General features: G+C 73.6%; 52 protein-coding genes (2 of these 52 cut by a window edge). 20 read left to right on the forward strand and 32 right to left on the reverse strand.

All coding sequences use genetic code 11. From position 1 onward, the window contains the following. On the forward strand, nucleotides 1–692 hold the 3' portion of the coding sequence (locus A6F73_RS01820) for a M4 family metallopeptidase (RefSeq protein ID WP_107452801.1). Its footprint begins 904 nt before the window's first position; the window shows 692 of its 1,596 coding nt (coding positions 905–1,596); the start codon falls outside the window, past its left edge; the stop codon is at nucleotides 690–692. Nucleotides 693–732: 40 nt separating this feature from the next. Here A6F73_RS01820 and A6F73_RS01825 read toward each other — a convergent pair whose 3' ends face one another. The 3 genes from A6F73_RS01825 to A6F73_RS01835 all read right to left on the reverse strand — a co-directional run bounded on the left by A6F73_RS01825 (nucleotide 733) and on the right by A6F73_RS01835 (nucleotide 3,678). After that, the gene (locus A6F73_RS01825) at nucleotides 733–1,761 is read right to left on the reverse strand and encodes a hypothetical protein (protein ID WP_244293255.1); all 1,029 of its coding nucleotides are present in this window, start codon (nucleotides 1,759–1,761) and stop codon (nucleotides 733–735) included. A 109-nt stretch (nucleotides 1,762–1,870) separates the two neighbouring features. Beyond that, nucleotides 1,871–2,839 (reverse strand): D-2-hydroxyacid dehydrogenase family protein, encoded by a 969-nt coding sequence (locus tag A6F73_RS01830; RefSeq protein WP_063346119.1) that lies wholly within the window; start codon nucleotides 2,837–2,839, stop codon nucleotides 1,871–1,873. A 116-nt stretch (nucleotides 2,840–2,955) separates the two neighbouring features. After that, entirely contained in the window at nucleotides 2,956–3,678 is a 723-nt protein-coding gene (locus A6F73_RS01835) for a rhomboid family intramembrane serine protease (RefSeq protein WP_063346120.1), read from the reverse strand. A gap of 260 nt (nucleotides 3,679–3,938) precedes the next feature. On the opposite strand from A6F73_RS01835, the gene A6F73_RS01840 reads away from it, so the two are divergent. From A6F73_RS01840 to A6F73_RS01855, 4 genes are all read left to right on the forward strand, one after another. Next, nucleotides 3,939–4,874: an aldo/keto reductase gene (locus tag A6F73_RS01840; protein WP_063346121.1), complete on the forward strand. Its 936-nt coding sequence runs from the start codon at nucleotides 3,939–3,941 to the stop codon at nucleotides 4,872–4,874. A 191-nt stretch (nucleotides 4,875–5,065) separates the two neighbouring features. After that, nucleotides 5,066–5,659 carry a TetR/AcrR family transcriptional regulator gene (locus A6F73_RS01845; protein WP_063346122.1) on the forward strand — a complete coding sequence of 198 codons (594 nt, stop codon included), beginning with the start codon at nucleotides 5,066–5,068 and terminating at the stop codon, nucleotides 5,657–5,659. A gap of 198 nt (nucleotides 5,660–5,857) precedes the next feature. Further along, complete coding sequence (locus A6F73_RS01850; RefSeq protein ID WP_063346123.1) at nucleotides 5,858–6,982, forward strand: SDR family oxidoreductase; 1,125 nt, start codon at nucleotides 5,858–5,860, stop codon at nucleotides 6,980–6,982. Between the two features lie 116 nt (nucleotides 6,983–7,098). Continuing rightward, complete coding sequence (locus A6F73_RS01855) at nucleotides 7,099–7,572, forward strand: MarR family winged helix-turn-helix transcriptional regulator (RefSeq protein WP_063346124.1); 474 nt, start codon at nucleotides 7,099–7,101, stop codon at nucleotides 7,570–7,572. A 43-nt stretch (nucleotides 7,573–7,615) separates the two neighbouring features. On the opposite strand, the gene A6F73_RS01860 is transcribed toward A6F73_RS01855, so the two are convergent. The 3 genes from A6F73_RS01860 to A6F73_RS01870 are packed head-to-tail and all read right to left on the reverse strand — an operon-like array spanning nucleotide 7,616 to nucleotide 9,106. Further along, nucleotides 7,616–8,347: a class I SAM-dependent methyltransferase gene (locus A6F73_RS01860; RefSeq protein WP_244293256.1), complete on the reverse strand. Its 732-nt coding sequence runs from the start codon at nucleotides 8,345–8,347 to the stop codon at nucleotides 7,616–7,618. After that, nucleotides 8,344–8,850 (reverse strand): hypothetical protein, encoded by a 507-nt coding sequence (locus A6F73_RS01865; RefSeq protein ID WP_159398314.1) that lies wholly within the window; start codon nucleotides 8,848–8,850, stop codon nucleotides 8,344–8,346. The genes A6F73_RS01860 and A6F73_RS01865 overlap by 4 nt, the downstream gene beginning before the upstream one ends. A gap of 25 nt (nucleotides 8,851–8,875) precedes the next feature. Next, a complete protein-coding gene (locus tag A6F73_RS01870; protein ID WP_063350865.1) occupies nucleotides 8,876–9,106 on the reverse strand; it encodes a hypothetical protein in 231 nt (76 codons plus the stop codon). 273 nt (nucleotides 9,107–9,379) lie between these two features. On the opposite strand from A6F73_RS01870, the gene A6F73_RS01875 reads away from it, so the two are divergent. Beyond that, entirely contained in the window at nucleotides 9,380–9,883 is a 504-nt protein-coding gene (locus tag A6F73_RS01875) for a hypothetical protein (RefSeq protein ID WP_063346126.1), read from the forward strand. 90 nt (nucleotides 9,884–9,973) lie between these two features. Here A6F73_RS01875 and A6F73_RS01880 read toward each other — a convergent pair whose 3' ends face one another. The 5 genes from A6F73_RS01880 to A6F73_RS01900 form a co-directional block, all read right to left on the reverse strand. Next, nucleotides 9,974–12,121 carry an acyltransferase family protein gene (locus tag A6F73_RS01880; protein WP_159398315.1) on the reverse strand — a complete coding sequence of 716 codons (2,148 nt, stop codon included), beginning with the start codon at nucleotides 12,119–12,121 and terminating at the stop codon, nucleotides 9,974–9,976. A gap of 202 nt (nucleotides 12,122–12,323) precedes the next feature. Then, nucleotides 12,324–14,051, reverse strand: a complete 1,728-nt coding sequence (locus A6F73_RS01885; protein ID WP_347878508.1) for a cellulose synthase catalytic subunit — start codon at nucleotides 14,049–14,051, stop codon at nucleotides 12,324–12,326. 199 nt (nucleotides 14,052–14,250) lie between these two features. Then, nucleotides 14,251–14,841 carry a GNAT family N-acetyltransferase gene (locus tag A6F73_RS01890; RefSeq protein WP_063346128.1) on the reverse strand — a complete coding sequence of 197 codons (591 nt, stop codon included), beginning with the start codon at nucleotides 14,839–14,841 and terminating at the stop codon, nucleotides 14,251–14,253. Nucleotides 14,842–15,075: 234 nt separating this feature from the next. Beyond that, nucleotides 15,076–15,705, reverse strand: a complete 630-nt coding sequence (locus A6F73_RS01895; RefSeq protein WP_063346129.1) for a maleylpyruvate isomerase N-terminal domain-containing protein — start codon at nucleotides 15,703–15,705, stop codon at nucleotides 15,076–15,078. Between the two features lie 65 nt (nucleotides 15,706–15,770). After that, entirely contained in the window at nucleotides 15,771–16,400 is a 630-nt protein-coding gene (locus A6F73_RS01900; RefSeq protein ID WP_063346130.1) for a TetR/AcrR family transcriptional regulator, read from the reverse strand. Between the two features lie 208 nt (nucleotides 16,401–16,608). Here A6F73_RS01900 and A6F73_RS01905 point away from each other — a divergent pair, with 208 nt between their 5' ends. The 3 genes from A6F73_RS01905 to A6F73_RS01915 all read left to right on the forward strand — a co-directional run bounded on the left by A6F73_RS01905 (nucleotide 16,609) and on the right by A6F73_RS01915 (nucleotide 19,174). Beyond that, nucleotides 16,609–17,367: an SDR family oxidoreductase gene (locus tag A6F73_RS01905; protein WP_063346131.1), complete on the forward strand. Its 759-nt coding sequence runs from the start codon at nucleotides 16,609–16,611 to the stop codon at nucleotides 17,365–17,367. Nucleotides 17,368–17,447: 80 nt separating this feature from the next. Next, nucleotides 17,448–18,206 carry an SDR family oxidoreductase gene (locus A6F73_RS01910; protein WP_063350867.1) on the forward strand — a complete coding sequence of 253 codons (759 nt, stop codon included), beginning with the start codon at nucleotides 17,448–17,450 and terminating at the stop codon, nucleotides 18,204–18,206. Continuing rightward, nucleotides 18,203–19,174, forward strand: a complete 972-nt coding sequence (locus tag A6F73_RS01915; protein ID WP_063346132.1) for an NADPH:quinone oxidoreductase family protein — start codon at nucleotides 18,203–18,205, stop codon at nucleotides 19,172–19,174. The genes A6F73_RS01910 and A6F73_RS01915 overlap by 4 nt, the downstream gene beginning before the upstream one ends. Nucleotides 19,175–19,330: 156 nt before the next feature. Here the strand turns inward: A6F73_RS01915 and A6F73_RS01920 are convergent, their stop codons facing one another. From A6F73_RS01920 to A6F73_RS01940, 5 genes are all read right to left on the reverse strand, one after another. Continuing rightward, nucleotides 19,331–20,371 carry a hypothetical protein gene (locus tag A6F73_RS01920; protein WP_159398316.1) on the reverse strand — a complete coding sequence of 347 codons (1,041 nt, stop codon included), beginning with the start codon at nucleotides 20,369–20,371 and terminating at the stop codon, nucleotides 19,331–19,333. A gap of 215 nt (nucleotides 20,372–20,586) precedes the next feature. After that, nucleotides 20,587–21,876 carry an esterase gene (locus A6F73_RS01925; RefSeq protein ID WP_063346134.1) on the reverse strand — a complete coding sequence of 430 codons (1,290 nt, stop codon included), beginning with the start codon at nucleotides 21,874–21,876 and terminating at the stop codon, nucleotides 20,587–20,589. A gap of 153 nt (nucleotides 21,877–22,029) precedes the next feature. Continuing rightward, nucleotides 22,030–23,241 (reverse strand): acyl-CoA dehydrogenase family protein, encoded by a 1,212-nt coding sequence (locus A6F73_RS01930; protein WP_063346135.1) that lies wholly within the window; start codon nucleotides 23,239–23,241, stop codon nucleotides 22,030–22,032. 3 nt (nucleotides 23,242–23,244) lie between these two features. Continuing rightward, nucleotides 23,245–24,282, reverse strand: a complete 1,038-nt coding sequence (locus A6F73_RS01935) for a phosphotransferase family protein (RefSeq protein WP_063346136.1) — start codon at nucleotides 24,280–24,282, stop codon at nucleotides 23,245–23,247. Nucleotides 24,283–24,521: 239 nt separating this feature from the next. Continuing rightward, the gene (locus A6F73_RS01940; RefSeq protein WP_079135353.1) at nucleotides 24,522–26,567 is read right to left on the reverse strand and encodes an alkyl sulfatase dimerization domain-containing protein; all 2,046 of its coding nucleotides are present in this window, start codon (nucleotides 26,565–26,567) and stop codon (nucleotides 24,522–24,524) included. A gap of 779 nt (nucleotides 26,568–27,346) precedes the next feature. On the opposite strand from A6F73_RS01940, the gene A6F73_RS01945 reads away from it, so the two are divergent. Continuing rightward, a complete protein-coding gene (locus A6F73_RS01945; protein WP_063346137.1) occupies nucleotides 27,347–28,456 on the forward strand; it encodes a hypothetical protein in 1,110 nt (369 codons plus the stop codon). 83 nt (nucleotides 28,457–28,539) lie between these two features. Further along, on the forward strand, nucleotides 28,540–29,127 hold the full coding sequence (locus A6F73_RS01950) for a hypothetical protein (RefSeq protein ID WP_159398317.1): 588 nt from the start codon (nucleotides 28,540–28,542) through the stop codon (nucleotides 29,125–29,127). Between the two features lie 78 nt (nucleotides 29,128–29,205). Here A6F73_RS01950 and A6F73_RS01955 read toward each other — a convergent pair whose 3' ends face one another. From A6F73_RS01955 to A6F73_RS01980, 6 genes are all read right to left on the reverse strand, one after another. Further along, nucleotides 29,206–30,105, reverse strand: coding sequence for a Gfo/Idh/MocA family oxidoreductase (locus A6F73_RS01955; RefSeq protein ID WP_063346139.1), 900 nt, complete (start codon nucleotides 30,103–30,105; stop codon nucleotides 29,206–29,208). Nucleotides 30,106–30,167: 62 nt separating this feature from the next. After that, nucleotides 30,168–30,836, reverse strand: coding sequence for an O-methyltransferase (locus A6F73_RS01960; RefSeq protein WP_063346140.1), 669 nt, complete (start codon nucleotides 30,834–30,836; stop codon nucleotides 30,168–30,170). Between the two features lie 117 nt (nucleotides 30,837–30,953). After that, entirely contained in the window at nucleotides 30,954–31,619 is a 666-nt protein-coding gene (locus A6F73_RS01965; protein WP_063346141.1) for a DedA family protein, read from the reverse strand. A 202-nt stretch (nucleotides 31,620–31,821) separates the two neighbouring features. After that, nucleotides 31,822–32,634, reverse strand: coding sequence for a class I SAM-dependent methyltransferase (locus tag A6F73_RS01970; protein WP_063346142.1), 813 nt, complete (start codon nucleotides 32,632–32,634; stop codon nucleotides 31,822–31,824). A gap of 170 nt (nucleotides 32,635–32,804) precedes the next feature. Continuing rightward, nucleotides 32,805–33,599: a fused MFS/spermidine synthase gene (locus A6F73_RS01975; RefSeq protein ID WP_063350869.1), complete on the reverse strand. Its 795-nt coding sequence runs from the start codon at nucleotides 33,597–33,599 to the stop codon at nucleotides 32,805–32,807. Nucleotides 33,600–33,682: 83 nt separating this feature from the next. Continuing rightward, complete coding sequence (locus A6F73_RS01980; protein ID WP_079135354.1) at nucleotides 33,683–34,714, reverse strand: alpha/beta hydrolase; 1,032 nt, start codon at nucleotides 34,712–34,714, stop codon at nucleotides 33,683–33,685. 247 nt (nucleotides 34,715–34,961) lie between these two features. Between A6F73_RS01980 and A6F73_RS01985 the strand changes: the two genes are divergently transcribed. After that, complete coding sequence (locus A6F73_RS01985; protein WP_063346144.1) at nucleotides 34,962–36,368, forward strand: selenium-binding protein SBP56-related protein; 1,407 nt, start codon at nucleotides 34,962–34,964, stop codon at nucleotides 36,366–36,368. A gap of 43 nt (nucleotides 36,369–36,411) precedes the next feature. On the opposite strand, the gene A6F73_RS01990 is transcribed toward A6F73_RS01985, so the two are convergent. Next, a complete protein-coding gene (locus A6F73_RS01990; protein WP_063346145.1) occupies nucleotides 36,412–37,689 on the reverse strand; it encodes a globin domain-containing protein in 1,278 nt (425 codons plus the stop codon). Nucleotides 37,690–37,829: 140 nt separating this feature from the next. Further along, nucleotides 37,830–38,717, reverse strand: coding sequence for a helix-turn-helix transcriptional regulator (locus tag A6F73_RS01995; RefSeq protein WP_063346146.1), 888 nt, complete (start codon nucleotides 38,715–38,717; stop codon nucleotides 37,830–37,832). A 158-nt stretch (nucleotides 38,718–38,875) separates the two neighbouring features. Here A6F73_RS01995 and A6F73_RS02000 point away from each other — a divergent pair, with 158 nt between their 5' ends. Beyond that, nucleotides 38,876–39,970 (forward strand): NAD(P)-dependent alcohol dehydrogenase, encoded by a 1,095-nt coding sequence (locus A6F73_RS02000; RefSeq protein ID WP_063346147.1) that lies wholly within the window; start codon nucleotides 38,876–38,878, stop codon nucleotides 39,968–39,970. Between the two features lie 112 nt (nucleotides 39,971–40,082). On the opposite strand, the gene A6F73_RS02005 is transcribed toward A6F73_RS02000, so the two are convergent. The 3 genes from A6F73_RS02005 to A6F73_RS02015 form a co-directional block, all read right to left on the reverse strand. Beyond that, on the reverse strand, nucleotides 40,083–40,613 hold the full coding sequence (locus tag A6F73_RS02005; RefSeq protein WP_244293257.1) for a DUF6114 domain-containing protein: 531 nt from the start codon (nucleotides 40,611–40,613) through the stop codon (nucleotides 40,083–40,085). Nucleotides 40,614–40,615: 2 nt separating this feature from the next. Continuing rightward, complete coding sequence (locus tag A6F73_RS02010; protein WP_063346148.1) at nucleotides 40,616–41,272, reverse strand: DUF6230 family protein; 657 nt, start codon at nucleotides 41,270–41,272, stop codon at nucleotides 40,616–40,618. Nucleotides 41,273–41,414: 142 nt separating this feature from the next. Further along, complete coding sequence (locus A6F73_RS02015) at nucleotides 41,415–42,167, reverse strand: TetR/AcrR family transcriptional regulator (protein WP_063346149.1); 753 nt, start codon at nucleotides 42,165–42,167, stop codon at nucleotides 41,415–41,417. A 387-nt stretch (nucleotides 42,168–42,554) separates the two neighbouring features. Between A6F73_RS02015 and A6F73_RS02020 the strand changes: the two genes are divergently transcribed. The 3 genes from A6F73_RS02020 to A6F73_RS02030 all read left to right on the forward strand — a co-directional run bounded on the left by A6F73_RS02020 (nucleotide 42,555) and on the right by A6F73_RS02030 (nucleotide 45,789). After that, nucleotides 42,555–43,226: a hypothetical protein gene (locus A6F73_RS02020; RefSeq protein ID WP_063346150.1), complete on the forward strand. Its 672-nt coding sequence runs from the start codon at nucleotides 42,555–42,557 to the stop codon at nucleotides 43,224–43,226. A 263-nt stretch (nucleotides 43,227–43,489) separates the two neighbouring features. Continuing rightward, complete coding sequence (locus tag A6F73_RS02025; RefSeq protein WP_063346151.1) at nucleotides 43,490–44,362, forward strand: MoxR family ATPase; 873 nt, start codon at nucleotides 43,490–43,492, stop codon at nucleotides 44,360–44,362. Further along, nucleotides 44,359–45,789: a VWA domain-containing protein gene (locus A6F73_RS02030; protein WP_063346152.1), complete on the forward strand. Its 1,431-nt coding sequence runs from the start codon at nucleotides 44,359–44,361 to the stop codon at nucleotides 45,787–45,789. Before A6F73_RS02025 ends, A6F73_RS02030 begins: the two co-directional genes overlap by 4 nt. A 41-nt stretch (nucleotides 45,790–45,830) precedes the next feature. Here the strand turns inward: A6F73_RS02030 and A6F73_RS02035 are convergent, their stop codons facing one another. Both A6F73_RS02035 and A6F73_RS02040 read right to left on the reverse strand, forming a co-directional pair. Beyond that, the gene (locus tag A6F73_RS02035) at nucleotides 45,831–46,556 is read right to left on the reverse strand and encodes a DUF4328 domain-containing protein (protein WP_063346153.1); all 726 of its coding nucleotides are present in this window, start codon (nucleotides 46,554–46,556) and stop codon (nucleotides 45,831–45,833) included. Between the two features lie 425 nt (nucleotides 46,557–46,981). After that, on the reverse strand, nucleotides 46,982–47,884 hold the full coding sequence (locus A6F73_RS02040) for an MBL fold metallo-hydrolase (RefSeq protein WP_063346154.1): 903 nt from the start codon (nucleotides 47,882–47,884) through the stop codon (nucleotides 46,982–46,984). 129 nt (nucleotides 47,885–48,013) lie between these two features. On the opposite strand from A6F73_RS02040, the gene A6F73_RS02045 reads away from it, so the two are divergent. The 4 genes from A6F73_RS02045 (at nucleotide 48,014) to A6F73_RS02060 (ending at nucleotide 50,681) form a co-directional block, all read left to right on the forward strand. Continuing rightward, a complete protein-coding gene (locus A6F73_RS02045) occupies nucleotides 48,014–48,271 on the forward strand; it encodes a hypothetical protein (protein WP_063346155.1) in 258 nt (85 codons plus the stop codon). Continuing rightward, on the forward strand, nucleotides 48,258–49,649 hold the full coding sequence (locus A6F73_RS02050) for an amidase (protein ID WP_063346156.1): 1,392 nt from the start codon (nucleotides 48,258–48,260) through the stop codon (nucleotides 49,647–49,649). The genes A6F73_RS02045 and A6F73_RS02050 overlap by 14 nt, the downstream gene beginning before the upstream one ends. A 112-nt stretch (nucleotides 49,650–49,761) precedes the next feature. Beyond that, nucleotides 49,762–50,343 (forward strand): TetR/AcrR family transcriptional regulator, encoded by a 582-nt coding sequence (locus A6F73_RS02055; RefSeq protein WP_063346157.1) that lies wholly within the window; start codon nucleotides 49,762–49,764, stop codon nucleotides 50,341–50,343. 137 nt (nucleotides 50,344–50,480) lie between these two features. After that, a complete protein-coding gene (locus A6F73_RS02060; protein ID WP_063346158.1) occupies nucleotides 50,481–50,681 on the forward strand; it encodes a hypothetical protein in 201 nt (66 codons plus the stop codon). 63 nt (nucleotides 50,682–50,744) lie between these two features. Here A6F73_RS02060 and A6F73_RS02065 read toward each other — a convergent pair whose 3' ends face one another. From A6F73_RS02065 to A6F73_RS02075, 3 genes are all read right to left on the reverse strand, one after another. After that, nucleotides 50,745–51,713 (reverse strand): alpha/beta hydrolase, encoded by a 969-nt coding sequence (locus A6F73_RS02065; protein WP_063346159.1) that lies wholly within the window; start codon nucleotides 51,711–51,713, stop codon nucleotides 50,745–50,747. Between the two features lie 158 nt (nucleotides 51,714–51,871). Then, nucleotides 51,872–55,222: a S8 family serine peptidase gene (locus tag A6F73_RS02070; protein WP_244293258.1), complete on the reverse strand. Its 3,351-nt coding sequence runs from the start codon at nucleotides 55,220–55,222 to the stop codon at nucleotides 51,872–51,874. Nucleotides 55,223–55,812: 590 nt separating this feature from the next. Next, nucleotides 55,813–55,879, reverse strand: the end of a protein-coding gene (locus tag A6F73_RS02075; protein ID WP_063346161.1) for a siderophore-interacting protein. Its footprint extends 785 nt past the window's final position; only the last 67 of its 852 coding nucleotides appear in the window; its start codon lies beyond the right edge, outside the window — the gene reads right to left on this strand; it ends in the stop codon at nucleotides 55,813–55,815.

A 55,879-nucleotide genomic window follows, 5' to 3' on the forward strand; every position in this document is an offset into this window, starting at 1 on the left:
ACGGCAAGGGCGCCACCGTCTTCGTCCACGTCGGCACCAACTGGGACAACGCCCAGTGGTCCGACAGCTGCTTCTGCATGATGACCGGCGACGGCGACGGCACCACCGACCCCGAGCAGGTCGACCTCGACACCATGGGCCACGAGATGACCCACGGCGTCACCAGCGCCACCGCCAACCTGCGCTACAGCGGCGAGTCCGGCGGCCTCAACGAGTCCACCAGCGACATCTTCGGCACCATGGTGGAGTGGTACGCCAACAACAAGGTCGACACCCCCGACTACCTGTTCAGCGACCAGTCCACCCCGCCGTGGCTGCGCCGCTTCGACAAGCCCTCGCTCGACGGCCGGTCGGCGGACTGCTGGAGCAGCTCGGTCGGCAAGCTCGACGTGCACAACTCCTCGGGCGTCGGCAACCACTGGTTCTACCTGGCCAGCGAGGGCAGCGGCAGCAAGACCATCAACGGCTACACCTACAACAGCCCCACCTGCAACAACTCCACGGTGGCCGGCATCGGCAACCAGAAGATCGCCAAGATCTGGTACCGCGCGCTGACCGTCTACATGACCTCCACCACCACCTACAAGGGTGCCCGCACCGCCTCCCTGAGCGCGGCCAAGGACCTGTACGGCCTCAACAGCACCGAGTACAAGGCCGTCGCGGCGGCCTGGAGCGGCGTCAACGTCAACTGACGTACCGTCCCCGGGCGGTGGAGGTCAGGCGGTCAGGCGGTCAGGCGGAGAACCCCACGTGGACGTGGTCGTGGTGGGTGTCGTCGGTGAAGAACTGGTTGCCCACGCCCGGGATCGCCACCGGACCGCCCACGTTGTACGAGCCGGCGGCGGCCGCGTCCCGCATGAAGGACTCGATCAGCTGCCGGGGCGTCGACGGGTCCACCACCGCCTGACCGTCGATCCGCCAGACGTCGAAGGCCCGGCCCAGCGGATGGTCGCTGGGCCGGGTCGTACCGAAGACGTCCAACGGGTGGCCGGTCCGCACCACGCTCACCGACAGCGTGTACGGGCCGGCCAGCCGGAGCATCGCCGCCAGCACGCTGTCGTGCACGGTGCCGCTGCGCAGGTCGGCGGCCGCCTCGGGCGGCAGCTCGATCCTCGGCTGGGCCAGCACCTGCGCCACCGCCGGGGCGGGTGAGGCGGCGGCCGGGCCCGGCTCCCCCGGGTTCAGGGCGGTGACGGTCCAGCGCGGCGCGGCCCGGCTCAGCCGGACGTCCACCGTGGTGCCGCCCTCGGCGACCGAGCCGTCGGCCCGGCGGGTCCACTGCCGGCAGACCACCAGCACGCTCGCCGAGTCCGCGAGGATCCCGCCGTACTGGGCGTCGATCACCTCCAGGCTCGCCTCGGCGGCCGTCGGGGCCAGCGGCCCGGCCCGGTCCGCCAGTTCGGGCGGCAGGCCGAGCGCCGCCACCCGGGCCCGGGCCGCCTCCACGCCCTGCCCGCCCGGCGGCCAGGCGCCGAGCGCGGCGACCAGCTCGACGGCGCGGCGCTTGACGTCGGGCTGCACCTCGGACGGGCCGGGCTGCCAGAGCGCGGGGTTCGGCAGGGCGGAGACCGTCGGTGTCCCCGTCGGCGTCGGGGCCACCGTCCACGTCGACGTCTCCGTCGGTGTGCCGGCCGGACCCGTCGTCACCGCGGGCCGCCCGGCCCCGCTCCCGCACCCCGCCGCGCCCAGCAGCAGCGCGGCCGCACCCGCCCTCAGCACACCGCGCCGGCCCGTACCCCGGGCACCGTCTCCGCTCGTCACGCGGCCAGTATGCGGCCGGGCGGCGCCCGGCGGGCGGACGCCGCCACGAGGGCCGGCCCGGGCCCGGCCCACGGGTCAGCCCGGCCCGTGGGTCAGCCCAGGCCATGGGTCAGCCCAGGCGGCGGATCGGCTCGCCGGCCAGGTAGGCCGCGATGTCCTCGACCGCCTCGCCGTAGTAGCGGCGGTAGTTGTCGCGCGACACGTACCCCAGGTGCGGGGTGGCCAGCAGCCGGGGCGCGGTGCGCAGCGGGTGGTCGGCGGGCAGCGGCTCGACGTCGAAGACGTCCACGGCGGCGCCCGCAATCCGGCCCCCGGTGAGCGCGGCCAGCAGCGCGTCCTGGTCGACGATCGCCGCCCGGGAGGTGTTCACCAGGTACGCCTCGGGCTTCATCAGGGCGAGTTCGGCCTCGCCGAGCAGTCCCCGGGTGCGCTCGCCCAGGGCGAGGTGGATCGAGACGAAGTCGGCGCCGCTCAACAGCTCCTCCTTGCCGGCGGCCCGGCGCACGCCGACCTCGGCGGCCCGCTCGTCCGTGAGGTTCTGGCTCCAGGCCAGCACGTCCATGCCGAAGGCCAGTCCGACCCGGGCGACCAGGCCGCCGATCTTCCCCAGGCCCAGCAGCCCGAGCACCCGCCCGTGCAGGTCGGCGCCGACGGTGCTCTGCCAGGGACCGCCCTCGCGCAGCGCCGTGCTCTCCGGCACGATGCCGCGGGCCAGGCCGAGCAGCAGCGCCCAGGTCAGCTCGACCGGCGGGGTGGACGAGCTGGCCGTCCCGCAGACCGTCACGCCGTGCGCCTCAGCGGCCGCGTAGTCGATCGCCGAGTTCCGCATGCCCGAGGCGACCAGCAGCCTGAGCCTCGGCAGCCGGGCGAACAGCGAAGCCGGGAACGGCACCCGCTCGCGCAGGGTCACGACGAAGTCGAAGTCGGCCAGGGCGGCGGCGAGTTCGTCTTCCGACCCGAAGTGCTCGGAGAAGGCGGTCACCGCCACCCGGTCGGAGACCGGGGACCAGTCGACGATGCTGGTGGCGACGCCCTGGAAGTCGTCGAGGACGGCGCACCGAAGGGTCCGAAGTGTCATGCCCGCACTCTCCCAGACGCCGGTCGGCGCCCGGCGTACCAGGCCCCGGTCCGAGCTGCGGATCTGCGGATCTGCGGATCTGCGGGATCGGCCCCCGGGGGTGGACCGGCCCCCGGTCACACCGCGGCGGGCTGCCCGGACGGCCTGGTCCTCGTCCCGGCGGCGAGCACCAGACCGAGCAGGCAGCCCGCCACCAGGCCGGCGCCGTGGTTGTTCCGCAGCGCGCACAGGAACAGGCCGGCCGCGGGGATGAGCAGCAGGTACCAGGTGCGCTTGAACGTGAGGCCCAGGGCGCTCCCGCGCAGCAGGCAGGTGACGGCCAGGGCGCCGAGCAGGCCGCAGACGGCCACGGAGTCGCCGCCGCCGCGCGGCGACCAGCCGGCCAGGCTCACCACGTGGGCGAGGACGCCGCTGGCGAGGAAGACGGCCAGGGTCCGCCACCATCCGAGGACCGACTCGGCGACGGCGCCGACCACGAGCAGGGCCGGCAGGTTCATCGCGATCTGCGCGATCCCGGAGGACTGCACCAGCAGGGCCGTCCCGGCCCGCCACCACTGCCCGTCGGACAGCGCACCCGGCTGCCGCATCAGATCGTCGACCAGGGTGGGCACGGCGTACTGGAGCACGGCCATCACCGCCATCAGCGCGAACAGTGCGAGGGTGGCCCGGGGCCGCCGTGCGAGGGCGGCCCGGACCACGGCGAGCACCTCGCCCGGCCCGGCGCCCGCCGGAGCGCCGGCTCCCGGGCCGACGTTGGAGCCGGCCAGCGCCAGCGCCTGAAGTCCCACGCTGACCACCACGGCAGCGCTCGCGTACAACCCGATCTCGTGCGGCGACATCGCCGACCCCCCGTTCACCCGACCCCGGGCGCTCCCGCCCGTCGACGAGCCCCATCATCCCGGCCTGGCGGGGCCCCGGACCAGGGCGGGTGATCATGGAAACGGCATGACGGTTGTCACAGTCCCGACAGGTCCGCCGTCACGGCGCCCTCCCCCGTGGGCAGCAGCCCGCCGTCACCTCCGCCCCCGTGGATTCCGCGGGGATTCGTACATTCCCGAATCGCTGGCGGTCAGGGCAGGGCAGTGGCGATCATGACGGCATGACTTCTGGCACCACCCCCGCCCCCGCCTCCATCACCGCTGCCGTCACCGCTGCCGCCTCCGGCAGTTGGACGCTCGGCGACCGCACCGTCCACCGGATCGGCTTCGGCACCATGCGCCTGCCGCAGACCGGCCGGGCGCTCGTCCCCGACGCCGTACCGCGCGACCGCGAGCAGGCCGTCCGGGTACTGCGGCGCGCCGTCGAACTGGGCGTCAACCACCTCGACACCGCCGCCTTCTACTTCTCCCCGCTGCGCTCCGCCAACGAGCTGATCAACCGGGCGCTCGCGCCGTACGCCGACGACCTGGTGATCGCCACCAAGGTCGGCCCGGGCCGCGGACTCGACGGCGAGTGGGTGGAGCACGCCCGCACCCCGGAGCGGCTGCGCGGCCAGGTCGAGCAGAACCTGCGCCAACTCGGCCGCGACCACCTCGACCTGGTGAACCTGCGGATCGTCGGCACCGACTCGATCGCCGAACGCTTCGGCGCCCTCGCCGAGTTGCGCCAGGCCGGGCTGATCCGCCACCTCGGCCTCTCCAACATCCACCCGCACCAGCTCGCCGAGGCGCAGGCCGTCGCGCCCGTCGTGTGCGTGCAGAACCCGTACGGCATCGGCGCCTCGCCCGAACAGGACGCCGTGCTGCGGCTCTGCGGCGAGCAGGGCATCGCCTTCGTCCCGTTCTACGCGATCGCCGGAGCCGGGCGGGAGTCCGGCACGGGCGGCGCCGAACCGGCCCAGGTCCGGGCGGTGGCGCAGGCGCGCGGGGTCAGCCCGGCCCAGGTCCGCCTCGCCTGGACGCTCCACCAGGGCCCGCACGTCCTGGCCATCCCCGGCACCGGCGACCTGGCGCACCTGGAGGACAACATCGCCGCCGGGGCCCTGCGCCTCTCCCCGGAGGAGTTGGCGCTGCTTCAGGAGGCGCACACGGGCTGACCCGGAACCGGGCAGGGCCGCGGCGGCACCGCTCCGGGACGAGCTCAGGATCACCGGCGAGCACGAGAGCACGCACGCCGACACGAACGAGGGAGTCCCGGAGCGCTGCTCCACAACGACCTGCTTCCCGCCCGCGGCCCAGCACTGAGGCCCGTCGACAGGAATATGCAGACCGGTCTATTGTTTTCCGCATGGGAGTCAAGGGTGAGGAGACCCGGGCCCGGCTGATCGCCGGTACCCGGACGCTGATCGAGGCACAGGGCTACTTCGGAACCGGCCTCAACCAGATCGTGGCCGCGACGGGCGCACCGCGCGGCTCGCTCTACTTCCACTTCCCCGAGGGCAAGGACCAACTGGTCGCCGCCTCCCTCGCCCAGGCCGGGCAGGAGGTCGAGGACCTGCTCGCCGCGCTGGCCGCCGAGGGCGCCGACAGCGGAGCGCTCACCGAGCGGCTCACCGAGGTCTTCGCCGAGCGACTGGCGCGCTCCGACTACACCAAGGGCTGCCCGATCGCGATCGTCGCCCTGGAGGTCGCCGGCACCAACGAGCCGCTGCGCGCCGTCTGCGCGGAGGTGTACGAGAGCTGGCAGCGCGTGCTGGCCGACCGGCTGGAGGCCGAGGGCTTCCAGCCGGCCGAGGCCGCGACGGCGGCCGGGCAGGTACTGGCGCTGATGGAGGGCGCGGTCCTGCTCGCGTCGGTCCGGCGCAGCCGCGAGCCGCTGGACCACGCGCTGCACGCCGTCCGCCACCTGCTCGGCGCCAAGCCGGCCGCCCGCACCCCGTAGGGCTTCGCGGAAGCGGAGCCGCCGCCGACCGGTGCGCGGCTCCGCCCCTCCTTCCGATTCCTTGTGCCCGAATTCTCCTGTGCCCGAGGTTTTCTCGTGTCCGAGTTTTCTCGTGTCCGAGTTTTCTCGTGTCCGAGTTTTCTCGTGTCCGAAAAATATGCAGACCGGTCTACAGATTCCAGCTCCAGGAGTTGCCCCATGCCGTCCTTCCCGCCACCGCCCCGCACCCTCGTCCTCGGCGCCACCGGCTTCCTCGGCCGCTGGCTCGTCCTCGAACTCCTCACCCGCGGCGAGCCCGTGGCCGCCGCCGTGCGCAGCGCCGGCCGTGACACCGAGCTGCGCCACTGGCTGCGCACCCACGGCGCCGACGACACCGCGCTGACCACCGTCGCCGCCGACCTCACCCGCCCCGGCCTCGGCCTCTCCCCCGAGGACGACGCCCGGCTCACCGAGGTCCGCGATGTCCACAACCTCGCCGCCCGCTACCAGTTCGGCCTCACCCGCGCCCAGGCCGAACCCGCCAACGTCCACGGCGCCCTGCACGCCCTCCACTGGTCCGCCACCCGGCCCCGGCTGCGCCGCCTGGTCCACCTCTCCGGCTACCGCGTCGGCCGCGATCCGCAGCCGCAGTACCCGCCCAGCCCCCGCGCCACCACCGCCGCCTACGCACGCCTCGGCGCGTACGAGGCCTCCAAGCTGCTCGGCGACGCCGCCGTCCGGGTCACCGCGCCCCGACTCGGCGTCCCGCTCACCACCGTCAACCCCAGCAGCGTCATCGGCCACTCGCGGACCGGCGAGGCCGGCCAGTACCTGGGCCTGGCCCAGCTCGTCCGCCAGCTCCACCGCGGCCGCCTGCCGCTGCTGCCCGGCACCCGCCGCACCTTCCTGCCCGTGGTCACCGTCGACCACCTGGCCCGCTTCCTCGCCGCCGTCCCCGCCCACGACAGCGCCGCCACCCCCACACCCGACGGCTCCGCCGCCCCCGACGCCACCCCCACACCCGACGGCTCCGCCGTGGTGGCCCACACCGTCCTCGACCCCGCCACCCCCGTCCTCCCGGACCTGATCGCCCTGTTCGCCGCCCACCTCGGCGTCCGCCCGCCCCGCGGCCTGGCGCCCGTCGCCATCGTCCGCCGCCTCCCCCGCGCCCTCACCGGCGCCGACCCGGAGACCCTCGGCTTCCTCTCCGAGGACCGCTACGACACCACCTCCGCCGACCGCCTCGCCACCGCCGCCGACCTGGCCCACCCGCCCCTCGCCCCGGCCCTCCGGCACTGGGTCGACCGGCTGGTCGCCGAGGACTTCGGCGCCCCGCCCCGGTGAACCCCCGGTGAGCGCGGCACAGAACGCCGTGGCGGTTCAGCCGGCGGCGGCGAACGGTTCCCTCCACGCGGTTCCTCCACGGCAGGGATTGGCAACCCAGGTGTCATGATGGCGGGGTGACCGGTACCGATGCCCCGCTCCCGCCCGACGTCCTCGCCCACCGGCTCATGGACGTGTTCGACCTGGTCGGCCCGCTGTACCGACGGGTGCTCCGCACGGTGGAACTCGCGGCTCCCATCGAGGGGCTGTCCGTCGGCGTGCGCGCCGTGCTGCTCCTGCTCGCGGAACACGGGCCCATGACCGTCCCTCAGATGGCCCGCGCACAGGCACTGAGCAGGCAGTTCGTGCAACGCATGGTCAACGACGCGGCAGCCCTGGACCTGGCCGAGATCACCCCGAACCCCGCCCACCAGCGGTCCTCGCTGATCCGGCTGACCGGCCACGGCAGGGCCGCCGTCTCCGCGGCGAGCGCCCGCGAGCACGCCCTGCTCCGCCAGGTCGGCGGCGAGCTGACCGACGCCGACCTGACCGCCTGCGTGCACGTCCTCACGCAGATGCTCGAACTCTTCGACAACGTCGACGTGAACTGACCCCCGCACCGCGCAGGCGCGGCCCGGACGCCAGGAGGGCGACCTACCCGAAGACCAGGCTCGTCCAGCGGACCCCGGACCGGCCGTGCAGGTCGCCGCGCTCGGCGCGATGGAGCAGCCGCAGGCCCTGAGCGGCGGCGAGCGCGACGGTCTCCTCGGGCGGGACGTCGAACATCCGGCGGCCCGGCGGGACGGGGCCGTGGCGCAGGGTCAGGGCGAGGCGCCCGCCCGGGGCGAGCAGTCGGCCGAGGGCGGCCATCGCCAACGCCCGCTCGGCAGGGGCGAGATGCATCCACACGGCGGTCAGCAGGACGAGGTCGAAGCGTTCGGTGCCGGCGCTCAGGTGCGGCAGCTCGGGCAGCGCGTCGGCGACCCAGCGCACGCCGGAGCCCGCGTGCAACCGCTCGGCGACGGAACGGAGTTCGGCGGTCGGCTCGACGGCCACCACCGGATGGCCGAGGGCGGCGAGGACGGCCGCGTCCCGCCCGGTGCCGGCGCCCACGTCGAGGACGGCGGCGGGCGGGGGCGGGTAGCTGTGCAGCAGGTCCGCGTGGACCTCGGCGAAGGTCACGCTCTCGTACTGGACGGCGAGCTCCTCCGCCGCCTCGGCGTAACCGGCAGTGCTCGAAAGCCCGTTCAGGCCTTCCGCCCCGTCCACCCCGTCCATCCCGTTCAACTCGTCCAACTCGTCCAACTCGTCCACCCCGTTCACGTCCTCCACCCCGTCCAACTCGTCCAACTCGTTCGCGTCCGCCGCCCCGGTCACCCCGATCACGCCTTTCGGTCCCGGACGACCACCGCGTCACCGGCCGCCGCCGCGTCGGCGAAGAAGTCCCGCAGCTCCCGCAGGTCGGCGACCACCCGGGTCGCCCACGTCTCGGACCACGGCGTCGGGTACCCGAGGCGCGCGACCGTCCGGGCCAGCACGGTGTCCTGCTGGCGCACGAGTTCGCCGAGCGCCGAGTCGCGCAGGAAGGTGAAGGCGGCCGCGACCTGCGCGGGGCTCAGCACCAGCGGATCGGTCTGCGCGGCGTCCGGTTCGCGGCGCTCGCCGCCGTACACGGGCAGGCGGGCGGCCGGGTCGGGGTGCAGGCCGTTCTCGGTGAGGGCCAGTTCCATCAGCCGGGCGGTGCTCCGCACGCCGAGGAGGAGTCCGGCGGAGGCCAGCTGGCCGTAGCGGACGTCCTGCCGGTCGGGGACGAGCTCGCCGAGTTCCGTCGGCGAGCAGGTGTCGACCTCCTGGCCGGGCAGGCGGCGCCAGAAATGATCCACGCTCACCCGGACAGCGTAACGAAAGCGCGGCTCACGCCTCGCCGGGGTGCCAGAGGGGCCACTCCCAGGGGCGATCCGCCCAGTGGACGCGGACCGGATCTCGCGGGTCGAGGTCCGGAAAGAGCTGGTGGATCCGGGGTTCGAACTCCTCGGGGGCGAGCGGCTCCCAGCCGTGGCCCTCGAAGTGGACCAGGCGGTAGCGGCTGTCGGTCCGGAAGTCGGCCACCTCGACCAGGTGCTTGGACGTGCTGTTGGTCTCCATGCCCCCCAGCATGTGGCGCGGCGGCAATCGGCGCCCCTCCAGACCCCTCTTCCGGGTCATGTCCCGGCGTCGGCGCGCTCGTTGAGCACGGGGAAGGCATGGCGGGGGATTCGACGGGGGGTTCGGCGCTGGAAGGACGACAACATGACTGGGCAGTCCACCGGAGGACAGTGGCAGTGGCCGCAGGACGCTTGGCAGCCACCCCCGGTACCCACCGCGTTCGCGCCGGCCCCCGTTCGGCCGCCCGCACCGGCGTCGCGGCGGTCGCGGAAGGTGTGGGCCGCCGCGACCATCGGGACAGTCTCCGTCCTCGCCGCCGTCCTGGCGATGTGCGGGCCGGGGACGGGAGACGAACTGGACGTGGTGGCCCTGCCACACACCTCCCCCTCCGCGTCCGACCCGACGGCGCCGGACCCGCCCGCGTTCTCGCCGCTCCCCACCACACCCGCGCCGTCCCCGCTCCCGCCGCCCACGCCGGAGCGCGCCCGACCGGCCCCGGCCCTGGCCACGGCCACGGCGGCGGCCGCGCCGAACGAGGACGAGGCGGCCGACGCCCAGCACGCGGCGACCGCGCACCCGAAGCCCGGCCGCACCGCGCGCCCCTCGCCGTCGACCCACGGCGCCCCCGCCCCGGCCGGCGCCACCCCGGCGGCTCCGGCTACCGGCGCGGCGCTGCCCACCCTCGGCCCGGGCGGCATCTGCGACCAGGCCGAACGCGTCGGCCGCTGGCCCGCGGGCTCGGAGCAGGCCCGCCTCTGCCACAGCATCTACGGCTGAGAAAACGCCTGCGCGGCCACACCCGCACCCGCACGACGAGGGCGCCCCGCCGGATCGATCCGGCGGGGCGCCCCAGGTGGCGGAGCCGCGCTACCCGGCCGCCTCCAGGATTCCCTTGTCCAGGCGCGGCGCCAGGACGCGGGCCAGGGTGTCGGTGATGTGGCCGGTGTCGCGGTACAGCACCACGCCCTCCAGCACCGCCGGGCAGTCCGGTCCGCTGCCGGGGCACAGCAGCGGGCCCAGGTCGAGGGTGCGGACGCCGTAACGGGCGGCGAGCCCGCCGTCGAGCATCGGATCCGGTTCGAAGGCGGTGTCGCGCGGGAAGAAGCAGGCGTCCGAGCGGCCGTCGGAGGCGGCGAGGCAGGTCGGGATGTCCTTGCCGGGCATCGGGGTGTCGCCGAGGTAGGCGAGCGGGGCGCCGACGGCGGCGAGGCGGTCCAGGGTGCGGGTCCAGCCCTGGGTGCGTTCCTCCTGGCTGCCGTACCTGTTGAGGCCGGCCATCAGGACGAGGCGCGGCCTGGGCCCGGAGGTGAGCCGGGTGAGGGTGTTCTCGCGCCAGCGGTCGCACTCCTCGAAGGTGCGGCCGAGGACGTTGTTGCGCACGGTGAGGGTGGCGAGCGGGCAGCCGGGCTTGACCAGGACCTCCAGGGCCCAGTGCCGCTGCTCGGCCATCGCGAGTGCGGACGATATCCACTGGCCGGCGTGCGAGTCGCCGAGCAGCACGATCCGGTCGGGGCTGTCCTCGGCGCCGAACAGGCAGCGCGGGCTGCTGTCGGCGTTCAGCGGGATCTCGCAGCCCTTGCCGGGCGGGAAGTCCTCCCGGGCGCGGGCCAGCGAGGGGGTCAGGCCGAGCACCCGCGCACCGGGGGCGAGCAGGGTGGGGCCGGTCGGGGCCCCGGCCGGGGCTGCGGCGGGGGTGTCGGCGGTGCCGCCGAGGGCGCGGACCGTGCCGCCGCCGAGGGTGAGTGCGGCGATCAGCGGGATGACGAGCGCGCTGGCGCCGACCGCGAGGCCCCGGCGCGGCGCCGGGCTGCTGCCGTACCGCAGCGGCTGCTCGACGAGCCGCATGGTGAGCCAGGCGGGCAGCGCGCTGGCTGCGGCGAGGGCGGCCAGGGTGGTCCAGGGCAGGGCGCCGTAGCGGGCCTGGGCGATGGTCAGCACCGGCCAGTGCCAGAGGTACCAGGCGTACGACAGGCGACCGGCGGCGCGCAGCGGCCGGTTGTCGAGGAGGCGTCCGGCGTCGGTGGCGCCGAGCGCGCGGTGGGCGGGGCCGGCGAGCAGGACGGCGGCGGCGCCGAGGACGGGCACCAGCGCGGCGGTGCCGGGGAAGGGGGTGTTCCGGTCGTAGAGCAGGATCGACGCGAGGACGGCGGCGGCGCCGGCCCAGCCGAGCAGTCGCAGCGACCAGGCCGTCCCGCGCCGCTGCACACGGCCGGCCAGGGCGCCGCCGAGCAGCGCAGCGCACGCGCCGGCCGCGAACTCCCAGAGCCGGCTGCCGGTGGAGAAGTAGGCGAGCGGCGCCGAGGTCGCCGTCCACCGGACGCACAGCAGCAGCGAGACCGCGCCGATGGCCGTGGTGGCCAGGGTGATCGCGACGGTGCGGCGGCGGCCGTGCAGGAAGCGGGCGAGGCCGAGCAGCAGAACGCCCCACAGCAGGTAGAACTGGTTCTCCACGCCGAGCGACCAGAAGTGCTGGAGCGGGCTCGGGGCGTGTTCGGCGGCCAGGTAGTCGGTCTGCTGGCCGACGAAGCGCCAGTTGACGACCTGTCCGGCGGAGGCGATCAGGTCGCGGGCGAGGTCGGTGCCGCGCAGCGGGTCGAGCAGCGCGCCGCCGGCGACGGCGGTGGCGACCAGGACGGTGGCGGCGGCGGGCAGGATGCGGCGGGCGCGGCGGGCGGCGAAGTCCCACAGGCCGATCGGGCGGCCGAGCAGCAGTCCGGTGATGAGGAAGCCGGAGATGACGAAGAAGACGTCGACGCCGACGTAGCCGCCGGCGAAGCCGGGAACGGCGGCGTGGTAGGCGAGGACGGAGAGGACGGCGACGCCGCGCAGGCCCTCGATGTCGGGGCGGAAGCCGGTGCGCCGCTGGGCCTGCGGCGGTGCGACGGCTTCTGCGGAGGGGCGCCGCTCGGGCGCGGCCTGCCGGTCCATTCGGACGACGCCGGGCAGCAGTTCGGCCGAGGCGGTGGCGGCAGGGGAGGACGGGGACGACGACGGTGGTGGTACGGCCGTTGACACGGCGGTGCTCCTCGCAGGGGCAGGCAGCGGGTGGTCGGGACCGCCGGGCCGATGGGGCGGCCGGGCGGCGCATCCGCGCCGGTGGGGCGACGCGCTGGGAAACGCGGTGGATCCGAACGAAGTTGATGGGTCGTCAGACATCGACTTTGACGTCAGGAATTGGTGGAGCTCATGAAGTTGACGGAGCGGAGTTGACGGAGCGTCAGAAGATCAGCGGATCGGCCCAGCCGGAGGCCAGCAGTCCGCAGAGCAGCAGCACGGCGGTGACGGCGACGGCCTCCGCGTGGCCGAAGCCCAGGTCGGACCGGCGCCGCACGGGCGGGGCGACCTCTCCGACGGCGGCCCCGTTGCCACTGCGCAGGAGCGGCCACAGGGACCGGATCAGCGGGATCATGGTGTACGCGGTGAGCGCGAGCAGCGCGGTGAGCGCCCAGAAGGGCTGCCAGCCGTACAGCATGGCCGCGCGCACGAGTCCGGCGACGCCCGCGAGGACGACGAACCCCAGCCAGCCGACGCCGATCCGGGCGACCGCCTTGGCCAGTGAACTGCCGCCCGACACGGCGCCGGTGGGCACCCAGTCGGCGCTGCGGCGGCGCAGCGCGTGCGCGATGGCGACCACGTGGCAGAGCCCGCCGAGGAGTTGGACCCGGGTGACCTCGAAGCGCCAGCGGGTGCGGGACATCGCGGGCAGCAGGACGAGCGAGACCCAGATCGGCGGCAGGAACGGCAGCACCTGCCACGGTTGGATCTCACCGGGGGCGAAGAACAGCATGATCAGGGCGGGCAGCGGGACGGCGAAGACGTTCACGGCGCTGGTGACGTAGCCGAGGATGCCGTTCCAGAAGCAGAGCCGGGCGGAGCGAGGGAGCGGTCCGCGGCGGAAGTCCGGGTCGCGGACGAGCGCCAGGGAGCCGAGGCACCAGCGGTACTGCTGGCTGATGAAGGCGGGCAGGCCGGTGGGCGACATGCCCTTGGCGACCAGGGCGGGCACGTACCGGGTGGTCCACCCGGCGCGGGCGAGCGAGAGGCCGGTGTAGAGGTCCTCGCTGTGGTCGATCTCGGCGAAGCCTCCGACACGCATGAGTGCGGCGCGGCGGTAGAGGGCGTTGGTGCCGCAGCAGACGGTGCCGTCCTGCGCGTCCCGGGAGGGCTGGATCCAGCGGTAGAAGATCTCCTGGGTGGCTCCCGCGGCGCGTTCGAGCCAGGACATGTCGGCGTCCGTGTCGAAGCACTGCGGGCTCTGCACGATGCCGACCTCGGGGTTGTCGAGGTAGGGCACCAGGTGGTGCAGGAAGTCGGGGCGGGGGCAGAAGTCGGCGTCCAGGACGGCGACGATCTCGCCGTTGCCCTCGGCCAGGCCGTGGTTGAGGTTGCCGGCCTTCTTGAACCGGCCGCGGTCGGGGCGGGCCCGGTACTGGAAGCCGTAGGACTCGGCGAGTTCGCGCACCTCGGGGCGGGCGGCGTCGTCGAGGACGATGACGGTCAGCGCGCCGGCCCACTGGACGGCGACGGTGTGGCGGTAGGCGTTCTCCAGGACGGCCAACGGCTCGCCTGCGGTCGGCAGCAGCAGGTCGACGCTCGGGTGGCGGGCGGGCTGCCACGCGCGCATCAGCAGGTCGTGCGAGTCGCGGGTGTAGCGGCGGGCGCGCTGGCCGTCGGTGAGCGAGAGCAGCCAGGTGGCCGCGTTGAGCACGGTGAGCACCAGGAAGGGCCAGAGCAGCGGCCGGCTGAGGGCGAACAGGCCGAGGGTGGCGGTGGCTCCCGCGTAGGAGAGGGTGGCGCAGAGCAGCACCCAGCGGCGCTGCGGGCCGAAGTACCAGTAGAGCTCCTCGTCGTCGGGCGGGCTGGGCAGGCGGAGGTCGGGGTCCGCGGGGATCCGGCGCGGGCCGGGGACGGGCGCGGGCATGGCGGTGCCATGGAGTACGGGCATGCGGAAGTGGCCCCCCTGGGCATGGGACGGAACGTGGCCGTTCGCCCTCAGCCTCTCACATTGGCCTAGACCAATCATGAACGAGGTATGACATCTCCGCATCGCCCCTGGTCAGTGACTTGACATGTCATCACGTGCCGACGAACCGTCAAGCGATCATGGATTCGACCCCGAGCACCGCCGGCCCGCGCCCCTGCGGTCAGGCCTCCCCCAGCGACTCCTTCAGTGCCTTCGTCAGCACCTTCGTCAACTTCTCGAACCGCAGGTCAGGGCGCAGCGGGACGCCGAAACGCTCGTCGCCGTACGGGAACGGAGTGAAGACCCCGGTCCGGCGGAAGCCGCGCCGCTCGTACCACGCGATCAGGTCGGCGCGCTGCTCGATCACGGTCATCTCCAGCTCGCCCACGCCCCACTCCTCGCCGGCCAGCCGCTCGGCCTCGGCGAGCACGGCCCGGCCGAGGCCGCCGCCCTGGAGCCCGGGGCGCACCGAGAACATGCCGAAGTACGCACGGTCCCCGCGGTGCTCCAGCTGGCAGCAGGCGACCAGTTGGCCGTCCCGCTCGGCGACCAGCAGCACCCCGTCGGAGCGGCCGATGACCGCGGCGACGCCCTCGGCGTCGGTGCGCTGGCCCTCCAGCAGGTCCGCCTCGGTGGTCCAGCCGGCCCGGCTGGCGTCGCCGCGGTAGGCGGACTCGACCAGTTCGACCAGCGCCGGTACGTCGGCGAGCGTGGCGGGGCGGAAGGCGGGCTGCCCGGTGGGCCGGGCGTGGCTGGGGATGGTCTCGGACATGGCGGGTCCTCATTCTGCGTGCGGTGGAACCGCCCGCCGCTCGTGCCTGCGGCGTGGCGCGGGCCGTCCCTGGTGACCGGCCTGCGGGCATCGTGCCACAGCCCGCGAACCGGCCCCGAGCCGCAGGACCTGCGGCGACGGCCCCCGCGGGCCCGCCCGGCGGGAGCGCGGGCCCGGCCGCCGTCCACCCCGAGCCCGGCTCCGCCGTCGCGGCCTACGCGCCGCGCCCCGGTGTCAGCGGATGACGGGCAGGACCGGCGTGGTGTCGCGACCGGCTGCCGCCTCGATGAAGGCCACCGGGTCGGCGACCTCGGCGAGCAGGGTGCGGGTGAAGTGCAGGGCGCCGTCGGACGGCGGCGGGCCGCCGATCGCCGCGATCAGGTCGAGCAGGTGGACGGTCGCCTCCATCAGCGCCACCTCGCCGAGCGCGCCGACCGTCACCGAGCCGAGCAGCGGGTGGGCCACCGCGGCGGTGGGCGGCAGGTCGGCGATGCCGGCCAGGGCCGCCGGGCCCTCGGCCCCGAAGCGGGCGACCAGCTCGGCCGGTTCGGCTGCCGCGGCGGTCTGCTTCGCCGCCTCGGCGACCTGCTCGGCGGCGGTGTGCGCGATTCCGCCCGGCCGGTTGTAGGCCCGCAGGATGCCGACCCCGGTGGTCACCTCGGCCGGGCCGTCCACCAGGGCCCCGCGCAGCCCGGCGAACATCTCCGGCACCGGCGCCACGTGCGCGTACAGATCCCGGACGGTCCAGCCGGGCAGCCGGGTGGCGAGCCCCCACGACGCGTCGTCCAGGGCCGCGCCGCGTTCCGCCCAGGAGACCCAGGCTTCGGCCAACAGGGCGGGCACCTCACCGATCTGACGCGTCATCGGTCCTCCTCGGGGCACATGGCAACTGAGTTGTCACCTTACCGGTCGCCGGGCGGACCGGCGGATCAGACCCGGGCGCCGAGCATCCGCAGCACCAACTCGCCGTAGCGGCGGCCGAGTTCATCCGGCGTCTCGGTGGAGCGGTCGGTGAACCAGCGGGAGACGTCGATGCCCAGCGAGGTGACCGCACGGGCCGCCGTCCGGACTTCGGACACCTGGAAGGCGCCGGCCGTCACGCCCGCCTCGATCAGCGCGCTGACCTCGCGCTCGATGTCCAGCCGCAGCGCCGCGACCACCGCGTAGGCGTCCTCGGGCAGCGCGTGCAGCTCGTAGTTGACCACCCGGCCGACCGTGCGGGCCCGGGCGTGCCAGGTGGTGAACTCCTCGACCAGCCGGCGCATCCGGTCCACCGGGCCGCCCTCACCGGCCGCCGCCGCCCGGACCAGTTCCAGCGTGGCCGCGTGCCCGGCCTGGCTGATCTCGGCCAGCAGCGCGGCCTTGGACTGGTAGTGGATGTACAGCGCCGCCGGGCTCATCCCGGCGGCGGTGGCGATGTCCCGGGTGGTGGTGGCGTGGAAACCGCGCTCCGCGAAGGATTCGACGGCCGCCTGGAGCAGCCGGTACGCCGCCTCGGGGCGAGAGTCGGCGCCGCCGGGCAGGGTGCGCCAGAGGTCGGCGATGGGCGTGCTGGTCATGGCGCCATCCTCCCAGAGAACTCGTACACACATTCCCGCCGCCCGGTCGACGGACTGTTGACAGGCTCCCGCACCGACACCATGCTGAGCAAGCGCTTAGTCAGCCGGTGGACCGGCACACCCGCCGACCGGGCACCCCCGCCGAACCGGCGCCTCCGTCCACCCGGCACCCCTCGTCGAACGTTCCGCGCGAAAGGCAGGACCCTCCGTGGCGTACTCCTTCAAGGGCCGGGTGGCCGTCGTCACCGGATCGAGCCGGGGCATCGGCCTCGGCATCGCACGCGAGCTGGTCGCCCGCGGCGCCAAGGTCTGCCTGACCGCCCGCAACCCCGAGCCGCTCGCCGAGGCCGTCCACGACCTGGGCGGGCCGGAGAACGCCATCGCCGTCGCCGGCAGGACCGACGACCCGGTCCACCAGGAGGAGGCCGTCGCCCGCACCCTGGAGGCCTTCGGCCGGCTCGACCACCTGGTCAACAACACCGGCATCAACCCCCTCTACGGCCCGGTCCTCGACGCCGACGAGGCCGCCGCCGCCAAGATCCTCGCCGTCAACGTGCTGGCCCCGCTGGCCTGGACCCGCCGCGCGCACGCCGCCTGGATGGGCGAGCACGGCGGCTCGGTGGTCAACGTCGCCTCCGTCGCGGGCATCCGCTCCTCGCTCGGGATCGGCATGTACGGGGTCAGCAAGGCCGCGCTGATCCGGCTCACCACCGAACTCGCCGCCGAACTGGGCGGCCAGGGCATCCGGGTCAACGCCGTCGCCCCCGCCGTGGTCAAGACCAGGTTCGCCGAGGCCCTGTACGAGGGCCGGGAGGAGCAGGTCGCCGCCGCCTACCCGCTCGGCCGGCTCGGCGTGCCCGAGGACGTCGCGGGCGCGGTCGCCTTCCTGCTCTCCGCGGACGCCGCCTGGATCACCGGCCAGACCCTGGTCGTGGACGGCGGCGTCACCCTCGGCGGCGGCCTGTGAGCGGCGCGGCGGACCCGGAGGCACCGGCGACGGACACAACGGACCAGGAGGCCCGTGCAACGGACTTCGCCGGCCAGGGCGTGGTGGTGACCGGCGGCGGGCGCGGTATCGGCGCCGCCCTGGCCCGGACCTTCGCCGCGGCCGGCGCCCGGGTGGTGGTCAACGACCTGGACACCGAGGCCGCCCACGCCGTCGCCAGGGGCTGCGGCGGCACCGCCGCCCCCGGGGACGCCGCCTCCCCCGAGGGGCTGGCCGCCCTGGTCGGGCAGGCCCGGGCCGCGCTCGGCGAGATCGACGTGTGGTGCGCCAACGCGGGCGTCGCCCCGGTCGGCGGGGCCGACGCGCCCGCCGCGGCCTGGGCGAGCGCCTGGGAGGTCAACGTCCTCGCCCACGTCCGGGCCGCCGAACTGCTGCTCCCCCGCTGGCTGGAGCGCGGCGGGGGCCGCTTCCTCGCCACGGTCTCCGCCGCCGGGCTGCTCACCATGTTGGGATCGGCCCCGTACGCGGTCACCAAGCACGGCGCGCTCGCCTTCGCCGAGTGGCTCTCCGCGACGTACCGCCACCGCGGCGTCCGGGTGCACGCGCTCTGCCCGCAGGGCGTGCGCACCGACATGCTCGCCTCGACCGGCGCGGTCGGCGAGGCACTGCTCGCACCCACCGCGCTGGACCCGGAGGACGTCGCCGAGGCGGCGCTGGCCGGGCTACGCGAGGGCCGCTTCCTGATCCTGCCGCACCCCGAGACCGCCGAGTACTACCGGGTCCGGGCCACCGAACCGGACCGCTGGATCAACGGGATGAACCGGCTCCAGCAGGGGCTGGAGAGGAGCGAGGCGCTGTGAGGGCCTGGCAGGTGGAACAGCTCGGCGAGCCGGGCGAGGTGATGCGGCTGGCCGACGATGTGGCGCGGCCGGCGGCCGGGCCGGGGCAGCTGCTCGTCCGGGTGCGGGCCGCGGCGGTCAACTTCCCGGACGCGCTGATGGTGCGCGGCCAGTACCAGGTCCGCCCGCCGCTGCCGTTCACGCCCGGCGTGGAGCTGTGCGGCGAGGTGGCGGACGGCGCGCGGCGGGGCGAGCGGCTGATCGGCAACCCGGTACTGCCGCACGGCGCCTTCGCCGAGTACGCGCTGCTGGACGCGGCGGCCGCCTTCCCCGCGCCCGGGGCGCTGGACGACGCCGAGGCGGCCGCGCTGCACATCGGCTACCAGACCGCGTGGTTCGCCCTGCACCGCCGGGCCCGGCTGGTGGCCGGCGAGACGCTGCTGGTGCACGCGGCGGCGGGCGGCGTGGGCAGCGCGGCGGTCCAGCTGGGCCGGGCCGCCGGGGCCCGGGTGGTCGCCGTGGTCGGCGGCCCCGCCAAGGCGCAGGCGGCCCGGGCGCTCGGCGCCGACCTGGTGGTGGACCGGACGGCCGGGGACTTCGTCGCCGCCGTCAAGGAGTTCACCGGCGGGCGCGGCGCGGACGTGGTCTTCGACCCGGTCGGCGGGGACGCCTACACCGGCTCCACCAAGTGCGTCGCCTTCGAGGGCCGGATCGTGGTGGTCGGCTTCGCCGCCGGCCGGATCCCTGCGCCGGCGCTCAACCACGCGCTGGTGAAGAACTACGCCATCCTCGGCCTGCACTGGGGCCGCTACAACACCCACGACCCGCAGGCCGTCCGCGCCGCCCACGACGAGCTGACCCGGCTCGCCGACCGGGGCGCGGTCCGCCCGCTGGTGAGCGCCAGGGTGCCGCTCGCCGGGGCCGCCGACGCCGTCGAGCTCGTCGCCGCCGGGCGCAGCACCGGCCGGATCGCCGTCCTGGGGGACTGACGACCGGCGGCGGTTCAGGTGCTGCGGCGGGCGGACTCGTGTTCCTGGGCCGGGCGGAGCCAAGGCCGGCAGGGCCTGAGGCCCTGCGCGTTGCCGCCCTCCGTCCGTACTCGTCAGGAGGACGGCGCTCCCCCGGCGGTCAGCGGGGGACTCCGGTCAGCGGGTGACGATCTGGAGGGCGGTGTCGCGGGTGGCATTGCGCCAGCCGAACGCGTAGACGGTGCTGCTGTCGGCGCTCACCGCCGTGTCGCTGACGCTGTCCAGGGTGAAGGGGACCGTCTCGGTCGGCACCGGAGCGTAGGTGGCGGTGTCGAAGGCCACCAGCGCGACCGCCCGCGGATCGCGGTCATACCGAACGGTGCGCAGACGGGTCCCGTTCGGGCTGACGGAGACACCGGTGAGTCCGGCGGAGGCGACCGGCGCGAGCGTGACGGGTGCCTGCGCGGCGTCGGTGGCGGGGTCGACGGGGAAGACCTGGTTGGCGGCGCTGTCGGCGACGGCGAACAGGTGGGTGCCGTCGGGGGTGAACGCCGCCTGACGGATCGCCTGACGGAGGTTCGACACCGAGCCGACCACGGTCGGCGCGGCCCCGGGGGCGCCCGAGATGTCGAGGTGCACCAGCCCGGACCCGGCGGCGACGTAGGCGTCGCGACCGCCGGGCCGCAGGGCGATCGACTGCGCGTAACTGCCGGGCAGCGCGACCTCGCCGGTGAACGCGTTCTGCGCGGTCGAGAAGGTCAGCACCCGTCCGGGAGTCTCGGCGGGCACCCCGGGCGGGGGGATCGGCGGCACGTTGTAGCCCGTCGCGCCGGCCTGGGTGACGTAGACCGTCGCACCGTCGGCGCTGAGCGCGATGTCGTGCGTACGGCCGGTGAGCCAGGCGGCGGGCTTGTTCTGCGGCGGCAGCGGTGCGGCGGCGAGGAGGGTGCCGGTCGTGGTGTCGACCACGTTCATGACGAGACCGCTCACGACGTACACGCGCCTGCCGTCAGGGCTGATCACGGTCTGGTGGTAGTCGCTCTCGGCGTTGGCCAGCGGGATCTGCGCGGTGACGGTGTCCGTCCCGGTGTCGACGGTCTTGAGCGCGCCGTCGGCCGTGACGTAGACCTTGTCCCCGGCCGGGCTGACCGCCATCCCGGAGACCAGGGTCCCGACCGGGACGGTGACCACCCCCGCCACTGCCACTGCCCCCGCCACTGCCGGCGCCCTGTCGGCGGCGACGGCGGTCCCGCCGCCAGAGGCCAGGATCAGCACGCAGGCGGCCAGCGATGCTCCACAACGTCCGTATACAGCAAGTGAGTTCATGGCGTTCCTCTCCAACTCGGACTGATGCCGGACAGGTTATTGCGGGAGCTTGAGGGAGGGTGCGAGTTTCCCGACTGTTCGTCTTCGCTCCCCGGCGGTCAGTACGCCTAACGCTCGTACACCATCTCCGGGAAACACACCGAGGGCCCGTCCAGCAGGTGGTCGTCGTGTCCGCGCAGCCAGCGGTCGAGGAAGGACGCGACGTAGGAGCGGGTGGCGAGCACCGCCCGGTCGGGGCGGATGTCGCCGACGTCGGCGCTCAGCCGCTCCGGGGTGATCGCGCCCTGCCGGGCGAGCTGGGGCAGCAGGGACTGCGCGTCGGTGTAGGAGCCGTGCCGGGAGCCGTTCAGCGTGACGTCGGCGTGCCAGCCGGTGCTGTGCTGCCAGAGGGCGTCCCAGCCGGGCTGCCGGTGGTAGTCCCCGGAGTCCTCGTTGCGGGTGCCCATCAGCAGGAACGGGCGGTCCAGGCCGTCCTGGGCGACGCTGGGCAGGTCCACCCCGGTGTGGCCGTCCGGCCCGGGGAAGTGCAGTTGGCCGTCCAGGTTGACTCCGGCCGCGATGCGCGGGTCGTCGTGCATGGTCTGGAGGGCGGTGAAGCCGCCCGCCGAGTGGCCGACCATGCCGATCCGGTCGAGGTCCAGCGAGGCGGCGAGGCCGACCGGCAGCCGTGGGTCCAGGCGCAGGCCGCCGAGTTCGTCCAGTACGAAGCGGGTGTCGTCCACCCTGGTCTGCATCGACTTGCGCAGCACCGCGCCGATGTCCAGGCCGGGCTGTCCGACCAGCGCGGGGAACACGGAGGTGGCCAGGTTCCCGTCGGGGAAGGCGACTTCGGAGGCCTCGTAGGTGTGGTCCAGCGTCACCACGACGTAGCCGCGCGAGGCCAGGTCCTCGACCAGGCCGGTGCCCCAGGTGCGCGGGTCACCGAGGCCTGCCGAGTACAGCACCACCGGGCGCGGGCCGCCGGGCAGGGCGGGGGCGTCCGATCGGGCGTGGGTGCGGATGCCCGCCCAGTCGGTGCGGCCGGGCGTGGCGCCGTGGTTCGCCTGGCCGATGCTGCCCTCGGTGCCGAAGTGTTCGCCGGCGGCGGGGTCCATGTAGCGGGCGCGGTCGGCGCCGGTGGCCGGGCGGGCGGTCGGGTACCAGAGGCTGATCATCAGCTCGCGGCGCTGCCCGGGCTTCCAGGGGTCCTCCCGCCCGGTGTCGGTCAGGTGCAGCGTGGTGGTGCCGATCGGGTACGGCCCGGTGGGCTCCGGCAGCCAGGCCCGGGCCTGGCGCTCGCCACCGCCGTCCGCCCCCGGCGCCGGTGCTGCCGCCACCGCCCCGGGGGCGCCGGCCACTCCGAGCACCGCCGTCGCCGCCAGAAGTACCGCCGCCACGGCCCGTCCCCGCCCGCCCATGATGTCTCTCCTCGTCCCCGTTGATCTGCCAGCCCGCCAGGCTGCTGACCTGCTGATCTGCTGGCCTGCTGATCAGGACAGTACGGGCGAAGGCGGACCGCAGCCGTCATACCCAGGAGCCAACCTGCCCCTGAGTACTCCGGTATGACACCCCTACGGGTGCCGCCGCAGCTCGCGCCGGGCCAGCGAGCGCTTGTGCACCTCGTCCGGTCCGTCGGCCAGCCGCAGGGTGCGGTTGCCGGCCCAGAGCTGCGCGAGCGGGGTGTCCTGGCTGACACCCGCGGCGCCGTGCGCCTGGACGGCCTTGTCGAGGATCCATTCGACGGTGCGCGGGGTGGCGATCTTGATCGCCTGGATCTCGGTGTGCGCGCCCCGGTTGCCGACGGTGTCCATCAGCCAGGCGGTCTTGAGCACCAGCAGCCGCAACTGCTCGATCCTGACCCGGGATTCGGCGATCCAGTCCTGCACCACGCCCTGCTCGGCGAGCGGCCGGCCGAAGGCGACCCGCCCGTTCACCCGGCGGCACATCAGCTCCAGGGCGCGCTCGGCGATGCCGATCGCGCGCATGCAGTGGTGGATCCGGCCGGGGCCGAGCCGGGCCTGCGCGATGGCGAAGCCCGCGCCCTCCTCCCCGATCAGGTTCCCGGTCGGGACGCGGACGTCCTCGAACAGCACCTCGGCGTGGCCGCCGTGGTCCGCGTCGTCGTAGCCGAAGACCGTCATGCCGCGCCTGACGGTGACGCCGGGGGTGTCGCGCGGGACGAGCACCATGCTCTGCTGGCGGTGCGGTTCGGCGGCCGGGTCGGTCTTGCCCATCACGATGAGGATCCGGCACTGCGGGTTCATCGCCCCGGTGATGTACCACTTGCGGCCGTTGACGACGTACTCGTCGCCGTCGCGCTCGATCCGGGTGGCGATGTTGGTGGCGTCCGAGGAGGCGACCTCGGGCTCGGTCATCGCGAAGGCGGAGCGGATCTCGGCGTCCAGCAGCGGGCGCAGCCAGCGCTCGCGCTGCTCGGCGGTGCCGAACTGGGCGAGCAGTTCCATGTTGCCGGTGTCGGGGGCCGCGCAGTTGAGCGCGGGCGGGGCCAAGTGCGGGCTGCGGCCGGTGATTTCGGCGAGCGGGGCGTACTGGAGGTTGGTCAGGCCGGCGCCGCGCTCCCCGGGGAGGAAGAGATTCCACAGGCCCTGTTTGCGCGCCTCGGCCTGGAGTTCGGCGACCACGGGCGGGATGCTCCAGGCCTCGCGGGCCGGGTCGGCGAGCTGCTGCGCGAGGGCCGCCTCCGCCTGGTGCACGTGCTGGTCCATGAAGGCCAGCAGCTGCTCGCGGAGTTCGTTGGTGCGGGCGTCGTAGGCGAAGTCCATCGGTCAGTGCTCCTTGAGGGTGCTCAGGCCGTACCGGGCGAGGATCGGGGCCATCTCGCCGGCCCGCTCGAAGCCCGCGCCGAGCGTGCGGCCCTGCTGGTAGCGGTAGTGGATGCCCTCGGCGACGACGGCGAGTTTGAAGGAGGCGAAGGCGACGTACCAGTCCAGGTCGGCGGCCTGTCGGCCGGTCAACTCGGCGTAGTACGCGACGAGTTCGTCCGGCTTCGGGAAGCCGGGGGCGGTCGCGGCGGAGGGGATGATGCCGCCGCCGACGCCGGCGACCTCGGTGTACATCACCAGCAGGCCGACATCGGTGAGCGGGTCGCCTAGGGTGGACATCTCCCAGTCCAGCACGGCGGTGATCGCGTCGCCGTCGCCGACCAGGACATTGTCCAGCCGGTAGTCGCCGTGCACCAGGGCGGGCGCCGGGGAGATCGGCCGCCGCTCGGCGAGCAGGGCGTGCAGCCGCTCCACCTCGGGCAGTTCGCGGCTGCGGGAGTTCGCCAACTGGGTTGACCAGCGGCGCAGTTGGCGCTCCAGGTAGCCGTCGGGGCGGCCGAAGTCGGCGAGGCCGACGTCGGCCGGGTCGATCCGGTGCAGGGCGGCGAGGGTGTCGACCAGCCGCCGCCCGAGCGCGTGGACGCGCTGCTCGCCGAGGGCGGCGATCGGGGCGAGGGCCCGGTGCGCGACGCCGGGGACGAACTCCATCAGGTACCAGGGGGCGCCGAGCACGTCCGTGCCGGGATCGAGCAGCAGGGTGCGCGGGACGGGCACGTCGGTGTCGCGCAGGGCGGTCATGACGCGGTACTCGCGGCCCATGTCGTGCGCGGTGGCCAGGACGTGCCCGAGCGGCGGGCGGCGCAGCACCCAGCGGCCGGTGCCGTGGGTGCCGTCGGTGAGGACGTACGTGAGGTTGGAGCGACCCCCCTCGACGAGGTCGGCCCGCAGCGGGCCCTGGACGAGGCCGGGCAGCTCCCGGTCCAGGTGGGCGCGGAGGCGGGCCAGGTCCAGCCCGGGCGGCTCGGCGGGGGTCTCGGGCATCGGGCGGCTCCTCGGGGTCCTCGGGGTGTGGCCTCGTTGACTAAGCGCTTGCTTAGCATTCAGCCGGACGCCGCCCGCTGTCAATGCCGCCCCGCACGCAACGAGCCCCCGGACCAAGCGGTCCGGGGGCTCGCGGGTGAGGCCCCGTTGCGGGGAGGCCGACGCCCCGGAACGTCCGGTACCGGCCGACTGCTGGCAGCCGGCCGGTACCGAATGGGGGTGAATGGGAGGTGAGGGGATCAGGGGGTGGTGAGGGCGAACCAGAAGTCGAAGCTCTCCAGCAGCCCCGCGAGGGTGTTCAGCGGGTCGATGGTGCCGGAGTCGACCGTCAGGTCCTTGCTGTCCACGAGCGCGGCCACTTCCTTCTGCACGTCCTTGGCGAGGGCGAGTTGGTTGAGACCGGTACGGGTGAGGGTGTACGAGGCATCGGCGCCGGTGCTGGTGTCGGCGGTGTAGACGAGGACGCCGTTTCGCAGCTGGACGGTGCACTGCGCGGGGTCTCCGGCGTTCCCGCCGGCGATGGTGAGGGCGATGGTGAGCGGGTTGTTCGCGGCGTCGGGGCCGTTGAGGCGGATGCCGAGGTAGTCGAAGACCATGTCCTGGGGCATGGCGGCGATCACGTCGTCCGTGATGATCTCGGGTGCGGGCAGCGCGCCGGTGTTCCCGGCGCTGGCGTCGGGGTTGCGCAGTTCCGCGGCTCCGGCGAGGTAGAAGTTGCGCCAGGGGCCGCTTTCGGCGAGGTAGCCGAGCTGCTCCAGCGCATCGGCCTCCAGCTTCCGGGCATCGATGTTGGCCGGGTCCGCGAAGACCACGTGGCTGAGCAGTTCGGCGACCCACCGGTAGTCGTCGGCGGTCGTCGCGTTCCCGTAGGCGGTCTGCGCCGCCTTCACAATGGTGTCGGCGCCGAACGTGTCCGTGTAGCGCTTGCCGACCTCCTCGGGGGGCAGGCCGTGCAGGTGGGCCGCGTTGCCGTCGAACCAGCCGAGGTAGCGCTGGTAGACGGCCTTGATGTCGTGGTTGGTGGTGCCGTAGTAGCCGCGGTTGAACCACTGGCCGGCCAGGCTCTGGGGCAGCTGCTGGTCGAGGTCCTCGGCGATCTCGTGCATGGTCCGGCCGTGGTTGGCCAGGCGCAGGGTCTGGTCGTGCAGGAAGCGGTAGAGGTCGGCCTGGCTGGTGAGGAAGTCGACGATCTCGTTGCCGTCCTCGCTCTTCCAGCGGGGCCAGAAGTGGCTGGCGAACAGGGAGGTGGCGTCGCCCCCGTAGAGAGTGGCGGACTCGGTGAGGTAGTTCGACCACTCCTTGGCGTCGCGGACCTGGGCGCCGCGCAGGCTGTAGAGGTTGTGCAGGGTGGGCGTGGCGTTCTCCGCCATGCACAGCGACTTGACGTCGGGGAGGTAGAAGTTCATCTCCGCCGGCGCCTCGGTGCCGGGCGTGAGCTGGAACTCGAACTGGATCCCGGCCAGGGTACAGGGGACGCCCGCGAGGATCTGGGTGTCCTCGTCGGTGACACTGGCGACGACGGTGTGGGTCGGGGCGAGCAGGCCGGTGGTCCCCGACGACATCGTCTTGCCGAGTCCCGCGTCGATCTGCTGGTCCGCGCCCTTGTGGAGCAGTGATCCGTACATGAAGGTGGCGCGGCGGCTCATCGCGTTGCCCGCGTACACGTTCTCGCTGACGGCGTGCTCCAGGAAGCCGTCCGGCGCGACGATCTTGACGTCGGCATCGGGGGTGCCGCCCGCGAACAGGCCCCGGACGCCGCCGTAGTGGTCGGTGTGGGAGTGACTGAAGATGACGGCCTTGATGGTGCGCGCACCGCGCTCGCCGAGGTAGAGGTCGAGGGCGGCCTTCGCACACTCCTCGCTGATCAGGGGGTCCAGGACGACTATGTCGCTGCTCTGCTGGGTCGGGTCCTCCATGAAGGTGATGTTGGACAAGTCCATGCCGCGGACCTGGTAGACGGCGTCCTTCACCACCTCGTACAGGCCGGCGTTCATGTTCAGCACGGCATTGCGCCACAGGCTCGGGTTGGCCGTGTCCGGCGCGGGGGTCTGCTCGGACAGGAACGCCGCGTAGGGGGCCAGGTTCCAGGCATAGGGCTGGCCGCCGGGGCCGGGGCCCGGAACGGGGTCGTTCGGGTCCAGGGCCACCAGCAGGCCCTGCTTCGCGAAGTCCGCCTCGGCATCCTGGCCGGGCGACGGGAGCACGACGTCGGCGTTCAGCTGTGCGGTCAGCGGGGTCGCCGGCTGCGGTTCGTCGTACGGGGCGGGAAGAGCGGAGTCGGGCATGGACGCTTCCTCTCGGTGGTGGGGCGGAGCAGCGGCCGACGGACGAGGGCGCACGGCGCATCGCCCGCCGGGGGCTGCAGAATCCCGGGACGGTGGAAGGCCAGGGGTCGCGACGACTCCCCCAGCGCGTCCCGGCAGGGTTCAGAAAGTACGCAGCCCTCCCCCGCACCGGCAGGGAATCGCCAAGAGCCGGCACCTGCGCCTCCCAGAACCGGACAACCCGTCAGACCGGGGTTTCGGAGAGCTCCGGGCAAGCGCCGCACGGGGCATCCGTCACCGCCGCCCCGCGGCCGGACACCACACGGGAGGTCGGGACGAGCGGACGCACCGGCGAACGGAATCGAACACGAGCGTGTGGGATCACGGGCCGCGAGCGGAGCACGGTCCACGCAGCCCATCCGGCCGGATCCCGCCGGTGGCCTGATCAGGTACGGCGCCCGGTAGCGACAGCACACGACCGAGTGACAGCCCGTAGCAGTCCGATCACGACTTTCACGATCACGGACCGGCGCAGCCTCGTCGCCGGACGTGACCGCGACATGGCCGAAGACGTCCCCCGCACTCACCCCCGAGTCCGAGGACATCTCCAACAACGCGAGCCGCGCGCCGGCCTCGACAACCGCGCAGAGAACAGTCCCGCGCCCGTCTGCGCCGACCCGGCCACAGCGCCCCTCGGATATGGCCCGATCAAAGACCCGGCCGGCACCGGACCCGGCCACCGGACCACCGGGCGCCCGCCCCGTGCCGCAGCCGCTCCGCCGGACCGCCACAATGGCGCCATGAGGATGATCCACACCCTGGCCGGCGCCCTGCTGCTCCTGCTCATCGTCGGCAGCATCCTGCGCACGCTGGTCGTCCCGCGCGGGCTGTACTCGGCGCTGGTCAGCCGGCTCTGGCGGGTGCTGCGGACCGTGCTCCGGCTCTACGCGACGCCGTTCCGCAGCTACTACGCGCAGGACCGGGCGCTGACCTGGCTGGCGCCGCTGATCCTGCTCGGCATGCTCGGGGTGTGGCTCAGCGGCATGCTGCTCGCCTACACCCTGCTGCTGCACGGCACGTCCGACCTCAGCTGGTCGGTGGCCATCCGGGAGTCCGGATCCAGCCTCTTCACCCTCGGCTACGCCAGCGGCGAGCGCCTGCAACTGTCGGCGATCGACTTCATGGCCGCCGCCAGCGGGCCGCTGGTGATCGCCCTTCAGATCGCCTACCTGCCCACCCTCTACGCCGCCTACCAGCGGCGGGAGACCGAGGTGACCCTGCTCCAGTCCCGGGCCGGCGAGCCCGCCTGGGGCCCGGAACTGCTCGCCCGGCAGTCCCTCGTCGACACCGAGACCGCCCTCCCCCAGCTCTACCGGGACTGGGAGCGGCTCGCCGCCGACATCGGCGAGAGCCACTCCAACTACCCGGTGCTGCTGTCCTTCCGCTCCCCGCAGCCGAACCGCAGCTGGGTGGTCGGCCTGATCGCGGTGCTCGACGCGGCCGCCCTCCACCTGGCACTCTGCCCGCGCTCGGCCCCGCCCGAGGCCCGCCTGGTGCTGCGCGCGGGCTTCACCGCGCTGCGCGACATCGGCCGCTCCGTGCGGATCGACTTCGACCCGGACCCGGACCCGGACGTCCCGATCCGCCTGACCTACACCGAGTACATCGGCGCCGTCGCCATGATCACGTCCGCCGGCTTCCCCCGCGAGCGCCCGGTCGACGAGGCCTGGCAGCACTTCCACGGCTGGCGCGTCAACTACGAGGCGCTGGCCTACGAACTCGCCCGCCGCGGCGACGCCGTCCCCGCCCTGTGGACCGGCCCGCGCGACTTCCACGCCCCCGTCATCCCCCCGGCCCGCCCCACCGACCGCCGCCCGGGCCCGACCAACCCCACCCTCCCCGCAGCCTGACCCCACGACCGCGTTGGCAGAAGCGCCACCAGGACGGAGTTCCCCGAGTGACACCATCGCGACTACCCGCGTGGTCGGCCGCCGTGCTGATGGCGGCCGGGTTGCTGTGTGGCTGCGGTAGCAGCACGTCGGCCGGTGGCGGCCCCGCCGGTCCCGGGGCCGTGGTCTCCTCGCCGTCGCAGCAGGTGGACGCGCTCTCGCTCGCCGCGCTGCAGGACTTGGCGTCGGCGCTCGGAGAGCAGGGGCGCGGCGGGTTCAAGGACACCTTCGGCGCGCTGAAGCTGGACCCGGCGGCAGGCCGGGTCGTGCTGTTCGCGACGGACGAGCCGCGGGCGCGGGCGCTCGTCGCGGCCGCCGCCCAGGCGCATCCCGGCGTCGAGACAGGACGCGCCGAGATCCGGCACGCCTCCTACGCGCGGGCGACCGTCGATCCCGCCCTCAAGAGGATCGGCGACGCGGCACAAGCCGATTCGCTGCCGTTCCCGGTCTATACGGCGGCCCTGCGGCCGGACGCGTCGGGGATCACGGTCACCACGTCGCATGAAGGCGCAGCGTCGTCAGCGCTCAAGAAGGCCGTGGCCGAACTCGCGGGCGCCGTCCCGGTCTCGTACGAGGAGGGCAAACCGGTCCGCAACCTGGACGCCACCGCTCAGGTGATGCCTCCGCCGTGAGCGGGCCCTGACGCGTCGCGTCATGACACGGGCGGGCTCGCTGCGATGGTCCGCAGCGAGCCCGCCCAGGTGTCACGTCTACACCGCGACCGGTGCGCCCGTGGCCAGGGAGCGTTCGGCGCCGGCCAGGATTTCGACCACGCGCAGGCCGAACTCCGCGCCGCAGGGGTGCGGTTGGCCGGTGGCAGCCGAGGCCTGGAGGGCGTCCAGGGCGCGGTGCAGGGCGGCGGCCGGGCCCTCGCCGCGCTCGGGCAGGTGGGCGATGCCGTGCTCACCGCGCAGTTCCAGGCCGACGCCGCCGGCGCCGACCGGCGCGGTCAGACTCAGTGCCAGGGTGCTGGAGGCGCCGTCGGCGTGCCGCAGCACCAGGTGGACGGTGTCCAGCGGGCCGGCCACCGCCGTGACCTGCGTCGCGTCGCCGAGCACCGGCAGCAGCACCGACAGCGAGTGCGGGCCGACGTCCCACAGCGCGCCCTTCTCCTCGCGCCACGGCGAGGCCGCGTACGGGCTGGTGCTGCCGGGGGCGAACACCGAGCCGAGCCAGTCCGAGCGGCCGGTGAACCAGCCGCCCAGGCCCGCCTGTTGCTCGATCCACGGGATCTGCTCCCCGCCGAAGCGGACGGTGAAGAAGACCACGGAGGCGACCTCGTGGGCCCGGACGGCCTCGGCCACGGCCTGCGCGTCCGGCACGGTCAGCGCGACCGGCTTGTCCAGCAGCAGGTGGCAGCCCGCCTCGGCGGCCCGTACCGCGAGGCCCGCCTGCACGGTCGGCGGCAGCGCGATCGAGACGGCGTCCACCTCGGCGAGCAGCTGGTCGAGGTCCGCGTAGCCGGGGACGCCGTACGCCCCGCCGAGGGCCGTGGCCGCCTCCGGCCGGCGGGCCCAGACGCCGGTGAACTCCAGCCCGGGGTGCTCGGCGAGGACGGGTGCGTGCACCCGCTCCGCCCAGGGGCCGGCGCCCAGCAGTCCGATCCGCACGATGTCTCCGTTTCTCCGTGGTGCGTAAAAGTGGTGCGTAAAAGTGGTGCGTGAAAAAAGGTTCAGCTCTGCACGCGGGCCAGCGTGAAGCCGTCGTAGCCCTTGCTGCCGACCGTCTGCACCGAGGTCGCGGTGACCCTCGGCTCGGCGGCGATCAGGTCGTGCAGGGCCCGGGTGCCGACCACCGCCGGGTTGGTGCTGTCCGCGTCGGCGACGGCGCCGCCGCGCACCACGTTGTCGACGATGATCAGCGAGCCGGGCCTGGTCAGCTGGAGCGCCCGCCGGAAGTACTCGGGGTTGCTGGGCTTGTCCGCGTCGATGAAGACCAGGTCGAAGGGCTCAACGCCCTGCTCCACCAGCGCGGCCAGCGAGTCGGCGGCCCGGCCGAGCCGCACCTCGGCGACCTTCTCCAGCCCTGCGCGCGCAATGTTCCCCTGGGCGACCTCGGCGTGCTTCGGGTCGATCTCCAGGGTGATCAGGGTGCCGTCCGCGGGCAGCGCCCGGGCGAGCCAGATCGCGCTGTACCCGCCGAGCGTGCCGACCTCCAGGATCCGCCGCGCGCCCTGGGTCAGCGCCAGCAGGTGCAGCAGCTTGCCCTGGTTGGGGGCGACGGCGATCTCCGGCAGCCCGGCCGCGTCGGCGGCGGCGGCCGCGGCCTCCAGCGCCGGGTCGTGCCCCACCAGCTGCTCGGAGAAGTACGCGTCCACGGCATCCCACGTCGACTGGGTCATCGGGCCCTCCAGTTGTGCATGATCGGCAGGTACCCGCCGATGCTACTCCGAAGGCCCGACAGCCCCTCCGTGCTCAGTGCAGACGCCTCGTCACTGCGCTTACTGCGCTTACTGCGCTTATTCCGCGACGGGCGCCTTGGGGGCGGTCGCTGCGGCGGCCGCCTCCTCCGCCTCGATCTTGGCGTGGGTCTTGGCGGCCCGGCGCTTCATGAACCAGGCCGAGGCGCCGCCGACCAGCACCGCCGCGGCCAGGCCGGCCCAGGAGAAGCGGGACAGCCAGGGCTCGATGCTCTTGCCGACCTTGTAGACCAGCAGGGTCGTGCCGCCGGCCCAGACGATGCCGCCGAGCACGTTGGCGATCAGGAACTTCCAGTACGGCATCTTCAGCGCGCCGGCGAGCGGCCCGGCGAAGATGCGCAGCAGGGCGATGAAGCGGCCGAAGAAGACCGCCCACATTCCCCACTTCTGGAAGGAGCGCTCGGCGGTGGCCAGGTGGGACGGTCCGAAGTGCTTGGGGAACTTCCGTCCGAGCTTCTCGAACAGCGGCTTGCCGCCCTTGCGGCCGATCGAGTAGCCGATCGAGTCGCCGATGATCGCCCCGAGGATGGCGACCACCGCGATCCATTCCGGGCTCACCACACCCTTGACCGCCATCAGGGTGGCCGTGACCAGGGCGATCTCGCCGGGCAGCGGGATGCCCAGCGACTCCAGGCCGATGATCAGGCCGACCAGGGCGTACACCGCGGTCGGTGGGACGCTCTCGATCCAGGCGTCGATGTGCAAGGCCAGTACCTCCGTGGCAGGTCGGAACCGGCGCGGCCCTCAGCGGTGCCGCACGCCGATTCCGGCAGTTGTCCGATGGCGGCAACGCGGCCGCTTCCCCATAAGGGCAGCCTAACGTGCCGGGCGGCCTGTCCCCCCGGCCGATCACCCGTGGTTACGACGTGCGGTGGTTCCTCATGGTTCCCGCTTGACCAGCCGTTCTTCAAGATCCGGCAAAGCGAAGTGCGACCACGGACGGCCGCGCGTTCACCCGGCGCACGAGCGGCAGCAGGGCGCGGAGCAGGCCCCGCCCGCCCTCCGGGTAGACCTCGCGCACGTCGGTCACCGCCGGGTGCGCGCCGGCCAGCTTGCCGTGCTCGTCCGCGTCCATGCCGAACGGCATCGGCGGCGCCTGGTAGTGCCGGTTCCGCAGCTTGCCCTGGACGGAGCGGGCGCTGAACCAGCGCGGCACCGCGTCCAGCACCATCGACCCACCGGGGAACCGCTCGGCGCAGGCCGCGATCAGTGCCCGTACCTCCTCCGGCCGCAGGTACATCAGCAGGCCCTCGGCGCAGATCATCACTCCGCGTGCCGGATCCACCTCGTCCATCCAACCCGGGTCGGTGACCGGGCAGGCGAGGATCCGGCGCCGGTCGTCCGGCGGCAGCAGCCGCTCCCGCAGCGCGGCCGTCTCCGGCAGGTCCACCGCCAGCCAGTCCGCCCGGCCGTTGTCGACCCGCCACGATTGGGTCTCCAGGCCGTCCCCGAGGCCGACGACGGTGCCGCGCGGGCAGCGGGTCAGGAAGTCCGCCACCTCACGGTCGAAGCAGGCCGCCCGCAGCGCCTGCAACTGGCTGACCAGCGCGCCCTCCCCGAAGCGCTCCGCGAACGGGAAGTCGATCCGGTCGACCAGCTCGACCGCCTTCGGGTCCTCCAGCACCGTGTCCGGCCGACGCGCCTCCACCGCGCGGTGCCACAGCGTCCACAACGCCGTCTCCGGCACCTCCGCCAACTCCGGCCGCTCCCCGCCGCTCATCGCTCACTCCTTCGGACGTGCTCCGCGCTGGACCTGCTCCGCGCTGGACGTGTTGCGCGCTCGGCGTGCTCCACGATCGACGTGCTCGACGCTCGACGTGCTCCACGCTCCGGCCTGAACCCGCCGATTCTGACACCCCGGACGCGGGGACGCTCGGGCCGCCGCGCCGCTCAGCCGATGCTGAACGCTCCGTCCGGCGGGGGCGGGGAGTCGGTGGCGTCGGCGTCCGTGACCGGGGCGGTGCGGCCGACCATGGCGGCCAGGTCGGCGCCGTCGGTGAGGCGGGCCGGGAAGATGTCGCCGGCCAGCAGCCGGGTGAGCTCGGCGGCCGGGAGCGGGGCCGTCGAACCGGCGAGCAGGATGTTGCCGTACCGGCGGCCGCGCAGCACCGGGGCCTCGGCGACCAGGCAGGTGTACGGGAACACCGCGCCGACCGTCGCGGCCTGGGCCCGGGCGAAGGCCAGCGGCGGGCCGTCGGCCAGGTTCGCGGCGTAGCAGCCGCCGGGGCGCAGGGCGGCGGCGGCCAGCCGCAGGAACTCCACCGAGGTGAGGTGGGCGGGGGTGCGCGAGCCGTGGAAGACGTCCGCGATCACCAGGTCCCGGGTGCCGGGCGGGGTCTCGGCGAGGGCGGCGCGGGCGTCGCCGACGGTCGCGGTGATGTCCGCGCCGGGCCCCTGCCAGGGCAGGTGCTCGGCGACCAGGTCGAGCAGCGGCCCGTCCACCTCGACCACCCGCTGGCGCGAGCCGGGGCGGGTGGCGGCGAGGTAGCGGGGCAGGGTGAGCGCGCCGCCGCCCAGGTGCAGCACGTCCAGCGGCCGCCCGGCGGGGGCGAGGGCGTCGGCGAGGTGGCCGAGCCGCCGGGTGTACTCGAACTCCAGGTGGGTCGGGTCGGCGAGGTCGACGTAGGACTGCGGGGTGCCGTCCAGGGTGAGCAGCCAGCCGCCGTCCCGGTCGAGGTCCGGCATGAGCTTGGCGAAGCCGAGGTCGGTGTGGCGCCCGACCGGCACCGGCTCGTCCGCCGCCGCCTCGTGCGTCACCGACTCGTCCGTCACGCGCTCTCCCCCACGGTCTGAGCGTCCACGGCCTGAGCGTCCACGGCCTGGGCGTCCACCGACCGGACGTCCGCCGGCCGGACGTCGAGGTAGGCGGCGAGCCAGCGGTCGAGTTCGGCGAAGGCCCGGGTGCGGGCGGCCTCGCCCGAGAGCACCAGGTCGTGCATGCCGCCCTCGATCCGGACGATGGTGACGTGCCGGCCCAGTCGCGGGCCCTGGCCGGCGATGTCGTCGGCGCGCAGCACGGCGTCCGCGTGGTGCAGGGCGTTGTGCCACTTGGTGGTCGTGATCGACCTGGTCGACGCCATCAGCAGCACCGGCACGTCGATCCCGAGCCCGTGCCGCAGCTGCCGGTGGCCCTGGTGGATGGCGGACAGCCAACCCGCGTACAGCGGGAAGCCCTCGGGGCGCTTGAGGGTGAGGTCGAAGTCCCACTCGCCCTCGTGGTCCTTGTGCAGGCTGTGCGTGTAGTGCGGGTTGAGCGTCGACGGCAGCACGCGGGTGGGCGCCAGCCGTCCGATCGCGGTGACGGCCGGGCCGCCGACGGTCCGTACGGCGGGCGCGGCCGGCATCGACAGGAAGGGGCTGTTCAGGAACAGCCCCTCCACCAGGCCACGCCCCGAGCGCCGCCCCGCCCACAGTGCGCCGATCAGCCCGCCGGTGGAGTGCCCGTTCAGCAGCAGCCGCCGGTGCCCGTCCACCTCGCGGATGATCCGCACCGCCTCGTCGATCTCCTCGTCGTACTCGGCGAGGTCGCGCACGAAGTTCGGCGACTGGTGCGGGCGCAGGGAGCGGCCGTACTTGCGCAGGTCCAGGGCGTAGAAGGAGAAGCCGAGCGCGGCGAAGTGGTCGGCGAGGTTGGTCTGGAAGAAGTAGTCGTTGTACCCGTGGATGTACAGCACGGCCCGCTCCGCCCCCGGCACCAGCCGGCGCACCAGCGTCGCGCAGACCTCCCCCTCGGCGTCCGGCCGCAGCGTCAGCTCGGCCGTCTCGTAGGGGGCACCCAGGATGTCTTCCCGAAACTCCATCTGCGCCGCACCCGTCCTCATGCTCGACCTGCCGTCCGTCGCAGGTGTTCTTGATCCAGGACCCCGACAATACCGGCCGGTAGCCCGGCGCTGCCTGCCGGGCGCCGCTCTGCCGGGCATCGGTGTGCCCCGGTCGCCCGCGCCTCCTGATCGCTCCCCGTGCGCCTGCTGTGCGCCGGTGGTCATGTGGAACGCTACCCGGACAGATCCAACTCCGGTTGTCACGCAGGCGAGTTGAGGAGAACACATGCCGCAGGCCGGCCACACCGATCCGTCGCTGTACCGTTCGGCCGCCGAGGCGATCGCCGCGCCACCGGAGACGCTGGCGTACGTCGCCGGGTTCGACCGGGCTGGGGAGCGGCCGGACGCGCTGCTCACCGTGGACACCGATCCGGCGTCGGCGAGCTACGGGAAGGTCCTGAACTTCGCCGAACTGCCGACGCTGGGCGACGAGTTGCACCACTTCGGGTGGAACGCCTGCTCCAGCGCGCTGGCGCACGCCTGCCACGAGAACCCCGAGCGGCGCTACCTCCTCCTTCCGGGCCTGCGCTCCTCGCGGCTGCACGTGATGGACACCCGGCCCGACCCCGTCCGGCCGCGCCTCGTCAAGACCGTCGAGGCGGCGGAACTCGCCGCCAAGGCCGGCTACTCGCGCCCGCACACCCTGCACTGCGGGCCGGACGGGGTGTTCCTGTCCTGCCTGGGCAGCGGGGACGGGAACGACGGGCCCGGCGGGGTGGCGCTGCTGGACCACACCACCTTCGAGGTGCTGCGCGCCTGGGAGACGGAGCGCGGGCCGCAGCACTTCGCGTACGACGTCTGGTGGCACCTGGGGACGAACGTGGGGGTGACCAGCGAGTGGGGCACGCCCTGGATGGTGGAGGGCGGGGTCGTCCCGGAGCTGCTGCTGGGCCGCAAGTACGGGCACGCGCTGCACTTCTGGGAGCTGGACTCGGGGCGGCACCTGCAACGGATCGACCTCGGCGACCAGTACCAGATGGTGCTGGAGCTGCGCCCGGCGCACGATCCGCAGGCCGAGTGGGGCTTCGCCGGGGTGGTGACCAACGTCGAGGACCTGTCCGCCTCGGTCTGGCTCTGGTACCGGGAGGGCCCGGCGTTCACCGCGCGCAAGGTGATCGAGATCCCCGCCGAGCCCGCCAAGACGGAGGACCTGCCGCCCGCGCTGCAACCGTTCGGCGCGGTGCCGCCGCTGATCACGGACATCAACCTGTCGGTGGACGATCGCTGGCTGTACGTGTCCGCGTGGGGCACCGGCGAGCTGTTCCAGTACGACGTGTCGGACCCGTTCCACCCGCGGCTCGCCGACTCGGTGCGGCTGGGCGGGGTCGTCGCCCGCACCCCGCACCCGGCCGCGCCGGGGCGCCCGCTGAGCGGCGCCCCGCAGATGGTCGAGATCAGCCGGGACGGGCGCCGGCTCTACCTCACCAACTCCCTCTACGGCGCCTGGGACGACCAGTTCTACCCGGACGGCATCGAGCCGTGGATCGTCAAGCTGGACGCCGACACCGAGGCGGGCGGGCTGAGCGTCGACGAGCGCTTCTTCCCGCACGGCGCCGACTTCCGGGGCCTGCGGGTGCACCAGACCCACCTCGCGGGCGGCGACGCCTCCTCGGACTCCTACTGCTACCGGTAGGACGTCCACCGGCAGGACGTGCGACTACCGGCAGGCCGCACGGCTAACGGGCGAGCGCCTGGTCGTAGCGGACCTGGGCCAGGGGCAGCCCGGCGGCGAGCAGTTCGGAGCGGACGGAGGCGACCATGCCGGCCGGGCCGCTGACGCAGGCGAGGTGCTCGCGCCAGTCCCCGGCGCCCGCGACGGCGTCGGCGAGCCGGCCGGCGGTGACCGGTGTGAGCGCCAACCAGGGCTTGTGCAGGCCGAGTTCGGCGAGGGCGGACCAGTCGTAGAGGTCGCCGCGGTCCCGGGCGCCGACGAACAGGTGGACGCGGCGGCCGCGCGGGCGCTGGGCGGCCTGCTGCTCGACGATGGCCTTCATCGGGGCCAGGCCGGTGCCGCCGGCGACCAGCAGCAGGTCGCGGGTGTCGTCCTCGGGCAGCAGGCCGCCGCGCGGCGGGCCGAGGCGCAGCCGGTCGCCGACGGCGGTGCGTTCGACGAGGGCCGCGCTGACCCCGTCCGGCCCGGTGCGCCGGACGTGGAACTCCAACTCGTTGTCGGTGCGCGGCGCGCAGCCCATCGAGTACTGCCGCCAGGTGTGCGGGAGCGTCGGGTGCTCGACCGTGCCGTACTGTCCGGCCCGGTACGGGTAGGGCTCGCCGGTGCGCACGCGCAGGACGGCGAGGTCGGGGCGGCGGCGCTCGTGGCCGGTCACCACGGCGTGCCAGTACGGGGGTTCGGTGAGCGCGGAGTCGGCGCCGGCGGTCATCGCCGCGACGGCGAAGCGCAGCATCCGGACCCAGGCCGCTTCCATCTCCTCGGTCCACCGGGCGCCCGCCCGGTGCCGGATCGCCGCGCACAGGGCCTCCTCGAAGGCCTCGTAGTGGACCGGCCGGACGCCCAGTTTGCGGTGGTCGCGCCCGAGTTGGCGCAGGGTCGCGGCCAGTTCGGCCGGGTGGTGGAGGTGGTCCACCAGGTGGCGGAGGATCCGTTCCAGGTGGGCCTGCTGGAACTCCATCGAGGCGGGGAAGAGCGGGCGCAGGTAGGGGCGGCGGCGGAACATCACCGCGTAGAGGTGGTCGATCAGTTCGGAGAGCGGGTCGAGCAGGCCGAGGTCGCGCCGGATCAGCCGTTGGTCGGCGGCGCCGTCGTAGCCGTCGTAGCCGTCCGGTCCGCCGGTGCCGCCGTACTGGTCGGCACCGGAGCCGGCCGGGTCGGGCCCGAAGGGCGAGGCGGGGGTGAGGAGTTGGCGCCGGAGCCGCATCGCGTGGTGGCGGGCGATCAGCCGGTCGTACTCGGCGGTGGTGCCGCTGGTGGTGTTTCCGCTGGTGGTGGTGTCCATGACCCGCCCAGTCAATCGCCGCCCGGTTACCGGCGAGAAGGGCCGATGGCCCCGATCGGACCCGGGACCATCGACCCCTTGACGGAAGGGCCCGGCGGGAAGGCCCGGCCGGAGGGCCTGCCAGGAAGGCCCCCGCGGCGCTACCGGGCAGGATCGGCCTGGGTCGCCTCGACGGGCTCGGGGTGGAACTCGGTGGCCGCCCAACTGGCCAGCAGGCGCAGGGATTCGGCGGAGCTGGAGCCGGGCTCGGCATGGTAGGTGACGAGCACCTGGTCGACGTCCCCGGCCGGGCGCAGCGTCTCGTACTGGAGGTTGAGCCGGCCGACCACCGGGTGGTGCAGCCGCTTGGTGCCGTGGCCCTTGTCCTGGATGCTGTGGGCGGCCCAGAGGCGGCGGAAGTCGGCGCTCTTGAGGGAGAGTTCGCCGATCAACGAGGCGAGCCTGGGGTCGTCCGGATCCCGCCCGGCGTCCAGCCGCAGCATGCCGACGACGTCGGTGGCCTTGCCGTCCCAGTCCTCGTAGAGCTCGCGGGCCGACGGGTCGAGGAAGAGCTGCCAGGCCATGTTGCGCTGCTCGGGCGGCATCGCGGCGAAGTCGCCGAGCAGGGCGGTGCCGAGCCGGTTCCAGCCGATGATGTCCAGGCGCCGGCCGAGGACGTACGCGGGCACGCACTCCATCGCGTCCAGGAGCTGCTGGAGCGCGGGCCGGACCCGCTGCGGGCGGGCGGCGGCCCGGCCGGGGCGGCGGCGGGCGGGCTTGGTGAGCCGGCCGAGGTGCTCGCGCTCGGCGGGGCTGAGCCGCAGCACGCGGGCGATGGCGTCCAGGACGGCGGCGGAGACGCTCTCGCCGTGGCCCTGTTCGAGCCGGGTGTAGTAGGCGGTGCTGACTCCGGCGAGCAGGGCCAGCTCCTCGCGGCGCAGGCCGGGCACCCGCCGCCGGGTGGTGCTGTCCGGCAGGCCCACGTCCTCGGGCCGCAGCCGGGCGCGGCGGGATCGGAGGAACTCGCTGAGTTCGGTGCGCTGGTCCATGCCTGCAGTATGCGGGGGATCCGGGCGGCGGGGGCGGGGGCAAGGGTGATACTGCCGTGCGTACGTTCCGCGGTCGTACGTCCGGGGTCCCTACGCGTGGCGTACGTACGAAGAGCTCTGGTCTGGCTGGTCGCGCCGCACCGGCGCAGGCTGGAAGCATGACGAACTCGACGAACGCAACGACGACGAGCACCACCGAGGGCACCACCCGCACGGTCGCCGCCTACGCCGCGGCGCGGCCCGACTCCCCCCTGGAGAAGACCACCGTCACCCGCCGGGCGGTGGGCGAGCACGACATCGTGATCGACATCAAGTTCTGCGGCATCTGCCACTCCGACATCCACCAGGTCGGCGAGGACTGGGGCACCGGCATCTTCCCGATGGTCCCGGGCCACGAGATCGCCGGCGTGGTCACCGAGGTCGGCGCGGGTGTCACCCGCTGGCAGGCCGGCGACCGGGTCGGAGTCGGCTGCATCGTCGACTCCTGCCGGGAGTGCGACAACTGCCGGGCCGGCCTCCAGCAGTACTGCACCGGCCAGGGCGGCACCGTCTTCACCTACAACAGCGTCGGCCACGACGGCCTGCCGACCCACGGCGGCTACTCCTCGAAGCTGGTCGTCGACGAGGCGTACGCGCTGCGCATCCCCGACAACCTGCCGCTGGACGCCGCCGCGCCGCTGCTGTGCGCCGGCATCACGCTGTACTCGCCGCTCGCGCACTGGGGTGCCGGGCCGGGCAAGAAGGTCGCGATCGTGGGCCTCGGCGGGCTCGGCCACATGGGCGTGAAGCTCGCCCACGCCATGGGCGCGGAGGTCACCGTGCTCAGCCAGTCGCTGCGCAAGCGCGAGGACGGGCTGAAGCTCGGCGCCGACCACTACCGGGCCACCTCCGACCCGGCCACCTTCACCGAGCTCGCGGGCACCTTCGACCTGATCGTCAACACGGTCTCCGCCGACCTCGACCTGAGCGCCTACCTCGGCCTGCTGCGCACCGACGGCACCATGGTGCAGGTCGGCGCGCCGGAGAAGCCGGTCACGGTGAACGCGCACGCGCTGCTCTCCGGCCGCCGTTCGCTGGCCGGCTCGATGATCGGCGGGCTGCCGGCCACCCAGGAGATGCTGGACTTCTGCGGCGAGCACGGCATCACCGCGGAGATCGAGCTGATCCGCGCCGAGCAGATCAACGAGGCCTACCAGCGGGTGCTGGCCGGCGACGTCCGGTTCCGCTTCGTGATCGACGCCGCGACGATCTGACCGTGACCGTCACGGCCTGACCCGCCTGACCCTGCACTCCCCCGTGCCCCGACGCCCCGCCCCCTGGTGCTCTCCCATCACCAGGGGGCGGGCGCCGTCGGGGCGCCTCGGGCTAGACCCCGGCCGGGTCGGCCCCGGCCCCGGCCGTGCCCGCTCGGGACGACCGGCGTTCCTGGCGCCGGTCCTCCCGCCGTTGCCGCCCCCGGCGCAGCGGCTGATCGGGCAGCCAGCCGAAGGTGAGGCAGGCGCCCACCAGTCCGAGCAGCATCCCGATCACGAAGCCGCCCAGGTTGGAGGTGAGCCAGCTCGCCAGCGCGGCGAGCACGGCGAGGACGGAGTAGAACAGCCGCTGAGCCGGGTTGAACAGGATCAGCAGGCCGCACAGCACCATCACCGCCGGCACCAGGTAGCCCGCCAGCCCCTGCATCCCGATGTGCAGGACGACGGGCAGCGGGGCACGCAGGGTGAACAGGATCTCGGCGCCGCCGAACAGCACCAGCAGCCCGCCCCAGAACGGCCGTTGGCCCCGCCAGTCGCGTTTGACCGGTCGGGTGGTGGCGGGAGCGGGGGCGGGAGCCGTCCCCACGGCCCCCTCCGCGACGCCCTCGCCGGAACCGGCCGGCTCCGGTACGGACTCCGTCATGGTCAGCAGCCCTGAGAGCTGAAGCTCAGCCGCAGGTTGGGCAGTTTGAACCCGACGGCGGTGCTCGCGTAGTTGTGCTGCTTGAGGTGCGTCAGCACGACGGTGTCGGCCTGCTGCCCGAAGACGCCCGGGTTGCCCTTGCCCGCGTTGCCGGCCTTGGTGTACGTGCTGGCGTCGCCGCCGATCTCGATGTTGGTGAACTCCGCGTCACCGGACAGCATGTCGGAGTCGGTGGTGAGGTCGGTGGCGGCGACGGGGGTGCCGGCGTCGCCGGCGTGGATCACCAGGTTGACGCCGCCGAGGTCCACGCTCTGGCACAGGTTGGTGATCTCGGCCTTCTTGATCGCCGAGACCGCGACCAACACCTGACCGCCGGTGGAGCCCTGGTTGGGGCTGTCGGGGATCATCGAGTCCAGGCTGCCGAACTGGGCGAAGCCCTTGCCGTCGAGCTTGTCCGCGGTGATCGTGAACGGCATGCCGCTGATGGAGAACTGGGCGGCGAGTACGCCCTGGGCGGTGAGGGCCATCAGGACGGCGCCCGCGGCGACGGCCGGAACGGCCATCCAGGCGCTGCGCTTGAGCCGTACCCGCCCTCTCCTGCTGCCGGTCGGCGTCTCCGGGGTCTCGGCCGCGGCGGCGGCGTCCTCGGACATGGCCATGTGTGCTCCCTGTTGGGTGGGTGGGATGTGCAGGCACTGGCACGGTGCCCTGGCGCGGACAGCGTTCCACGGCCCGACCGGGCCACCCGCCCCTCGGCAGCGGGGCGGGCACGGTCAAGCCGCGCTTTGAGTAACTGGGAAGCTACTGCCCGGTAGTGGCCGGGTCAATACGGGTGCACGAAGGATCTTCACCGATCGGAAACCCGAGCCGGACGGCCGCCTGCGCCGGGCCGAGGAAGGGCGCGAGACAGAACATGCTCAACACCGGAAGGAGCTCCGGAAGTTGAACCGTCCGGCCGGAGTCGATCCGCCGGTAGAGCGCGCTGTAGACCCCGCCCACCACGGCATCCACCAGCTCCACCACCCGCACACCGACCGGCGGTTGGGGCACCTCGGCGAAGAACGCCCGGAACCGGGTGAGGAGTTGGTCCCGCTCACGGCGTCCGGCCGGTCCGACCGCCTCGATCTCGATCACCGCCATGGTCGCGAAAGCCGGTGTCCCCGCCAGCAGATGGAGCATCGCGCCGAGCGCCTGCCGGATCCCGGCGCACCAGTCGGACTCCGCCGCGAAGGCCGCCGCCATCCGCCGGAGCACCACTCCGGTACCGTGCCGGTGCGCGGCCAGGAAGGCGTCCTCCTTGCCGCTGAACAACTCATAGAAGACCGGCCTGGTCACCCCGGCCGCGCGGCAGATGTCGCTGACCGTGGCGTGCTGGTAGCCGCGCGCGGCCACCGTCTGGACCAGACCGTCGAGCAGCCGCTCGCGCTGGGTCGCGGCCACCACGCCCGGGGGCAGCCGGCTCGGGCCGCGCTTGATGGACCGGGCCGGGTCACGACCGGCCCGCGCGCCCGGCAGCAGGATCACGTCGGCACTTCGGAGGTGTTTCCGTTCCATCACCAACTCCTGTTACCTGTATTGACATTGACGCAACATCGGGTTTACAACACTGACAGGTTTCCAACCGGTGGGCGACCCTGTCACCACCGGACGACCTCCAGGGGCTCCGGCGGCCCCGGGCGAACAGCCCGGGCCACGGGACCACGAGCGGACGCAGGCCCGCGGCGGTGGCAGCCGCCGACGTGCACTCCTGCACTCGCAGCGCACGTCCGCACCTTCACACCGCTGTGCCGTACGAGCGGGCCCGTGGCGCCGGGCCCGCCGCACCACGGCCCCGCGAAGCCCCCGGTACGCCATGCCCACGCACCTCCCCCGCCGTGCACGCCACCACACCCGCACCGCGGGCCACCCCCACCCGTCTCCGCACGGAGAGAGGTCACCCTCATGCGCTTTCGCCGTACGCTCGGTACCGCCGCCCTCGCCGCCCTCGCCTTCACCTGCGCCGCCGTCGCACCCGCCCAGGCCGACGGCTCCGCGGTGCTGACCACCGGCAGCAGCAGCGGCCCGGACGTCGCCGTCGGCGACGTCCTCACCGCCAGCCTGGTCTCGGGCACCGCCGCCACCTTCTACAGCAGCGCCAGCGGCACGAGCGGCATCAGCTGCGCCAACTCGGCCTTCTCCGCCACCGTGACGGCCAACCCGGCCGCCCCCGGCAGCGCGGTCGAGCAGCTCAACACCCAGACCTTCGGCTCCTGCTCCTCCAACGTCCTCGGCGTCACCGGCGTCAAGAGCATCACCGTCAACAACCTGCCGTTCACCAACACCGTCGGCGACGGCCCCGGCAACCCGGTCGCCCTCACCCCCGGCGCGGCCGGCGCGATGAAGACCACGGTGGTGCTCAACACCATCCTCGGCAGCATCAACTGCGTCTACCAGACCACCACCGGGATCAACGGCACCACCTCGAACACCGGCAACACCATCGGCTTCTCCTCCCAGCCGTTCAACCTGGTCTCCGGCTCGGGCCTGTGCTTCTCGACCGGCTGGTTCAGCGCCACCTACGGCCCGGTCACCGACACCTCGGTGGCGGGCAGCCCGCTCATCTTCGTCAACTGACGACCCGAGGGGCACGCACCACCTGACGTCGAGTCAGACGTCGTCAACCGACGGCCGAGACCGGCGGGAACAGACGGGCGGTGTACGGCGGCCGTGGTCGCCGTACACCGCTCCGGCGCGCCCGCGCGCCCGCCAGGTGATCCGGCAGCACGCCACGACCCCGGCCCCGCGCCGCGCCACCCCGCCGAAGCCCCGAGACAGCGAAGTGACCGGCCGGTAGGGTGCTGCCGCACGGACAGGGCGGACAGGAACGGGGCGGGCAGATGAGCGGCGACGGCACGGGGTTCTTCGCATCGGTGGCGGACACCGCCGACCAGCTGGCCGCCACCGGCTACCTGGCCTCCACCGCCGTGGCCACCACCGTCTTCCTCGCCGACCGGCTCGGCAAGCCGCTGCTGGTCGAGGGCCCCGCCGGGGTCGGCAAGACCGAACTCGCCAAGGCGGTGGCCGCGATCGGCCGGGCCCGGCTGGTCCGGCTCCAGTGCTACGAGGGCATCGACGAGGCCCGCGCCCTCTACGAGTGGAACCACGCCAAGCAGCTGCTGCGGATCACCGCCGGCCGCGACGAGAGCTGGGACGAAGCCCGCACCGACATCTTCGGCGAGGAGTTCCTGCTCACCCGCCCGCTGCTCACCGCCATCCGCGGCGACGAGCCCACCGTGCTGCTGATCGACGAGATGGACAAGGCCGACGTCGAGGTGGAGGCGCTGCTGCTGGAGGTGCTCAGCGACTTCCAGGTCACGGTGCCCGAACTCGGCACCATCGCCGCGAGCCGCCGCCCCTTCGTGCTGCTCACCTCCAACGCCACCCGCGAACTGTCCGAGGCGCTGCGCCGACGCTGTCTCTTCCTCCACCTCGACTACCCGGACGCCGAGTTGGAGCGGCAGATCGTCCGGCTCAAGGTGCCCGGCCTGGACGACACGCTGGCCGCCTCGCTGGTCCGGGTGGTCGGCGCGCTGCGCGCGATGGACCTGCGCAAGGCGCCGTCCGTCGCCGAGACCATCGACTGGGCCCGCACCCTGCTGGCGCTCGGCGCGGACACCCTCGACGAGGCGGTCGTCCAAGAGACCCTCGGGGTGATCCTCAAGCACCAGGACGACATCCGGAAGGCCGCACGGAAGCTCACCGTCGCATGACCACCGCCCCACCGCCGGCCGACACCGCCGCCCGGCTCACCGGCCTGGTCCGCGCGCTGCGCGGGCACGGCCTGCGGATCGGCCCCGCCGAGACGGTCGACGCGGCCGCCGTCCTCGACGTCCTCGGGCTCGCCGACCGCGAGCAGATGCGGGCCGGCCTGGCCGCCGCGCTGCTGCGATCGGACACCCAACGGGCCGCCTTCGACGCCACGTTCGACCTGTTCTTCCCGCTCGGCGTCGGCACCCCCGAGGCCGTCCGCGCCGACCCGCCCGCACTCCCGGACGACCCCCGGCCGCCGCGCCCCGGCCGGCCCGACCCGCTGCGCGACGACCTGCGCGAGCGCCTCGCCGCAGCCCTGGCCGCCGACGACCGGGCCGCCCAGGCCCGGCTGGCCGGCGAGGTGGTGGAGGCCCTGGGCCGGTACGGCGCCGGAGCCACGCCGGCCTCGGACGGCTGGTCGGCCCACCAGGCGCTCGGCCGGCTCGCCCCCGAGACGCTGCTCGCCCGGATCCTCGCCGCCCTGCGCGAGCAGGCCACCGCCCCGGACCTGTCCGACCGCGTCCTCGCGGACGAGATCCGCCGCCGCATCCAGGACTTCCGCGCCCTGGTCGCCACCGAGGCCCGCCGCCGGGTCGCCGAACTGCGCGGCGCCGAGCGGATCGCCGAACGCGCCGTCGCACCCACCGCCGACCGGATCGACTTCCTCGCCGCCGGCCGCGACCAGCTCGCCGAACTGCGCCGCACCGTCCACCCGTTGGCCCGCAAGCTGGCCACCCGGCTGGCCGCCCGGCGCCGCCGCGCCGCACGCGGACAGATCGACCTGCGCCGCACCCTGCGCCGCTCGCTGTCCACCGGCGGGGTGCCGCTGCGCCCGGCCTACCGGCTGCGCCGCCCGGCCCGGCCGGAACTGGTGCTGCTGTGCGACGTCTCCGGCTCGGTGGCCGGATTCGCCGACTTCACCATGCTGCTGGTGCAGGCGATGAGCGAACAGTTCAGCAAGGTAAGGGTGTTCGCCTTCGTGAACCGCACCGCCGAGGTCACCGCCCTGCTGGCGCGCGGCGACGCCGACCCGGCCCGGCTCGCCGCCCGGATCCTCACCGAGGCCAAGGTGATGGGCCACCACGGCAACAGCGACTACGGCTCCGCCCTGGGCGAGTTCGCCGAACGGCACCTGGACGCGGTCGGCCCGCGCACCAGCGTGCTGATCCTCGGCGACGCCCGCACCAACCACCGCGACCCGAACCTGGACGCGCTGCGCCGGATCGCCGGCCGGGCCCGGCGGGTCCACTGGCTCAACCCCGAGCAGCCCGCCCTCTGGCCGACCGGCGACTCCGCCGCAGCCGCCTACGCGGGCGTCGTGGAGATGCACTCCTGCCGCAACGCCCGCCGCCTCGGCGAACTGATCGCCCGCCTGCTGCCGGTCTAGGGAGCTTCCGAGTCCGTTGCCGTGGCGGCCGAAGCCTGGGCCTACGCCTGAGCCTGAGCCTGAGCCTGGGCCTGCGCCTGCGCCTGCGCCCGGGCCTCCTCGGCCGCCACCTGCGCGGCCCTGGCGGCCAGCGGGTTGATGTCGGCCCGGCGCGCCGACTGCATGGCCGTCAGCCGCTGGACCACCACGATCGCCGCGACGGCCGCGACCAGGCGCAGCACCGAGCCGGCGGCCTCCACCCGAATGGTCTCGCGCAAGTCCCCCAGGCTGGCGAGCACCGTCACGTCCACGTACTTCATCTTCGAGTTGGCGATCCGGTTGACCACCAGCGCGCCGATCCAGGTGGACCACCACAGGACCAGGACCTTCTCCGACACCGCGCGACGCCGTCCCTCCGCGTCCAGCGGAGCGCTCGCCCGCCAGCAGTCCACCATCAGCTGCCAGGGGAACCAGAGCAGGACGACCGGGGTGACCCAGGCCCCGATGGTCCAGCCGCGTCCGAGGCGGTGCCCGTTCGGCAGCAGCAGGTCGGCATTCTGGCGGATGCGGTAGAACCAGATGATGAACAGCACGGCGGTGACCATCATCAGCGGAATGACGGCTTTGTCCAGCCCGTTCGCCAGGGAGTCCAGGGCATCGAATTCGTCAAGGCCGATGTCGCCCGAGCCGTCCACCAACCGGCCCAACAGGACATCGCCCCAGACGTCGGCCACGACCGCCGCCGCCGCCAACACCGCGTTCAACCCCAGCAGGACGTAGACCGCCACGGCAAGGCCGTTCGCCGGTCGGAGCGCCGCCGCCCAGCCCGGGGCCGCCTCCGCGCAGCCGAAGCAGCGTCGGCTCTCGGTCCCCGCGGGACGCGCCCCACACGCCACACACACCATCAGATCGTCAACTCCTGGAATCGCCGCGTGCTCGGACTCGCACGCCGGTGCCGCCAGCGCCCCGACCGGGGCGGGCGCGCCGACTCTAGGGGATCACCGACGTCTGCTGCCAGCAGGATTTCGCAGCTCAGAGGCGGTATCGCCAGATAAACGACAGATCGCGCGGGAATCGAGCCCCGGGGAACCGACTCCGGCTCACCACCCCCACCCCGCGCGCCCGTCCCGATCGAGACGGGTGTGCGGTCGACGGGCCCCGGGCGCAGGACCGGTGAAGGGGTGCGAGCGTCCTGGGGAGGTCGAACGCGGCGTCAGGCCGAGGGGACGGGCAGCAACCGGTAGGCGTCCCCGTCCGTGAGCACGCGGCCGGCGGTGGGCGGCGCGAAGTGGGTGCCGAGCAGGAGGGTGTCGGTGTCGGCGAGGGAGCCGAGGAGCTTGCGGCGCGAGGCCTCGGACTGCCGCGGGTCGATGTCGACGCAGGCGCCGATGGCGGGGTGGGCGAGCTGGACCGGGTGGTGGATGCAGTCACCGGTGATCAGCGCCGCCTCGCCCCGGCTGGTCAGTTCGACGGCGACGTGGCCGGGGGTGTGACCGGGGGTGGGGATCAGGCGCAGGCCCGGGGCGATCTCGACACCCTCGGCCGGGACGTCGACGAGGTCCAGCAACCCGGCCCGCTCGACCGGGATCACGGAGTCGAGGAACATCTGTCGGCGCGCCTCCTCCAGGTCGTACCCGGCCCAGAACTCCCGCTCGGCGCGGGAGGTGAGGTAGCGGGCGTGGGGGAAGGTGGGGACCCACTCGCCGTTCACCTCCCGGGTGTTCCAGCCGACGTGGTCGGCGTGCAGGTGGGTGAGGATCACCAGGTCGACGGAGTCCGGGGGGAAGCCGGCGGCGGTGAGGCGCTCCAGGTAGTCGGTCCGCAGGTGGCGCCAGGCCGGGTTGGCCCGCTCCTTGCCGTTGCCTATGCCGGTGTCGACGAGGACGCGCAGCCCGCCCACGGTGAACGCGAAGCTGTGGCTGTCGAGGTGCAGGACGCCCTCGTGGTCGGCGAAGTGGGGGTGCAGCCAGTCGTGGCCGGTCACCACCTCGGGGGTGGCCTCGGGCAGCAGCCAGGGCCCGGTCGCGGGTGGCAGGAGGGTCTCGTCGATGCGGTGGACGGTGACGCCGCCCACCGTCCAGACGGGGGCGGGGGCGTCGGACGTGGCGCTGGACATGGGGGCTCCTCCCGTAAACGCAATCCGTTTGCGTTAAGCCATCGTAGGACCTACAGTCTGGCTAACGCAAACGGTTAGCTTTTGCTGCGGGCGCCATCTCGCGCCAGCCCCGATCAGGAGAGAACGCCCATGTCCTCCGCCGAACGCCCCTCAGGCGAACCACCCACCACCGACCTCACGCCGCCCGAGGCCGCCCGCTGGGCCGCCCGGGCCGGGCTCCCCCTGCCCGCCGACCGCCACGACGCGGTCGCGGCCACCGCCAACCAGCTGCTCTCCGTCGTCGCGGTCCTGCGGGAGCTGGACTTCGGGGACACCCCGCCCGCGAGCGCCTACCGCGCGGAAAGCGCCCACGACACGGAAGAGGAGGAGCGCGATGCGGCCGTATGAGCTCTCCCTCGCCGCCGCCGCGGAGGAGATCCGGGCCCGGCGACTGTCCCCCGTCGAACTGGTGGACTCGGTCCTCGACCGCATCGAGCAGGTAGAACCGCACCTCGGCGCCTACGTCGCGGTCACCGCGGAGCGGGCGCGCCGGGCGGCCCGCGAGGCCGAGCAGGAAGCGGCGCGCGGCCTGCACCGGGGACCGCTGCACGGCGTGCCGATGGGGCTCAAGGACCTGATCGACGTCGCCGGGCTCGCCACCACGGCCAGTTCCCGGGTCCGCGCCGACCACCGCGCGCAGACCGACAGCACGGTCGCCGCCCGCCTGGCCGCGGCCGGCGCGATCCTGGTCGGCAAGACGCACACCCACGAGTTCGCGTACGGCCTGACCACCCCGCAGACCGGCAACGCCTGGGACCGCGAGCGGGTCGCCGGCGGCTCCAGCGGCGGATCCGCCGTCGCCGTCGCCGCGGGCGCCGCGACCTTCGCGCTGGGCACCGACACCGGCGGCTCGATCCGGGTGCCCGCCGCGCTCAACGGGGTCGTCGGCCTCAAGCCGACCTACGGCCTCGTCCCCCGCCACGGCGTCACGTCCCTGTCCTGGTCGCTGGACCACGTCGGCCCGATCGCCCGGACCGTCGAGGACACGGCCCTCGTCCTGGACGCCCTCGCCGGACACGACCCGCGCGACCCCGCCTCGCTGGCCGCCCCCGCCGTGGACCACCGGCCGGGCGCGGGCACGGACCTGGCGGGGCTGCGCGTCGGCGTGCCGCGCAGCTACTACTTCGACCACGTCGACGCGGAGGTGGAGGCCGCCGTCCGGCGCGCCATCGGGCACCTGGAGGCACTCGGCGCACGACTCGTCGACGTCGACATCCCGATGACCCGCTACCTCCAGGCGACCCTGTGGGGGCTGGTGGCACCGGAGGCCGCCGCCTACCACGAGCACTCCCTGCGGGCGGTGCCCGAGCTGTACCAGGCGGACGTCCGTGTCCTGCTGGAGGCCGGCGAGCTGATGACCGCCGGGGACTACCTGCGCGCCCAGCGCTCCCGGACGCTCATGCGGCGGGAGTGGGCCCGGATGCTGGAGGAGGTCGACGTGATCGCCGCCCCGACCGTCCCGGTCACCGCGGTACGGGCCGACCAGGAGACCGTCACCTGGCCCGACGGCACGGTCGAGGGCGTCCCCGACGCCTATGTGCGGCTGTCCGCCCCCGCCAACATCACCGGGGTGCCCGCCCTGTCCGTCCCGGTCGGCCGGGACGCGGCGGGCCTGCCGATCGGCATGCAGCTGCTCGGCCGGCCGCTCGGGGAGCGCACGCTGCTGCGGGTCGGCCACGCCTACGAGCGGACGCAGCCCGCGCGGGCGCTCGCGCCGGCGGTCTGAGAACAGCAGGCGGGCCGGGCCGAACGACGCCGGCCCGCCGCTCGGCTCCGAGGCGGGCACCCCGGCACCCCGGCACCCGTAAACGCAAGGATTGTGCTTTAAGGTGTTTATCATGAGTCGCAAACAGATGGTGCGCCCCGGCGGGCGCAGCGCCCGGGTCCAGGCATCGGTGCACACCGCTGTGCGTGAACTCCTCGCCGAGGTGGGCCGCGACGCGCTGACGGTGCCGCTGGTCGCGCAGCGCGCGGGCGTCACCCCGTCGACGGTCTACCGCCGCTGGGGCGACCTCCAGGAGCTGCTGTCCGACGTCGCGGTGGAGCGCCTGCGGCCCGACGCGGCACCGGAGGACCTCGGCGACCTGCGGTCCGACCTGACGGCCTGGGCCGAGCAGTTCCTCGACGAGATGGCCTCCCCCTCGGGCCGCGCCTACATCCGCGACGCCCTGCTCGGCGACCCGGACGGCGGCAACGCCGGCCAGTGCTCGGACTACGCGGCCGAACAGGTCGACGCCGTGCTGAGCCGGGCGGGCGGCCGCGGGGAGGACACCCCCGCCGTCGAGGCGGTCATGGACGGCGTCGTCGCCCCCCTGATGTACCGCATCCTCTTCCGCCCGGCCGGCCTCGATCCCGCGTACGCACGCCGACTCGTGGCCGAACTCCTCGACCCGTACGGGGCCGGTCCGTCGAGCGGATGACCGTTCGCCGGGCGGATGATCGTTCGCCGGGCGAGGACGGGCAGCTCAAGTCATGAACGGGCAGCTCAAGTTATAAGCTGCTGCGGGACGTTCACGAGCCCGGCCGGTGGTCGGGACCTCGCCTGGGAGGAAGCGTCGTGGGGAAGAAGATCCCGGTCCGGACCGGATGCCAGAACTGTTCGCGGTGCACCGGCTCGATCGGCGGCAACGCGGCCCGCAAGACGGTGCGGGGTACCGGGGTGGCGCTCGGTGCGGTGGTCACCGTCGGCCTGAGCCTCCTCTTCATCCGGAGGTGCCGCGCCTGCGACCACCCCATGGGCAGCCACCACCACCACTGATCGCGCCGCCGGACCTCCGCCACCCGGCTCCGACCCGGCACCCGGGCCGGAACCGGGCGGGCGTCAGGCGTCCAGGTGCTTGAGGAAGTCGAGCAGCGCCTCGTTGACCTCCGCCGGGCGCTCCTGCTGCGTCCAGTGCCCCGTGTCCGGCAGCCGGACGTGACGGTGCAGCTTGGGCACCCGGCTCAGCAGGTGGGCCAGCACCGCCGGCGGGACGAGCGCGTTCACCATGTCCTGTTCGCCGGCCACGTACAGCGCCGGCACGTCGATCGTCACGCCGTCGAAGGCGGCCATCAGTTCGGCGTTGCGGTCAATGTTCCGGTACCAGTTGAGCCCGCCGGTGAAGGCGTGCTCGCCGTGCAGGGCGTAGTCGGCCGCGAGGGCGTCGATGTCCGCCTCGGTGAGCCAGGCCGGCAGCTGCGCCGGCTCCGGGATGCTGTCCAGCAGGGCCTTGCCCTCCGGGACGACCCACGGCTGCGGCTTCCCCTCGCGGAGCAGGCCACCGCCCAGGATGCGGCGGAAGCTGGACTTCACGTCGGCCGCCAGTTCGGCGTCGGCGCGGCCCGGCTCCTGGAAGTAGATCTGGTAGAAGCCCTCGCCGAAGTTCTCCCGGGACTCCCGCAGCGGCCGCGGCCCGCCGGCCAGCGGCGGCACGCTCAGCCCGGCGACCCCGCGCACCAGGTCCGGCCGCAGCGCGGCGGTGGCCCAGGCGACCGGCGCGCCCCAGTCGTGCCCGACCACGACGGCCCGCTCCTCGCCGAGCGCGCCGATCAGCGCCGTGACGTCGCCGACCAGGTGCAGCAGGGAGTACGCGTCCACCCGCTCGGGCTGCTCGCTGCGGGCGTAGCCGCGCTGGTCGGGGGCGACGACCCGGTAGCCGGCCGCAGCGAGCGGGGCGAACTGGTGGCGCCAGGAGTGCCAGCTCTCGGGGAAGCCGTGCAGCAGCAGGACCAGCGGGCCCTCGCCCTGTTCCGCGACGTGCAGACGGACGCCGTTCACCTCGACGTGGCTGTGCTTGATCGCGTCGTTCAAGTCCCGCTCCCGGTCCGGTGGAAGGGCCGGCGCATCCGCTTCGCCCCGGTCCTGCCCGGCACAACACCGCCGGGAGCGCGGGGTATTCCCGCCGGCCCCGGGGAAACGACCGAGGCCGCCCCGGAACTCCGGGACGGCCTCGGCGCGGTGATGGAAGGTCAGTTCACCGTGTAGCTGTACGGGATCGCCGCGAGCACCGAACCGGTGGTGCCCAGGGTGTTGTTGGCGGTCGCCACCGAGCTGGGGGCGGACACCAGGTACAGCACGCCGTGGACGGTGCTGCCCTTCGGACCGGTCGGAGTGACGGTCACCTGGAGCGAGCCCTTGCCGCCCGACGGGACGGTCACCGGGTTGGCGGCCGGGGCCGAGGCGTTGACCGCCAGGGCGTACGGGTCACCGGTGCTGGAGGTCAGCGCCGGGTCGAACGCCTGGGTGTGCGCGGTCGCGGTGATGGTGGCGGTGCCGGCCGGGGCGCCGGCGGTGCCGAACGGGCCGACCTGCTGCAGGAAGGTGCCCCACACGCCGGGGAGGACCGGCTGCGACGCGCTGCCGTTGTCGGTCACGACCGAGATGGTCGAACCGTCCTGGGCCTTCTTCAGGTCGCCGAAGAGGTCCGGCGAGCCGGTGGTGCCGGACAGCTCCAGGTGGGCCGGCGTCGAGGAGGCCGCCACCGCCTTCAGCTGGTCGGTGCCCGGCGGGACGAGGAAGGACGGCACCGCGGAGGTGAGGCTCAGCGGCAGGGTGACCGTCGCGGAGGCGCCCTGCGGCACCAGCGGGAGGTCGGTGCGGCGGTCCAGGCGGCCGTCGGCCGAGATCTTCTGGGTGGCGACGGTGTTGTTGGTGTAGTTCACCTGGACGGTGACCGGCTTGCCGGCCGCCAGCTTGGCGTGCGGGTCGTTCGGCAGGCCGGCGGCGGTGGCGACGTTCTGGTTGAACGCGACGGTGCCGGCGAAGTCCTGGGCGAGCTCCTGGCCGCTGACCGGGCCGAGCACGTTCAGGACGAACCGCCAGCGGCCGGCGGCCGGGTTGACGGTGGTGGCCGAGACGCCGGCGGTGGTGCCGGTCAGGTTGCCCTGCGCGTCGAGCAGGCCGTTGCCCTCGATGTCGATCGGGGTGCCGTTCGGGCTGATCAGCGCGCCCTGCATGAGCAGCTTCGGGTCCTTGGCGACGGTGACGCCGACCCGCAGGTCCTTCTGGCCCTTCGGGACGTCGAAGGCGTACGCGAAGCTCTGCGTCGGCGAGGCGTTGCGGCCGTTGCCACCGGTGATGGTGCCGGTGAAGGTGCCCTTGCCCTGGTTGACCGGGACGAGGCTGCGCAGCACGACCGGAACGCTGGTGGCGGTGCCGTTGGAGCTGGCGACGGTGATCGCCTGGCTGGAGTCGCCACTGGTGCCCGGGGTGGTGAGCTGGACCTTGAGGGTCTTGGTCTCACCCGGCTTCAGGTCCGCGACGCTCGGGCTGACGGCGCCGGCCGGCACCGCACGCTGGGTGGCGGTGCCCAGCTGGACCGCGCCGTTGTAGCCGGCCTTGCCCGCCGGGGTGTACAGGACGGCGGTCCACTCGCCGGCCACCGGGTGCGGGACGTCCACCAGGCCGAAGTCGGCCGGGGTGGCGCCGCCCTGCGGACGGGTGTTGGTCTCGAAGCGGCCCGACGGGTCGAGCAGCGTCATGCGGACCACGGAGCCGTTGGTGACCGGGCTGGCCGCACCCTGCCAGGCGATCGACGCCGCGAGGCGGTCGGCGCCGGCCGGGACGGTGAACTTGACCTGCTTCTGCACCCAGGTGGCGCCGTTGGTGGCGTACTTGAAGGTGTCGGTGGAGGCCGTGTCCAGCTGGACGGTCTGCTGGTTGCTCGACTGCGGCACGAAGGTGCGGGTCGCGCCGCTGACCGTCTGCGGGGCGGAGCTGGTGTTGGTGACGGTCACGTCGGCGGTGTGGGTCGAGCCGGGGTTGCCGGCGATGTCGACCTGACCGGTGGTGACGACGACAGTCTTGCTGTCCGACGCGCCGGAGCCGGCGTGGTAGCCGCGGGCGGCCTCGACGGCGGCGCGGACGTTCAGCAGGCCGGCGCCCTGCTCCTCGGCCGGGACGCCGAGGTCCTGGGCGGTGCCGGTGATGAACTTCTTCACCAGCGCCGGGGCGGGCGACTGGCCGTTGTGGGTGTCGCGGTAGGCCTGGATGACCAGGGCCGCGGCGCCGGTGACGAACGGCGCGGCCTGGCTGGTGCCGCCGAACGACTGGATCGGCGAACCCTGGCCGCTGAAGCCGGTGCAGTCGGTGTACTTGCTGGTGTCGGGCGAGCAGAGCGCCCAGTCCGACTCGCCCGGCGCGACCAGGTCGACCGTGCGGCCGGCCTGGGTGAAGCCGCCCGAGGAGAGCGCGGAGATGCGGTTGTTGCTCCAGGTCTTGTTGGAGAACTGGGCGGCCGCGTAGCCGGTCTGCTGGTAGTTCTGGTTGTCCGTGGAGGCGCCGACCGCGATCACGTTCGGGTCGGTGGCCGGGGTGCCGATGGTGCCGCTGATGCCCGCGTCGCCGGTGGAGACGGAGACGGTGACACCGGCCTTGACGGCCTGGTCGTTGAAGAGCGAGATGGTGTCGTGCGCGCCGCTGTCCGGGGTGACGTTGCCGCCGAAGGACTCGTTCAGCACGTCGACCTTGGCGACCGAGACCGCGTAGTCGATGGACTGCAGGATCGACGAGTTCGACATGATCTCGCCGCCGGCCCGCAGGGCGACCAGCGAGGCGTCCGGGGCGAGGCCGCGGATGCGGATGTTGCAGCCGGCCGGCAGACCGCGCGAGGCGTTCACGAACTTCGAGACGTCGTAGACCTGGCGGCCCTGGGCGATGACCGCCGAGGCGTCGCCGAAGGCCTCCGCGCCACCGGTCGGCGCGTTCACGCCGTCGCCCGCGAAGTCCTGGTAGTCGACGACCGCGTGCGAGCCGTCGGCCCGGATGAAGTCCGGGTTGTTCGGGTCGAGGCCGTCCGCGATGTAGGCGACCTTGACGCCCTTGCCGGTGGCCAGGTCGGCCGCACCGGGCTTGCCGTCGGCGCCGACGGCGTGCGTCGAGTAGAGGCCCTCCGGCTCCAGCAGCGGCTGGGACGGGTCGGACGGGCAGATCGTGTTGGTCGCGTTCTGCTCGACGCCCTGGCCGTTGCTGCCCGAAACGGCCTGCGGGGCGGCGGCCTTGGCCGACTTGGCGCCGGCCTTGGTGTCCGCGGCGTCCTTCGCTGCCGCGGCCTTGCCGGCGGCCGGCGGCGTGACGGTGACCTGCTCGTCCGCGACGACCGAGGCGACGGCCGGGTCGGCCAGCAGCGCGGCACGCAGCGCGGGGCTCACCGTGGCCGAGAACGCGTTCCCGACCACGAAGCTCTTGATGTTGGTGCCGCCGTTGGCCTTGACCTTGTCCAGCAGCGGCGCCTGGGCGTTCGCGGCCTTCTGCTGACGGGCGCCGAGGTGGCCGCTGTCGGCCGGGGCGTCCGCTATCTGGTCCTTGAGAATCACGATCACCGGCACCGGGGTCCCGTCCGCAGACGCCACGGGGGCGTTCTGCGGGTCCGGGAGCGGAGCTGCGTTGGCACTGGACCCGAAGGTCAGGACCATGGACGCGGCGGTGACCGTGACGGCAGCCGCTAGCTGGGATTTCCGCCAGCCGATCAATGGACATCCTTTCGTCTGATGAGACGTCAGGTTGCGCGGCCCAGCGTACGCGGATCCAGGTCGGACGCGTGGTTGCTCCGGACCGCGCGTCCCGACAGCGGTCGCATTCCAGCGCATCCGACACGACCACGACAAGGGGGGAAATCCCCATTAGAAAGTAAAAAAGACCATCAGAAAGTAAAATTCACGGCAGAAATCGGGCCATGTCCGCCCCTTTTCGCTGACCAGACCCGGTCGGAACTGTCCGATCCCGGTCGGAAAAAATCGGTGGCGAACTCTGGACAGTGGCGGACCACCGCCACCTGGGACACACCGTCAGCACCGCCACACACCCTTCCCCCAGGACCCACTCTGAAACCGGACATGACAGAACGGGGACGCGTCCGCACCGGCGCTCCGGTGGCCGGAATCCCCCGGCCACCGGAGCGATCAGCACCCGATCAGCCGGCGGCCAACCGCTCCTGGGCGTCCGCCAGATCCTCGGCGGTGGGCGCGTCGTCCTGGGTC

This window comes from Streptomyces sp. MJM8645, assembly GCF_001625365.1.
Taxonomy (GTDB): domain Bacteria; phylum Actinomycetota; class Actinomycetes; order Streptomycetales; family Streptomycetaceae; genus Kitasatospora.

Excerpts from the sequence above, each read along its gene's own strand:
- A6F73_RS01830 (WP_063346119.1), bottom strand. The coding sequence starts at position 2,839 with ATGACACTTCGGACCCTTCGGTGCGCCGTCCTCGACGACTTCCAGGGC.
- A6F73_RS01835 (WP_063346120.1), bottom strand. The coding sequence starts at position 3,678 with ATGTCGCCGCACGAGATCGGGTTGTACGCGAGCGCTGCCGTGGTGGTC.
- A6F73_RS01840 (WP_063346121.1), top strand. The coding sequence starts at position 3,939 with ATGACTTCTGGCACCACCCCCGCCCCCGCCTCCATCACCGCTGCCGTC.
- A6F73_RS01845 (WP_063346122.1), top strand. The coding sequence starts at position 5,066 with ATGGGAGTCAAGGGTGAGGAGACCCGGGCCCGGCTGATCGCCGGTACC.
- A6F73_RS01850 (WP_063346123.1), top strand. The coding sequence starts at position 5,858 with ATGCCGTCCTTCCCGCCACCGCCCCGCACCCTCGTCCTCGGCGCCACC.
- A6F73_RS01870 (WP_063350865.1), bottom strand. The coding sequence starts at position 9,106 with ATGGAGACCAACAGCACGTCCAAGCACCTGGTCGAGGTGGCCGACTTC.
- A6F73_RS01885 (WP_347878508.1), bottom strand. The coding sequence starts at position 14,051 with ATGCCCGTACTCCATGGCACCGCCATGCCCGCGCCCGTCCCCGGCCCG.
- A6F73_RS01890 (WP_063346128.1), bottom strand. The coding sequence starts at position 14,841 with ATGTCCGAGACCATCCCCAGCCACGCCCGGCCCACCGGGCAGCCCGCC.
- A6F73_RS01895 (WP_063346129.1), bottom strand. The coding sequence starts at position 15,705 with ATGACGCGTCAGATCGGTGAGGTGCCCGCCCTGTTGGCCGAAGCCTGG.
- A6F73_RS01900 (WP_063346130.1), bottom strand. The coding sequence starts at position 16,400 with ATGACCAGCACGCCCATCGCCGACCTCTGGCGCACCCTGCCCGGCGGC.
- A6F73_RS01925 (WP_063346134.1), bottom strand. The coding sequence starts at position 21,876 with ATGGGCGGGCGGGGACGGGCCGTGGCGGCGGTACTTCTGGCGGCGACG.
- A6F73_RS01930 (WP_063346135.1), bottom strand. The coding sequence starts at position 23,241 with ATGGACTTCGCCTACGACGCCCGCACCAACGAACTCCGCGAGCAGCTG.
- A6F73_RS01935 (WP_063346136.1), bottom strand. The coding sequence starts at position 24,282 with ATGCCCGAGACCCCCGCCGAGCCGCCCGGGCTGGACCTGGCCCGCCTC.
- A6F73_RS01940 (WP_079135353.1), bottom strand. The coding sequence starts at position 26,567 with ATGCCCGACTCCGCTCTTCCCGCCCCGTACGACGAACCGCAGCCGGCG.
- A6F73_RS01945 (WP_063346137.1), top strand. The coding sequence starts at position 27,347 with ATGAGGATGATCCACACCCTGGCCGGCGCCCTGCTGCTCCTGCTCATC.
- A6F73_RS01960 (WP_063346140.1), bottom strand. The coding sequence starts at position 30,836 with ATGACCCAGTCGACGTGGGATGCCGTGGACGCGTACTTCTCCGAGCAG.
- A6F73_RS01970 (WP_063346142.1), bottom strand. The coding sequence starts at position 32,634 with ATGAGCGGCGGGGAGCGGCCGGAGTTGGCGGAGGTGCCGGAGACGGCG.
- A6F73_RS01975 (WP_063350869.1), bottom strand. The coding sequence starts at position 33,599 with ATGCCGGACCTCGACCGGGACGGCGGCTGGCTGCTCACCCTGGACGGC.
- A6F73_RS01980 (WP_079135354.1), bottom strand. The coding sequence starts at position 34,714 with ATGGAGTTTCGGGAAGACATCCTGGGTGCCCCCTACGAGACGGCCGAG.
- A6F73_RS01985 (WP_063346144.1), top strand. The coding sequence starts at position 34,962 with ATGCCGCAGGCCGGCCACACCGATCCGTCGCTGTACCGTTCGGCCGCC.
- A6F73_RS01990 (WP_063346145.1), bottom strand. The coding sequence starts at position 37,689 with ATGGACACCACCACCAGCGGAAACACCACCAGCGGCACCACCGCCGAG.
- A6F73_RS01995 (WP_063346146.1), bottom strand. The coding sequence starts at position 38,717 with ATGGACCAGCGCACCGAACTCAGCGAGTTCCTCCGATCCCGCCGCGCC.
- A6F73_RS02000 (WP_063346147.1), top strand. The coding sequence starts at position 38,876 with ATGACGAACTCGACGAACGCAACGACGACGAGCACCACCGAGGGCACC.
- A6F73_RS02005 (WP_244293257.1), bottom strand. The coding sequence starts at position 40,613 with ATGACGGAGTCCGTACCGGAGCCGGCCGGTTCCGGCGAGGGCGTCGCG.
- A6F73_RS02010 (WP_063346148.1), bottom strand. The coding sequence starts at position 41,272 with ATGGCCATGTCCGAGGACGCCGCCGCCGCGGCCGAGACCCCGGAGACG.
- A6F73_RS02015 (WP_063346149.1), bottom strand. The coding sequence starts at position 42,167 with ATGGAACGGAAACACCTCCGAAGTGCCGACGTGATCCTGCTGCCGGGC.
- A6F73_RS02020 (WP_063346150.1), top strand. The coding sequence starts at position 42,555 with ATGCGCTTTCGCCGTACGCTCGGTACCGCCGCCCTCGCCGCCCTCGCC.
- A6F73_RS02025 (WP_063346151.1), top strand. The coding sequence starts at position 43,490 with ATGAGCGGCGACGGCACGGGGTTCTTCGCATCGGTGGCGGACACCGCC.
- A6F73_RS02030 (WP_063346152.1), top strand. The coding sequence starts at position 44,359 with ATGACCACCGCCCCACCGCCGGCCGACACCGCCGCCCGGCTCACCGGC.
- A6F73_RS02040 (WP_063346154.1), bottom strand. The coding sequence starts at position 47,884 with ATGTCCAGCGCCACGTCCGACGCCCCCGCCCCCGTCTGGACGGTGGGC.
- A6F73_RS02045 (WP_063346155.1), top strand. The coding sequence starts at position 48,014 with ATGTCCTCCGCCGAACGCCCCTCAGGCGAACCACCCACCACCGACCTC.
- A6F73_RS02050 (WP_063346156.1), top strand. The coding sequence starts at position 48,258 with ATGCGGCCGTATGAGCTCTCCCTCGCCGCCGCCGCGGAGGAGATCCGG.
- A6F73_RS02055 (WP_063346157.1), top strand. The coding sequence starts at position 49,762 with ATGAGTCGCAAACAGATGGTGCGCCCCGGCGGGCGCAGCGCCCGGGTC.